This window comes from Streptomyces sp. ADI95-17, from assembly GCF_003846175.1.
Lineage (GTDB): Bacteria > Actinomycetota > Actinomycetes > Streptomycetales > Streptomycetaceae > Streptomyces > Streptomyces sanglieri.
Genome location: NZ_ML123046.1, coordinates 278867 through 323786 on the forward strand (window position 1 = coordinate 278867; position 44920 = coordinate 323786).

At 71.8% G+C, this 44920-nt stretch carries 43 protein-coding genes and 1 pseudogene; 31 read left to right on the forward strand and 13 right to left on the reverse strand.

Translation table 11 applies throughout. The features are described 5' to 3' along the window. The first annotated feature begins 176 nt into the window (after positions 1-176). Positions 177-1088, forward strand: coding sequence for a hypothetical protein (locus EES42_RS15110; RefSeq protein WP_124719374.1), 912 nt, complete (start codon positions 177-179; stop codon positions 1086-1088). Continuing rightward, positions 1085-2281, forward strand: a complete 1197-nt coding sequence (mycP, locus tag EES42_RS15115) for a type VII secretion-associated serine protease mycosin (RefSeq protein WP_124718749.1) — start codon at positions 1085-1087, stop codon at positions 2279-2281. Before EES42_RS15110 ends, mycP begins: the two co-directional genes overlap by 4 nt. Before the next feature lie 107 nt (positions 2282-2388). Here the strand turns inward: mycP and EES42_RS15120 are convergent, their stop codons facing one another. Continuing rightward, positions 2389-3102, reverse strand: a complete 714-nt coding sequence (locus EES42_RS15120; RefSeq protein WP_241196396.1) for a serine hydrolase — start codon at positions 3100-3102, stop codon at positions 2389-2391. A 107-nt stretch (positions 3103-3209) separates the two neighbouring features. Between EES42_RS15120 and EES42_RS15125 the strand changes: the two genes are divergently transcribed. Further along, positions 3210-3938, forward strand: coding sequence for an SseB family protein (locus EES42_RS15125; RefSeq protein ID WP_124718751.1), 729 nt, complete (start codon positions 3210-3212; stop codon positions 3936-3938). 84 nt (positions 3939-4022) lie between these two features. Here EES42_RS15125 and EES42_RS15130 read toward each other — a convergent pair whose 3' ends face one another. Beyond that, complete coding sequence (locus EES42_RS15130) at positions 4023-4385, reverse strand: DUF1844 domain-containing protein (RefSeq protein WP_124718752.1); 363 nt, start codon at positions 4383-4385, stop codon at positions 4023-4025. Between the two features lie 342 nt (positions 4386-4727). Here EES42_RS15130 and infC point away from each other — a divergent pair, with 342 nt between their 5' ends. From infC to EES42_RS15180, 9 genes are all read left to right on the forward strand, one after another. Next, positions 4728-5426 carry a translation initiation factor IF-3 gene (gene infC / locus EES42_RS15140; RefSeq protein WP_218107178.1) on the forward strand — a complete coding sequence of 233 codons (699 nt, stop codon included), beginning with the start codon at positions 4728-4730 and terminating at the stop codon, positions 5424-5426. A 121-nt stretch (positions 5427-5547) separates the two neighbouring features. Then, positions 5548-5742, forward strand: a complete 195-nt coding sequence (rpmI, locus tag EES42_RS15145) for a 50S ribosomal protein L35 (RefSeq protein WP_072484441.1) — start codon at positions 5548-5550, stop codon at positions 5740-5742. A 113-nt stretch (positions 5743-5855) separates the two neighbouring features. Further along, positions 5856-6239 (forward strand): 50S ribosomal protein L20, encoded by a 384-nt coding sequence (gene rplT / locus EES42_RS15150; RefSeq protein WP_072484442.1) that lies wholly within the window; start codon positions 5856-5858, stop codon positions 6237-6239. A gap of 121 nt (positions 6240-6360) precedes the next feature. Beyond that, the gene (locus EES42_RS15155; protein WP_124718754.1) at positions 6361-7191 is read left to right on the forward strand and encodes a TrmH family RNA methyltransferase; all 831 of its coding nucleotides are present in this window, start codon (positions 6361-6363) and stop codon (positions 7189-7191) included. A gap of 203 nt (positions 7192-7394) precedes the next feature. Next, complete coding sequence (locus EES42_RS15160; protein WP_241196460.1) at positions 7395-8441, forward strand: sensor histidine kinase; 1047 nt, start codon at positions 7395-7397, stop codon at positions 8439-8441. Positions 8442-8586: 145 nt separating this feature from the next. Beyond that, the gene (pheS, locus tag EES42_RS15165; RefSeq protein WP_124718756.1) at positions 8587-9714 is read left to right on the forward strand and encodes a phenylalanine--tRNA ligase subunit alpha; all 1128 of its coding nucleotides are present in this window, start codon (positions 8587-8589) and stop codon (positions 9712-9714) included. Further along, positions 9714-12227 carry a phenylalanine--tRNA ligase subunit beta gene (gene pheT, locus EES42_RS15170; protein ID WP_124718757.1) on the forward strand — a complete coding sequence of 838 codons (2514 nt, stop codon included), beginning with the start codon at positions 9714-9716 and terminating at the stop codon, positions 12225-12227. The genes pheS and pheT overlap by 1 nt, the downstream gene beginning before the upstream one ends. A gap of 423 nt (positions 12228-12650) precedes the next feature. Next, the gene (locus EES42_RS15175) at positions 12651-14000 is read left to right on the forward strand and encodes a transcriptional regulator (RefSeq protein ID WP_124718758.1); all 1350 of its coding nucleotides are present in this window, start codon (positions 12651-12653) and stop codon (positions 13998-14000) included. An 87-nt stretch (positions 14001-14087) separates the two neighbouring features. Then, positions 14088-14618, forward strand: coding sequence for an NUDIX domain-containing protein (locus EES42_RS15180; RefSeq protein WP_124718759.1), 531 nt, complete (start codon positions 14088-14090; stop codon positions 14616-14618). A 72-nt stretch (positions 14619-14690) separates the two neighbouring features. Here the strand turns inward: EES42_RS15180 and EES42_RS15185 are convergent, their stop codons facing one another. Next, on the reverse strand, positions 14691-15551 hold the full coding sequence (locus EES42_RS15185) for a 3-hydroxybutyryl-CoA dehydrogenase (protein WP_124718760.1): 861 nt from the start codon (positions 15549-15551) through the stop codon (positions 14691-14693). 199 nt (positions 15552-15750) lie between these two features. Here EES42_RS15185 and EES42_RS15190 point away from each other — a divergent pair, with 199 nt between their 5' ends. Further along, on the forward strand, positions 15751-17028 hold the full coding sequence (locus tag EES42_RS15190) for a glycoside hydrolase family 10 protein (protein ID WP_206433479.1): 1278 nt from the start codon (positions 15751-15753) through the stop codon (positions 17026-17028). A gap of 96 nt (positions 17029-17124) precedes the next feature. Here the strand turns inward: EES42_RS15190 and EES42_RS15195 are convergent, their stop codons facing one another. Together EES42_RS15195 and EES42_RS15200 are read right to left on the reverse strand one after the other, a co-directional pair. Further along, entirely contained in the window at positions 17125-17337 is a 213-nt protein-coding gene (locus EES42_RS15195) for a DUF1918 domain-containing protein (protein ID WP_124718762.1), read from the reverse strand. Between the two features lie 87 nt (positions 17338-17424). Then, positions 17425-18447 carry a DMT family transporter gene (locus EES42_RS15200; protein WP_124718763.1) on the reverse strand — a complete coding sequence of 341 codons (1023 nt, stop codon included), beginning with the start codon at positions 18445-18447 and terminating at the stop codon, positions 17425-17427. Here EES42_RS15200 and EES42_RS15205 point away from each other — a divergent pair. Both EES42_RS15205 and EES42_RS15210 read left to right on the forward strand, forming a co-directional pair. Continuing rightward, positions 18446-19915 (forward strand): aminotransferase-like domain-containing protein, encoded by a 1470-nt coding sequence (locus tag EES42_RS15205; RefSeq protein ID WP_124718764.1) that lies wholly within the window; start codon positions 18446-18448, stop codon positions 19913-19915. The genes EES42_RS15200 and EES42_RS15205 overlap by 2 nt on opposite strands. A 146-nt stretch (positions 19916-20061) precedes the next feature. Further along, on the forward strand, positions 20062-20637 hold the full coding sequence (locus tag EES42_RS15210) for a histidine phosphatase family protein (RefSeq protein WP_124718765.1): 576 nt from the start codon (positions 20062-20064) through the stop codon (positions 20635-20637). A 253-nt stretch (positions 20638-20890) separates the two neighbouring features. Here EES42_RS15210 and EES42_RS15215 read toward each other — a convergent pair whose 3' ends face one another. The 4 genes from EES42_RS15215 to EES42_RS15230 form a co-directional block, all read right to left on the reverse strand. After that, complete coding sequence (locus EES42_RS15215) at positions 20891-21634, reverse strand: Clp protease N-terminal domain-containing protein (protein WP_124718766.1); 744 nt, start codon at positions 21632-21634, stop codon at positions 20891-20893. A 9-nt stretch (positions 21635-21643) separates the two neighbouring features. After that, positions 21644-22213, reverse strand: a complete 570-nt coding sequence (locus EES42_RS15220) for a hypothetical protein (RefSeq protein ID WP_241196397.1) — start codon at positions 22211-22213, stop codon at positions 21644-21646. Positions 22214-22324: 111 nt separating this feature from the next. Further along, positions 22325-22822 (reverse strand): peptidylprolyl isomerase, encoded by a 498-nt coding sequence (locus tag EES42_RS15225; protein WP_124718767.1) that lies wholly within the window; start codon positions 22820-22822, stop codon positions 22325-22327. A 101-nt stretch (positions 22823-22923) separates the two neighbouring features. After that, the gene (locus EES42_RS15230; RefSeq protein ID WP_124718768.1) at positions 22924-24108 is read right to left on the reverse strand and encodes a serine hydrolase domain-containing protein; all 1185 of its coding nucleotides are present in this window, start codon (positions 24106-24108) and stop codon (positions 22924-22926) included. Positions 24109-24462: 354 nt separating this feature from the next. Here EES42_RS15230 and EES42_RS15235 point away from each other — a divergent pair, with 354 nt between their 5' ends. Continuing rightward, positions 24463-25782 carry an MFS transporter gene (locus EES42_RS15235; protein WP_124718769.1) on the forward strand — a complete coding sequence of 440 codons (1320 nt, stop codon included), beginning with the start codon at positions 24463-24465 and terminating at the stop codon, positions 25780-25782. A gap of 46 nt (positions 25783-25828) precedes the next feature. On the opposite strand, the gene EES42_RS15240 is transcribed toward EES42_RS15235, so the two are convergent. Further along, entirely contained in the window at positions 25829-26431 is a 603-nt protein-coding gene (locus EES42_RS15240) for a TetR/AcrR family transcriptional regulator (protein WP_124718770.1), read from the reverse strand. A 147-nt stretch (positions 26432-26578) separates the two neighbouring features. On the opposite strand from EES42_RS15240, the gene EES42_RS15245 reads away from it, so the two are divergent. Genes EES42_RS15245 through EES42_RS15255 form a run of 3 tightly spaced genes read left to right on the forward strand, consistent with a single transcriptional unit; the run spans position 26579 to position 30648 of the window. Then, entirely contained in the window at positions 26579-28159 is a 1581-nt protein-coding gene (locus EES42_RS15245; RefSeq protein WP_124718771.1) for a class I adenylate-forming enzyme family protein, read from the forward strand. A gap of 53 nt (positions 28160-28212) precedes the next feature. Then, complete coding sequence (locus EES42_RS15250) at positions 28213-29412, forward strand: acyl-CoA dehydrogenase family protein (protein ID WP_124718772.1); 1200 nt, start codon at positions 28213-28215, stop codon at positions 29410-29412. A gap of 57 nt (positions 29413-29469) precedes the next feature. Next, positions 29470-30648 (forward strand): CaiB/BaiF CoA transferase family protein, encoded by a 1179-nt coding sequence (locus EES42_RS15255; protein ID WP_124718773.1) that lies wholly within the window; start codon positions 29470-29472, stop codon positions 30646-30648. A gap of 35 nt (positions 30649-30683) precedes the next feature. On the opposite strand, the gene EES42_RS15260 is transcribed toward EES42_RS15255, so the two are convergent. Continuing rightward, a complete protein-coding gene (locus tag EES42_RS15260) occupies positions 30684-31124 on the reverse strand; it encodes a MarR family winged helix-turn-helix transcriptional regulator (RefSeq protein WP_124718774.1) in 441 nt (146 codons plus the stop codon). Positions 31125-31221: 97 nt separating this feature from the next. Between EES42_RS15260 and EES42_RS15265 the strand changes: the two genes are divergently transcribed. From EES42_RS15265 to EES42_RS15295, 7 genes are all read left to right on the forward strand, one after another. Further along, entirely contained in the window at positions 31222-32145 is a 924-nt protein-coding gene (locus EES42_RS15265) for a quinone oxidoreductase family protein (protein WP_124718775.1), read from the forward strand. 96 nt (positions 32146-32241) lie between these two features. Continuing rightward, the gene (locus EES42_RS15270) at positions 32242-32571 is read left to right on the forward strand and encodes a deoxyxylulose-5-phosphate synthase (RefSeq protein WP_124718776.1); all 330 of its coding nucleotides are present in this window, start codon (positions 32242-32244) and stop codon (positions 32569-32571) included. Between the two features lie 146 nt (positions 32572-32717). Then, positions 32718-33746, forward strand: a complete 1029-nt coding sequence (gene argC, locus EES42_RS15275) for an N-acetyl-gamma-glutamyl-phosphate reductase (RefSeq protein WP_124718777.1) — start codon at positions 32718-32720, stop codon at positions 33744-33746. Continuing rightward, on the forward strand, positions 33743-34897 hold the full coding sequence (gene argJ, locus EES42_RS15280) for a bifunctional glutamate N-acetyltransferase/amino-acid acetyltransferase ArgJ (protein WP_124718778.1): 1155 nt from the start codon (positions 33743-33745) through the stop codon (positions 34895-34897). Before argC ends, argJ begins: the two co-directional genes overlap by 4 nt. After that, entirely contained in the window at positions 34894-35796 is a 903-nt protein-coding gene (gene argB, locus EES42_RS15285) for an acetylglutamate kinase (RefSeq protein WP_124718779.1), read from the forward strand. Before argJ ends, argB begins: the two co-directional genes overlap by 4 nt. Next, on the forward strand, positions 35793-36989 hold the full coding sequence (locus EES42_RS15290) for an acetylornithine transaminase (RefSeq protein WP_124718780.1): 1197 nt from the start codon (positions 35793-35795) through the stop codon (positions 36987-36989). Before argB ends, EES42_RS15290 begins: the two co-directional genes overlap by 4 nt. Positions 36990-36999: 10 nt before the next feature. Further along, positions 37000-37536 carry an arginine repressor gene (locus EES42_RS15295; RefSeq protein WP_124718781.1) on the forward strand — a complete coding sequence of 179 codons (537 nt, stop codon included), beginning with the start codon at positions 37000-37002 and terminating at the stop codon, positions 37534-37536. A gap of 24 nt (positions 37537-37560) precedes the next feature. On the opposite strand, the pseudogene EES42_RS15300 reads toward EES42_RS15295, so the two are convergent. Beyond that, positions 37561-38261 (reverse strand): annotated as a pseudogene (locus EES42_RS15300) (L,D-transpeptidase family protein). 73 nt (positions 38262-38334) lie between these two features. Further along, on the reverse strand, positions 38335-38946 hold the full coding sequence (locus tag EES42_RS15305; RefSeq protein ID WP_124718782.1) for a pyridoxamine 5'-phosphate oxidase family protein: 612 nt from the start codon (positions 38944-38946) through the stop codon (positions 38335-38337). Between the two features lie 264 nt (positions 38947-39210). Between EES42_RS15305 and argH the strand changes: the two genes are divergently transcribed. The 5 genes from argH (at position 39211) to EES42_RS15330 (ending at position 44859) form a co-directional block, all read left to right on the forward strand. Continuing rightward, positions 39211-40644: an argininosuccinate lyase gene (gene argH, locus EES42_RS15310; RefSeq protein WP_124718783.1), complete on the forward strand. Its 1434-nt coding sequence runs from the start codon at positions 39211-39213 to the stop codon at positions 40642-40644. A 111-nt stretch (positions 40645-40755) separates the two neighbouring features. After that, the gene (locus tag EES42_RS15315) at positions 40756-41727 is read left to right on the forward strand and encodes an aldo/keto reductase (RefSeq protein WP_124718784.1); all 972 of its coding nucleotides are present in this window, start codon (positions 40756-40758) and stop codon (positions 41725-41727) included. Positions 41728-41812: 85 nt separating this feature from the next. Further along, positions 41813-42712 carry a sigma-70 family RNA polymerase sigma factor gene (locus EES42_RS15320; RefSeq protein WP_124718785.1) on the forward strand — a complete coding sequence of 300 codons (900 nt, stop codon included), beginning with the start codon at positions 41813-41815 and terminating at the stop codon, positions 42710-42712. Positions 42713-42766: 54 nt separating this feature from the next. Continuing rightward, a complete protein-coding gene (locus EES42_RS15325) occupies positions 42767-43318 on the forward strand; it encodes a TetR/AcrR family transcriptional regulator (protein ID WP_124718786.1) in 552 nt (183 codons plus the stop codon). Beyond that, positions 43315-44859 carry an MFS transporter gene (locus EES42_RS15330; protein WP_124718787.1) on the forward strand — a complete coding sequence of 515 codons (1545 nt, stop codon included), beginning with the start codon at positions 43315-43317 and terminating at the stop codon, positions 44857-44859. Before EES42_RS15325 ends, EES42_RS15330 begins: the two co-directional genes overlap by 4 nt. Positions 44860-44920: the final 61 nt, after the last annotated feature.

The following is a 44920-nucleotide window of genomic DNA, read 5'->3' on the forward strand; positions in this document are numbered from 1 at the left end:
CCCCCGACGCGCCCGCGCCCACCGCCCCGCCGGTCGCTGCCCCGCCCGCTGTCACAGCTCCACCCGTCGCTGCCCCGCCAGCCGCCACCACGCCCGCGCCCACCGCCCCAGCCGCCGCTGCCCCGCCGCGCCCCGAGCAGCCGCCGGCCGTGACCCGTCGGCGGCCCGTCGGCGCCGTGGACCTCACCCCGCGCCCCGGAGCCGTCCCGCCGCAGGCCGGACCGGCGCCCGTCTTCCCGCACGTCTACCAGCAGCCGCAGCACCCGCCGTACGTCCTGCCCCGCCCCGAGACGCCCGCCGAGACCACCACCCGGCTGCGCCCGATCCGTACCCGCCACCCCGCCAGGACCGCGACCGCCGCGGCCTGTGTCGTGCTCGGGCTCGGACTGATCGGAGGCGCGGCCACCGGCGCCTGGCTCACCAGCGACTCCTCGGCCGACGCCGCCGCCCACAGCACCTACACCGTGGGCCGCTCCGCCTGGCACAGCGTCCCCGTGGACACCCTCTTCCCCCGCACCCTGACCGGAGACGGAGCGGGACCCGGCGGCGCCGACCGCGTCTGGAACCGGATCGCCGTCGCCCCGGACAGCGGCTGCCGGGCCGGCCTGGACCCGCTGCTGGCCCGGACCCTCGGCCCGGTCGGCTGCGCACGCATGCTCCGCGCCACCTACACCGACGCCACCGCCAGCAGCGTCACCACGGTCGGGCTGATCTTCACCGAGGGCGACGAAGCGGCGATGAAGGCGCTGAACACCCGCTTCACCGCCCAGCACCTCGGCCGGCGCACCGACCTGATGCCCCGCACCTACCCCGTCAAGGGCACGGCCGCCGCCGGATTCGGCGACCGGCAGCGCGCCAGCTGGACCGTCCGCGTACTGACCGACGTGCCCGTCGTCGCGTTCGCCGTGTCCGGCTTCGCCGACGGGCGCACCGTCACCGACCCGCAGCCCGTCGACCGGGCCATGGTCGCGAACGCCACGACGGCCGCCGCCCAGGCCGGGCTCGGCAACGACGCCAAGGGCATCGCCGACCGGATCGAGCGCGGTCTGCGCAGGACCGTCACCGACCTCACGGAGAAGCCGGAATGAGCCGCCGCACCCGCCGCCACCGCGCCCTGGGCGCGGTCTGCGCCGCCACCGCGTTCGCGCTCCTGCCCGCGACACCGGCCCGTGCCGACGCCATCCGGGACCAGCAGTGGGGCCTCCAGACACTCCACACCGACCAGGCGTGGCGGACCACCAAGGGCCGGGGCATCACCGTCGCCGTCGTCGACACCGGGGTCGACGGCAACCTGCCCGATCTGACCGGCCAAGTACTGCCCGGCAAGGACATGATCGGCTTCGGTGCCCGCCGCGGCGATCGCTCCTGGGCCCGCCACGGCACTGCGATGGCAGGCATCATCGCAGGTCACGGCCATGGGGCGGGACGCGATGACGGGGTCCTCGGCATCGCGCCCGAGGCGAGGATCCTTCCGGTCCGGGTGATCCTCGAAGCCTCCGACCCGTCCCGCGCCAAGGCCCGGGAATCACGCGGCACGGCCCTCGCCGACGGCATCCGCTGGGCCGCCGACCACGGCGCCGACGTCATCAACCTCTCGCTCGGCGACGACAGCAAGTCCGCGCACCCCGAGCCCGGCGAGGACGCCGCCATCCAGTACGCGCTGAAGAAGGGGGCCGTCGTCGTCGCCTCCGCGGGCAACGGCGGCGAGAAGGGCGACCACATCTCGTACCCCGCCGCCTACCCCGGCGTGATCGCGGTCGCCGCCGTCGACCGGTACGGCACCCACGCCGCGTTCTCCACCCGCCGCTGGTACGCCACCGTCAGCGCACCCGGGGTCGACATCGTCGTCGCCGCACCCGACCAGCAGTACTACGTGGAGTGGGGCACCTCCGCCGCCTCCGCGTTCGTCTCCGGCGCCGTCGCCCTGGTCCGTGCCGCGCACCCGGGGCTCTCGCCCGCCCAGATCAAGAAGCTCCTCGCGGACACGGCCCGCGGCGCCCCGGCGTCCGGCCGGGACGACGCCCGCGGGTACGGCATCGTCGACCCCGCCGCGGCCATCGAGGCCGGCGCCCAGCTCCGCCCCGCCGGTCTGCGCGCCGAATCCACCGGGGCCGGCTACCGGAAGCGCTACTTCGGCGCCGGTCCCACCCCCGAGCACCACGAGAGCAGCCCCGCGGGCTGGCTAGCGGCCGGCGCGGGCGGCCTCGGAGCGGTGCTGCTGGCCCTGGCCGTGGTGCTCTGGCGCGACAGGGGCCGCGGCCCGTTCTCCGTACGGGGCTGACCGCTCCTCGCGACGGGGACCGCGGCCCCTGCCTCCGTACGGGGCCGACCGTTCCTCGCGACGGGGACCGCGGCCCCTGCCTCCGTACGGGGCCGACCCGCTCCGGCTCACCGCGCCCTGCCGAACACCCCCACCGCCGCCTTCGCCACCGCCTCGACCAGCGCGATCCCCGACTCCTTCGTCGGCTGCCCGTCCGAGAGCACCGCCACCAGGCAGGTGCGCCCGTCGGCCCGGACCCGGCCGATGCTGTTGATGTCCCACAGCCCGGTCGTCGTCCGTGGCATCCAGCCGTTCTTCAGCGCCCAGCGGTCGCCCGCCGCCGACACCCCCCACCGCTGACCGGCCTCGACCCGCTCCATCAGCCCCCGCAGACACGCACGGGACTCCTCGTTCAGCTCCGACTCCGTGCCGAACACCGCCCGCAACAGCGTCAGCCGGTCCGCCGCCGTGGTCCTGGTCAGCCCCCAGGCATGCGCCGCCGTCGTCCCGGTCAGGCCCAGGCGGGCATTGGCCGCGTCGAGCGCCGCCGGACCGCCGATCTCCCGCAGCAGCACGGTGGTGCGGGCGTTGTCGCTCCGCTCGATCATGGCGGCGGCGCACTCGCGCTCGACCGCGGTGAGCGCGCGCCCCTCGTCCTGGGCGATCAGCAGCAGCGCCGCGACCAGATCCACCTTGACGACACTCGCGGTGTCGAACGAACCGTCCCCGTGGACCGCCCGTGCCCCGCTGCCGGTGTCCAGCACGGCGACCGACACCCGCACACCGTCCGCACCGGCCGTCAGCGGCTCCACCGCCGCGGTCAGCGCCGTGTCGAGATCCACCTCCGGCTCCTCACCCTCCGTCGCCGTGACCCGGTCGGTCCGGCGGCCGGTACGGACGATACGGACCTGTCGACGGGACGGCACGGCCCAGGCACTAGGCTCGCCCCGTGGCGCAGAAGAACATTCCGGACCCCGGATACTCCGACGACGACGGCACGGCCGACCCGGCACTGACGACGGCACTGGCCGCCTGGGCCGAGGACCGCAAGGCCGTCGGCCCGGTGCTCGAAGCCCTCAGGGGCGCCCGGCTCCTCGTCCCGGTCGTCGCCGTGCTGGGGGAGGTGGAGGAGGACGAGAACGGACTGCGTCGTGAGAAGACCAGTGACATGGCCGTTCCCACGCTCCGGGCCGGGGGCCGCCGGGCCCTGCCCGCCTTCACCTCGACCGACTCACTGGCCCGCTGGGATCCGCAGGCCCGCCCCGTCGCCGTACCCATGCACCAGGCACTGCAGGCCGCCGCGCACGAGAAGGCGGACACGGTCGTCCTCGACCTCGCCGGCCCGGTCGCGTTCGAGCTGACCGGCTCCGCGCTGCTCGCCCTCGCCGAGGGCCGCACCAGCGCCGACCCGCTGGACGACCCCGCCGTCACCTCGGCGGTACGGAACGCGGTCGCCGCCGAACCCGCGGTGCTCCGGGCCCACCTCGGACCGGGCCGGGCCGACGGCACCCTCGCCCTGGTACTCGCCCCCGGCACCGAGCCCGCCGAGGCGGCCCGCCGGGTCGCGGACGCGCTGGCGGCCGACGAGGTCCTGCGCGCCCGCCTGGTGCGCGGCCTGGATCTGGCGCTGCTCCCGGCCGACGCCGCCGCCCCGGGAGAGCCGCTCTTCACGCGCTGATCGCGCCGCACGCAAAGGAGTCCCCTGCCCGTCCGGGCAGGGGACTCAGCAGTTTCGCGGGAACGCAGAAGGAGAGGGAGGGGCTCAGCCGAAGACGGGGCCGGTGTACTTCTCGCCGGGGCCCTGACCGGGCTCGTCCGGTACGAGCGACGCCTCGCGGAACGCGAGCTGCAGCGACTTCAGGCCGTCCCGCAGCGGGGCCGCGTGGAAGGAGCTGATCTCGGTGGCGCTGCCGTCCAGCAGACCGGCCAGCGCGTGCACCAGCTTGCGGGCCTCGTCGAGGTCCTTGTGCTCGTCGCCGTCCTCGGTCAGCCCGAGCTTCACGGCGGCGGCGCTCATCAGATTGACCGCGACCGTGACGATCACCTCGACCGCGGGCACCTCCGCGATGTCGCGGGTCATGTCGTCGAAGCCGGGGGAATCACTGGTGGGGGTCGCGTCACTCATGCGCCATACGATAGGCCCACGCCGGAGCCGTCCCGTCCGCGGGAGCGGCGGGCGGGAGCCGGTTAGCGTCCGCCCGGGGGAGCTGCTAACCTTGTGTAACGACCGGCTGGGCAGCTATGTGCCCGGCCCACAAGTGGAGGCTCCGATCTCCCACCTGACCGTCCCCCGGGACGGCGGGTCATCCGGTCAGGCGGTGGCCATCGTTCCGTACGGACGATGGGACCGCCCGATGCGCCCCGCGGTTGACCGTGGTGGTTCCGGTTGTTCCAGGAGCCCCGCCTGTGTCCCGTCCGGGGCATTTTTATTGCACTGGTGCGGTTGGTCTCACGAAACAGACGTTACGTGGCTGTCCGCCAGGCGGCCGCGTGGTGCTACCGAGGAGGATCCATCAGCGCCGAGCCCCGCATCAACGACCGGATTCGCGTTCCCGAGGTGCGACTTGTCGGTCCCAGCGGCGAGCAGGTCGGGATTGTTCCGCTTGCCAAGGCCCTGGAACTCGCACAGGAGTACGACCTCGACCTGGTCGAGGTGGCGGCGACCGCCCGTCCGCCCGTGTGCAAGCTCATGGACTACGGGAAGTTCAAGTACGAGTCGGCCATGAAGGCCCGTGAGGCGCGCAAGAACCAGGCGCACACGGTCATCAAGGAGATGAAGCTCCGGCCGAAGATCGACCCGCACGACTATGACACCAAGAAGGGTCACGTCGTCCGGTTCCTCAAGCAGGGCGACAAGGTCAAGATCACGATCATGTTCCGTGGTCGTGAGCAGTCCCGCCCCGAGCTGGGCTTCCGACTGCTCCAGCGTCTGGCTTCGGACGTGGAGGAACTCGGCTTCATCGAGTCCAACCCGAAGCAGGACGGCCGGAACATGATCATGGTTCTGGGCCCGCACAAGAAGAAGACCGAAGCCATGGCCGAGGCCCGCGAGGCTCAGGCCGCCCGCAAGGCGGAGCGTCAGGGTTCCACCCCCGACGCCGAGGCCGCGGACGAGGTTGCCGAAGCGCAGCCCGAGGCTCCGGCCGAGACACCTTCCGAGGCCTGACCTCCAGGGGCCGCCATCCAGGCGGCCCCGGGTCACCCCGGAATTCCCACCAAGATCTGACGCCCCTGCTGCCCGGTGCCCGCACCGCGAGGGGCGCCACTGACGAGGAGAGAACGGCGCGATGCCGAAGAACAAGACGCACAGCGGTGCCAGCAAGCGCTTCAAGATCACCGGCTCCGGCAAGGTGCTCCGTGAGCGCGCCGGCAAGCGCCACCTTCTTGAGCACAAGTCGTCCAAGAAGACCCGCTCGCTGACCGGCACGGTCGTAGTGGCTCCGTCCGACGCCAAGAAGATCAAGAAGCTTCTCGGCAAGTGAGTTCGCGGCCCGCGGTGAATCCGCGGGCGGTGAATTCGAGACCGGGACCAATTCGTTTCCGGGCTGGGTGAGTCGACACCGCGAACACCAGCCCCGCTACAAGGAGTTAAAAAGTGGCACGCGTCAAGCGGGCAGTAAACGCTCACAAGAAGCGCCGGGCAATCCTCGAGCAGGCCAGCGGCTACCGCGGCCAGCGCTCCCGCCTGTACCGCAAGGCGAAGGAGCAGGTCACCCACTCCCTCGTCTACAACTACAACGACCGCAAGAAGCGCAAGGGCGACTTCCGTCAGCTGTGGATCCAGCGCATCAACGCCGCTGCCCGCCAGAACGGCATGACGTACAACCGCCTCATCCAGGGTCTGAAGGCCGCCAACATCGAGGTGGACCGCAAGATCCTGGCCGAGCTCGCGGTCAACGACAGCAACGCGTTCGCCGCCCTCGTCGAGGTTGCCCAGAAGGCCCTCCCGAGCGACGTCAACGCCCCGAAGGCCGCCTGATCCAGGTCGCACTGTCTTCCGTTCCGGACCCGCAGGCGCTCGCCGTCTGCGGGTCCGGTGCGTTGCACGACACGTTCCGTACGTCCGCCACCTCCGTACGCAGAGAGGCTCGCCGCCGACCATGGGCACCCCCGAACTGATCTCCCCGCGATCGCCACGCGTCGCCGCCGCCCGGCGGCTGGCCAGGCGCAACTTCCGCGGCAAGGAGCGCAGGTTCATCGCCGAGGGGCCGCAGGCCGTGCGCGAGGCCGCCGAGCACCGCGGCAGCGACGGCGAGCCGACCCTGATCGAGCTGTTCGCCACCGTCGAGGCGGCCGAGCGGTACGCCGACATCGTCGCCGCCGCCCACGCGGCCGGCGCCCGGGTGCACCTCGCCGACGGCGAGGTGCTCGCCGATGTGTCGCAGACCGTCACCCCGCAGGGCCTGATCGGCGTCTGCCGCTTCCTCGACTCCCCGTTCGACGCGATCCTCGCCGCGAAGCCGAAGCTGGTCGCCGTCCTCGCCCACGTGCGCGACCCCGGGAACGCCGGGACGGTGCTGCGCTGCGCCGACGCGGCGGGCGCCGACGCCGTCGTGCTCACCGACGCGTCGGTGGACCTCTACAACCCCAAGTCGGTCCGGGCGTCGGTCGGTTCGCTCTTCCACCTGCCGGTCGCCGTCGGCGTCCCGGTCGAGCGGGCCGTGCAGGGACTGCGGGCGGCGGGCGTACGGATTCTCGCCGCCGACGGCGCGGGCGACGACGACCTCGACGACGAACTCGACGCGGGCACCATGGGCGGCCCGACCGCCTGGGTGTTCGGCAACGAGGCCTGGGGCCTGCCGGAGGAGACCCGGGCACTGGCCGACGCCGTGGTGCGGGTGCCCATCCACGGCAAGGCGGAGAGCCTCAACCTCGCGACGGCGGCAGCCGTATGCCTGTACGCCTCCGCGAGGGCCCAGCGCCCGCGGTGACATCGCAGGGTGTCGCCGGGTCACCGACGACTAGTAGGGTGGCGAACTCGGGGGCCCACTGCACCGGTTCGAGAGGTGGGGTACGGGATATGGCTGTCGGCATGAGCAGGCCGCGCGAGACACGTACGGCCGTCGTGCGCGCCTGCGAACCCGTCGGCGGGGCGGGCGAAGCGGCCGAGAACCCGGAGCCCGGAGTCTTCGACATGGGGATCGATCCCGACGACCTGCCCGACGGCCTGGCCGTCGCCGACGAGACCGGCCGGATCATCTGCTTCAACGCCGCGGCCACCCGGATCACCGCGGTGCCCCGGGCCGCCGCCCTCGGCCGCGCACTGGAGCACGTACTGCCGCTGGAGGACCTCAAGGGCCACCGCTGGTGGGAGCTGACCGACCCCTACGGCGGCCTCGCCACCCGTGCCGGCCAGCCCGAGCGCAATCTGCTGCTGCCCGGCGGCCGGGAGGTCCTGGTCTCCGCCCGCTACGTGCGCGAGCACCCGACCGGGCCGGTGCGCCGGGTGGTGGTCTCGCTGCGCGGCACCGAGGCCCGCCGCCGCAACGAACGCAGCCACGCCGAGCTGATCGCCACGGTCGCCCATGAGCTGCGCTCCCCGCTGACCTCGGTCAAGGGCTTCACCGCGACGCTGCTCGCCAAGTGGGAGCGGTTCACCGACGACCAGAAGCGCCTGATGCTGGAGACGGTCGACGCCGACGCCGGCCGCGTCACCCGGCTCATCGCCGAGCTGCTCGACATCTCCCGGATCGACTCCGGACGCCTGGAGCTGCGGCGCCAGCCCGTGGACCTCTCCGCCGCCGTCGAACGGCACGTCCAGGCCCTCACCGCGACCGGCCAGGACCCCGACCGCTTCCTCGTCCGCACCTGCCAGCCGCTGCCCGCGGTCTGGGCCGACCCGGACAAGGTCGACCAGGTGCTCGGCAACCTGCTGGAAAACGCGGTGCGTCACGGCGAGGGAACCGTCACCATTGAAGTCGCACCCGCACCCGCGAGCGACGACAAGGGAACGGCGGTCACCGTGAGCGACGAAGGCCCCGGCATCCCCGAGGAGTCGATGGGCCGTGTCTTCACCCGCTTCTGGCGGGGGAGCAAGCGCGGCGGTACGGGCCTGGGCCTCTACATCGTCAAGGGCATCGTCGAGGCGCACGGCGGCACGATCACGGTCGGCCGCGGCCCCGGCGGCGGCGCGGAGTTCCGATTTATCCTGCCCGTGAGCGCGCCGGCCTACCTGGTCTGAGCGGCCCACGGGCCTCCCACACATCCTGTGGCCCTTAGACTCGACCTTTGGCACCTTTGCGTCCTCCAGTCGTCGATCGGGGCCATGGGGGTCCGGGGTCTTCCCCGGTAAGCGCAGTATCAGCCAATCGGAAGCACGGGAAGAGATGTCGGCACCGAACAAGTCGTACGACCCAGTCGAGGTCGAGGCACTGAAACCGGAAGAGATCGAGCGCCTGCGGGACGAGGCGTTCGCCGCCTTCGCCGCCGCCGGTGACCTCGACGCGCTCGCCCAGGCGAAGACCGCGCACACCGGGGGCACCTCGCCGCTGTCGCTCGCCAACCGCGAGATCGGCGCGCTGCCGCCGCAGGCCAAGGCCGAGGCGGGCAAGCGCGTGGGCCAGGCCCGCGGCGCGGTCTCCAAGGCCCTCGCCGCCCGCCAGGCGGAGCTGGAGGCCGAGCGGGACGCCCGCGTGCTGGTCGAGGAGGCGGTGGACGTCACGCTGCCCTACGACCGCACCCCGGCCGGCGCCCGCCACCCGCTGACGACCATCATGGAGCGCGTCGCGGACGTCTTCGTGGCCATGGGCTACGAGGTCGCCGAGGGCCCCGAGGCCGAGGCGGAGTGGTTCAACTTCGACGCCCTGAACTTCGTGCCCGACCACCCGGCCCGGCAGATGCAGGACACCTTCTTCGTCCAGGGCCCCGACGGCGCCAGGAACGACGAGTCCGGGGTCGTGCTGCGCACCCACACCTCGCCGGTCCAGGCCCGCTCCCTGCTCGACCGGGAGCCCCCGGTCTACGTCGTCTGCCCCGGCCGCGTCTACCGCACCGACGAGCTCGACGCGACGCACACCCCGGTCTTCCACCAGATCGAGCTGCTGGCCGTCGACGAGGGCCTCACCATGGCCGACCTCAAGGGCACCCTCGACCACATGGTCCAGGCGCTCTTCGGCCCGGACATGAAGACCCGGCTGCGGCCGAACTTCTTCCCGTTCACCGAGCCGTCCGCCGAGATGGACATGGTCTGCTACGTCTGCCGCGGCGCGTCCGTCGGCAACCCGGGCCGCCCCTGCCGGACCTGTGGCAGCGAGGGCTGGATCGAGCTCGGCGGCTGCGGCATGGTCAACCCCAAGGTGCTCATCGCCTGCGGCGTCGACCCCCAGAAGTACAGCGGATTCGCCTTCGGGTTCGGCATCGAACGGATGCTGATGTTCCGCCACAACGTAGAAGACATGCGAGACATGGTCGAGGGTGACGTCCGGTTCACCCGGCCGTTCGGGATGGAGATCTGATGCGCGTCCCGCTTTCCTGGCTGCGGGAGTACGTCGACCTGCCGGCGACGGAGACCGGCCGTGACGTACAGGCCAAGCTCGTCGCCGTGGGTCTGGAGGTCGAGACCGTCGAGCAGATCGGCGCCGGCCTCAAGGGCCCGCTGGTCGTCGGACAGGTACTGACCATCGAGGAGCTGGAGGGCTTCAAGAAGCCCATCCGCTTCTGCACGGTCGACGTCGGCAGCGCCAACGGCACCGGCGAGCCGCAGGAGATCGTCTGCGGCGCCCGCAACTTCTCCGTCGGCGACAAGGTCGTCGTGGTCCTCCCGGGCGCCGTGCTGCCCGGTGACTTCGCGATCGCCGCCCGCAAGACGTACGGCAAGACCTCGCACGGCATGATCTGCTCCACCGACGAGCTCGGCATGGGCGACGACGGCACGCACGGCATCATCGTGCTGCCGCCCGAGCACGAGGTCGGCACCGACGCGATCGAGCTGCTCCAGCTCGTCGACGAGGTCCTGGACATCGCCGTCACGCCGGACCGGGGCTACTGCCTCTCCATGCGCGGCGTCGCCCGCGAGACCGCCATCGCGTACGGGCTGCCGCTGCGCGACCCGGCGCTGCTGGACGTGCCCGCGCCGAACGCGTACGGCTACCCGGTCAAGGTCGCCGACCCGATCGGCTGCGACAGGTTCACCGCGCGCACCGTCGTCGGCCTCCAGCCCGAGGCCCGCTCCCCGATCTGGCTCCAGCGCCGGCTGCAGAAGGCCGGGATGCGCCCGATCTCGCTCGCCGTCGACATCACCAACTACGTGATGCTGGAGCTCGGCCAGCCGCTGCACGCCTACGACCGCACCCGCGTCGACGGGCCGATCGGGGTGCGCCGCGCCCAGCAGGGCGAGAAGCTCACCACCCTCGACGGCACGGTCCGCGTCCTGGACGCCGAGGACCTGGTCATCACGGACAACCGCGGGCCGATCGGCCTCGCGGGTGTCATGGGCGGTGCCAACACCGAGATCGCGGACGTCCAGGACGGCGAGCACCGCAGCACCGAGGTCGTCATCGAGGCCGCGCACTTCGACGCGATCTCGATCGCCCGGACCGCGCGCCGCCACAAGCTGTCCTCCGAGGCGTCCAAGCGCTTCGAGCGCGGCTCGGACCCGCAGGCCGCCGCTGCCGCCGCGCAGCGCACCGTCGACCTGCTGGTGCTGCTCGCCGGCGGCACCGCCGAGGCCGGGGTCACCGAGGTCAGCGCACCGTCCGCGCCCCGCACCATCGCGATGCCCGCGAACCACCCCGACAAGGTGGCCGGCGTCGACTACGGCCGCGAGACCGTCGTACGCCGCCTCCAGGAGGTCGGCTGCGACGTCTACGGGCAGGACGAGCTGATCGTCACCGTGCCGTCCTGGCGCCCCGACCTCAGCGAGCCGAACGACCTCGCCGAGGAGGTCATCAGGCTGGAGGGTTACGAGAACCTCCCGTCGACCCTCCCGACCCCGCCGTCGGGCCGCGGGCTCACCGACCGCCAGCGGCTGTACCGCAGGGTCGGCCGGGCGCTCGCCGGAGCCGGCTATGTCGAGGCGCTGAACTACCCGTTCATCGGCGACGCCGTCCTCGACCAGCTCGGGTTCGACGCCGACGACGCCCGCCGCCGTACCGTCAAGCTCGTCAACCCGCTCTCCGACGAGGAGCCGGCGCTGCGCACCACGCTGCTGCCGGGCCTGCTCGGCGCACTGCGGCGCAACGACGGCCGCGGCAGCCACGACCTCGCTCTCTTCGAGACCGGCCTGGTCTTCCGGCCGACCGGCAACGAGACCAGGCCCGTCCCGCTGCCGGTCGACCGGCGTCCCACCGACGAGGAGATCGCCTCGCTCGACGCCGCGCTGCCGCGTCAGCCGCGCCGCGCCGCGGTCGTCCTCGCGGGCGCCCGCGAGCAGGCCGGCTGGTGGGGCAAGGGCCGCCCGGCCGACTGGGCGGACGCCGTCGAGGCGGCCCGCACGATCGCCCACGAGGCCGGCGTCGAGGTGATCGTGCGCGCCGACCAGCACGCGCCGTGGCACCCGGGCCGCTGCGCCGCGCTGTACGTCACGGTGAACGGCGAGGAGACGCTCTTCGGGCACGCGGGCGAACTCCACCCGCGGGTCGTCAAGGCGCTCCACCTGCCCGAGCGGACCTGCGCCGCCGAGGTCGAGCTCGACGTCCTGGAGCAGGCCGTCGACGGCGCGCTCCAGGCGCCCCGGATCTCCACCTTCCCGGTGGCGACCCAGGACGTCGCGCTGATCGTCACGGAGAACGTCCCGGCCGCCGACGTGGAGCGGGCGCTGCGCGAAGGTGCGGGCGAACTCCTCGAATCGGTGCGGCTGTTCGACGTCTTCACCGGTGAGCAGATCGGTGCGGGCCGCAAGTCCCTGGCGTACGCGCTGCGCTTCCGCGCGGCGGACCGCACGCTGACGGTGGACGAGGCCTCGGCCGCGCGCGACGCGGCGGTGGCCCTGGCCGCCGAGCGGACGGGCGCGGTGCTGCGGGGCGCGTAGCGTTCCGTACGAATACGGCGAGGAGGGGCGCATCCGGTCATCGGATGCGCCCCTCCTGCCATGCTCGCCGAACGGCGTGGACCGCACGCGGGCCCCGGCGCGGCCCGGGGGAACCCGGCTCCGAGCCGATCCCGCAGCCACCCTCCGATCCGTGGGCAGTGGGCCGTGCGGTCCGGCACCGTCCGCGCTGCCACGGAGTGTCGGGCAGGTCGGCAGCGCGAACGGCGCGGTTGCGGGTCGTCGTACTGTACGAGGGGGAGCAGACGACCCGTCCGCCTCTTGCGAGACGACTGATTCAACCGATCCGCGCGCCGGCGCAACAGGGTGCGCAGCGGGACGGTTCGGGCATTGCGTTCACACCCCGTGTGAATCGTGCTCCACTGGTTCGGCACGCCTCGGCGTGCCGAACCACCGGAGGGGCACATGGGGGCAACGGAGCCCAACATTCTGCTGGCTGCCCTGATCGAGGAGGCGGGCGTCTCCCGGGCGGGTCTCGCCGCGCACATCAACCGGGCCGGCCGCCCCCGCGGACTGCGACTGCGGTACGAACACACCGCCGTGGCCCGCTGGCTGAAGGGGCAGCGCCCGCGCGGCCAGGTGCCCGATCTGATCTGCGAAGTGCTCGGCAACCGGCTGAGCAGGCCCGTCTCGCTGGACGACATCGGCATGGCGGCCCCGGGCACCGGCTCTCCCGTACCCGGCGCCTCGCTCACCGGCTTCGTGGAGCGGGCCACCGCGCTGTGGCGTTCGGACGAGGCGCAGCGCCCGCACGCCCTCGCCCCGGCCGCCGTCACGGGCACCACGGCGGTGATGCCGGTCTGGGAGTGGGAGAACCCGCCGGAGGACACCGATGTCTCCCGCGACGGGGCGGCCCGTGTCTCCATGACCGACATAGCGACCCTGCGCGCGGCCCGTACCCACTACGAACTGATGTACCGCCGGGCGGGCGGGATCGCGACCCGGTCCCGCGTCGTCGGTTTCCTCAACGCCGAGACCGCCCCGTTGCTGCGCGGCGGCTACAGCGACGCGATGGGCCGCCGGCTGTACCGGGCGGCGGGCGGGCTGGTCGCGGTCGCGGGGATCTGCGCGTACGACTCCGACGCGCACGGGCTCGCCCAGCGCTACTTCCACCAGGCGCTGCGGCTGGCCAAGGCGAGCGGGGACCGGGGGCTCGGCGGCTATGTGATCGCCCTGCTGGTCAACCAGTCGCTCTTCCTCGCCGACTACCGCCAGTCCGTGGCCTTCGCCCAGGCGGCGCTGCGGGCGGCCACCGGACACATCAGCCCGGCGCTCGCCGCCGATCTGTACGCGATGCAGGCCAAGGCGTATGCCCGCCTCGGGGACGCGAGCGGCGCCCGCGAGTGCATCCGGCGCGCCGAGTCGGAGGCCGGACGCATCCTGCCGGGCCGGGAGCCGGACGAGACGGGGTACGTACAGCCGGGCCTGGTCGATGTGCAGGTGGCCGAGGCACTGCTCGGCATCGGTGATCTGCCGGGGGCCCGGGAGCACGCGGCGAAGGCGGTACGGATCCCCGCGCACGACCGGGGCCGGGTGCACCGGCTGGCCATGCTGACCCATATCGAGCTGCGTCAGGGCGAGGCGGACCGGGCGGCGGCCACCGCGGTGGAGATGGCGGAGCGGGCCGGGGGCATGGAGTCGCGGCGGCTGCGCGACCGGCTGCGCGCTGTGCGCGAGGACCTGGTCGCGAGCGGCTGCGCGGATGCGGGGCGGGCCGCCGAACTGATCGACGGGGCGTTGCGCGTACCGCTGTGAGTGCGGAGCCGGGGGTACCGGTACGTTCCCTTCCGGTCCTGCTCCTGCTGCGATGTTGCCACCTACTTGTCGAAAGGTGGCAGAAACGTGCAATGGACGAATCTGAACGAACAAACTGTGTATGAGAACCGCTGGTTCCGGGTCAATCTGGCGGACGTCGTCATCCCCGACGGCCGCCATCTCGACCACTACCTCATCCGGCTGCGCCCCGTCGCGGCGGCCACCGCGGTCAACGGGGCCGACGAGGTGCTGCTGCTCTGGCGGCACCGGTTCATCACGGACAGCTGGGGCTGGGAGCTCGCCGCGGGCGTCGTCGAGGACGGCGAGGACATCGCGGCCGCCGCCGCCCGGGAGATGGAGGAGGAGACCGGCTGGCGCCCCGGGCCGCTGCGCCCGCTGCTGACCGTGGAGCCGTCGAACGGCCTCATCGACGCCCGGCACCACCTCTACTGGTCCGAACAGGCCGACTGGACCGGCACGCCCAGCGACGCCTTCGAGTCCTCGCGCCGCGAGTGGATACCGCTCAAGGTGGTGCCCGACCTGATCGCCCGCGGCGAGGTCCCGGCCGCGGGCATGGCCGCCGGACTGATGATGCTGCGCCACTTACGGCTGGGGTGAGCACCGCACGACCGCGTACGGGGCCGGCCCGGGGATCGCCCGGTCCGGCCCCGTACGGGCACGAAGGAAGGATCAGGAGTACGGGTAGAAACCCGAGCCCGTCTTGCGGCCGAGCCTGCCCGCGTCCACCATGCGCTGGAGCAGCGGGGGAGCGGCGTACAGCGGCTCCTTGAACTCCGCGTACATCGAGTCGGCGACCGAGGCCACCGTGTCGAGACCGATCAGATCGGAGAGCTTGAGCGGGCCCATCGGGTGGGCGCAGCCGAGCTCCATGCCGTTGTCGATGTCCTCACGGCTGGCGATCCCCGACTCGAACATCCGGATCGCGGAGAGCAGATACGGGATCAGTAGCGCGTTGACGACGAAGCCGGAGCGGTCCTGGGCGCGGATCGGGTGCTTGCCCAGCACGTCCTGAACCAGGGCCTCGGCGCGCTTGACCGTCTCGTCGGACGTCGTCAGAGCGGGGATCAGCTCGACGAGCTTCTGCACCGGGGCCGGGTTGAAGAAGTGGATGCCGATGACCTGGTCCGGGCGGGAGGTCGCCACGGCCAGCTTCACCAGCGGGATGGAGGAGGTGTTCGAGGCGAGGATCGCGTCCTGCCGGGTCACCACCTGGTCGAGCACCTGGAAGATCTCGGTCTTGACCTGCTCGTTCTCCACCACGGCCTCGATGACGAGATCGCGGTCGGCGAATTCGCCCAGGTCCGTGGTGAAGCTCAGCCGGGCGAGTGTCTCGTCGCGCTCCTCCGGAGTGATCTTGCCGCGGTCGGCGGCCTTCGAGAGGGAGTTGTGCAGCCGGGTGCGGCCGATCTCCAACGCCTCGCCGGTGGTCTCGGCCACCATGACCTCAAGACCGCTGCGGGCGCACACCTCCGCGATGCCCGCGCCCATCTGGCCACAGCCCACCACTCCGACGCGTGCAATGTCGGCCATAGAGTCCGTCACCTCGTGCCTTTCGCTGTTCTGCGTGTCGCAGGTTCCCGTCTGATTCCGGTGCCCGCCCCGACCCCCCGACGTTACTCCGCGTCCTACGGGTCATCGCGGGCCGGGGCGGGCATGCTCTGCGTTACGCCTGAATACAGGGGCGACGGACCGTTCACGACGATGACAGAGAGACGGCAGGTGCAGCGAAATGCGGCAAATGGCCCGAAGAAGCTTTGTGGCGGGAGCGGCCGGGGTGGTCGCGGGGGTGGTGAGCACCGTCACCCTGGCCGGTGACGCCTTCGCGGGTCCTTCCCGGCGGACCGGTGCGCCGGAGCAGTCCCGCCACCGCCATGTCGTCCGGCGCGAGCTGCGCGGGATGTGGGTCGCCACCGTCGCCAACCTCGACTGGCCCTCGGAGCCCGGCCTGACGGCTGCCGCCCAGAAGGCCGAGCTGATCGCCTACCTCGACGAGGCCGTGGACCGGCGGCTGAACACCGTCGTCCTCCAGGTCCGGCCGACCGCCGACGCGCTGTGGCCCTCGCCCTACGAACCGTGGGCCCAGTACCTCACCGGCGTCCAGGGCAAGGACCCCGGCTGGGATCCGCTGGGCACCGCCGTCCGTGAGGCGCACCGGCGCGGCCTGGAGCTGCACGCCTGGTTCAACCCGTACCGGGTCGCCAACCACACCGACCCGTCCCGGCTGGCCGCCACCCACCCGGCCCGGCTGCACCCCGACTGGGTCCTGCCGTACGGCGGGAAGCTCTACTACAACCCCGGGATTCCGGAGGTCCGCAGCTTCGTCCAGGACGCGATGCTCGACGCGGTCCGCCGCTACGACATCGACGCCGTGCACTGGGACGACTACTTCTACCCGTACCCGGTGGCCGGGCAGGTCTTCGACGACGACGCCACGTACCGCAAGTACGGCGCGGGTTTCCCGGACAAGGCGGCCTGGCGGCGCGACAACACCGACAAGCTGGTGCGCGAGACCGCCGAGCGGATCAAGAAGATCAAGAAGAACGTCCAGTTCGGGATCAGCCCGTTCGGGGTGTGGCGCAACGCCTCCACCGATCCGCTCGGCTCCGACACCAAGGCGGGCGTGCAGACCTACGACGACCTGTACGCCGACACCCGCGGCTGGATCAGGAAGGGCTGGATCGACTACATCTGCCCGCAGATCTACTGGAACATCGGCTTCGCCGCCGCCGACTACGCCAAGCTGCTGTCCTGGTGGAGCGAGGTGGTGCGCGGCACGGAGGTCGACCTGTTCGTGGGGGAGGCGCTGTACAAGGCCGGTGACCCGGCCCAGCCCGCCGCCTGGCAGGACCCGGCCGAACTCTCCCGGCACATCGACCTCGCCGCCCGGTACGACCAGGTGCGCGGCCATGTCTACTTCTCCGGGAAGGACGTGGTCAGGGACCGGATCGGGGCCATGGACCGGGTGGTCGGCGACCACTACCGCAGCAGGGTGCGTCCACCCCGCTGACCGAACGGGGTGGACGCGACGGGTGATCGGGGCGGGCCGCCGGGGAACGGACCGGCCCGTCCCGGGAGCGAGGAGCGGTGCCGGCCGCCGGAGCCGTTACGGAGTCTCCGGGGCCTGTTTCCGGGTGCCGGTGTGCTGTACGACGCTGTCGGGACCGGGTGAAATCAGGTGTTCGTGTCCGTCCTCGAAGCGGACGCGGTACGGGGGAGTGCCCCCGGCCCCGAGCACTTCGACGATTTCTGCGACCTTGTCGTGCTGTCCCACGGTCCTGCCGTGCATCAGCAGCCGGTCGCCCGTGTGTGCCTCCATCGGGACTGACCTCCTCACGGATGGCGGTCCATGTCGACAAGTCTATGACCGAAAGTCGACTTCGCCCGGTGGGGGAGTACGGGGCGTTCACCGCGTACGCCGCTCACGCCCCGTCCGCTGGGTGGCCGCGATGCAGACGAGCACCGCGATCGCGGCCACCGGCGCCGCCGCCGGGACCGTCTCGTCGAGCAGCAGAAACGACCACAGCAGGGTCAGCAGCGGCTGCGCGAGCTGGAGCTGGCTGGCCCGCGGCACCCCGATCTCCGCCATCCCCCGGTACCAGACGTACAGCCCGAGGAACGCCGAACCGACCGCCACCCAGACCAGGCCGATCACCCCGTGCGCGGTCAGCCGCACCGGCTCGGCCGGCAACGCGAGCGCCGTCCCCGCCACCGCGAGCGGCAGACAGAGCACCAGCGACCAGGCGGCCACCTGCCAGCCCGGCACGACCCGGGCCAGCCTGCCTCCCTCCGTGTAGCCCGCCGCACAGATCAGCAGCGCGCCGAACAGATACAGATCGCCGCCGGACAGCTCGCCCCCGCTCTGCTGCACGGTGAACACGATCACCACGGCCGCGCCGGCCAGCGCCGCGATCCAGAAGGCGCGCGACGGCCGCGCTCCGGTCCGAAGCGAGGAGAACACCGCGGTGGTCAGCGGCAGCAGGCCCACGACCACGGCCGCGTGCGAGGTCGTCGAGGTCTGCAGCGCCAGCGTGGTCAGCAGCGGGAAGCCGATCACCCCGCCCGCGGCGACCACGGCCAGCCCGGCCCAGTGCCGGCGGTCCGGCGGCGCGACGCGTCCCAGGAGCAGCGCCCCGCCCGCGATCACCGCGCCGAGCAGGGTGCGCAGCGCCACCAGCGACCAGGGGCCGAAGCTCTCCAGGCCCCAGGCGGTGGCGGGAAAGGTCAGCGAGAAGGCGAAGACGCCGAGCCCGGCGAGCACGAGGCCGCCGCGGTGCGACTCGCGGCCGGTGGCGGCGTTGCTGTCGGTGCTGGTGCTGGTGCTGGTGCTGGTGCTGGTGCTGGTGCTGGTGCCGGCGCCGGGATCGGTACCGGCCGATGGGCCGACCGCTATCGAGATGTCGTTGATAGCGCTACTCTCTGCTCTCATGCAAGAGCGTAGCAGTGTCACCGAACTCGTCGGATCTCTCCGGGGCGAGCTGAACCGCTACTCACCAGGTGGAAAGCTGCCGTCCAGCCGGGCCCTGGTGGAGCGCTTCCGGGTCAGCCCCGTCACCGTCTCGCGGGCCATCGCCCAGCTCGTCGCCGAGGGGCTGGTGGTCACCAGGCCCGGCTCCGGAGCCTTCCGGGCGCAGCCCCGTACCGAAGTGCCCGCGCCGGGCGACACCTCCTGGCAGGAGGTGTCCCTCAGCGGCGACGGCGGTCCCGAAGCGGTGCCGCGCACCGTCGACGCCTCCAGGGTCCTGGTCACGCTCGCCGCACCGCCGCCCGGAGTCATCGAGCTGAACGGCGGCTACCTCCACTCCTCCCTTCAGCCGGAGCGGGCACTCGCCGCCGCCCTCGCCCGGGCCGGCCGCCGCCCCGGCGCCTGGGACCGGCCGCCCACCGACGGTCTGACCGAACTGCGGGCCTGGTTCGCCCGCCAGATCGGACCCGCGCTCGGCGCCGCCGACGTACTGATCACCGCGGGTGGCCAGAGCGCCCTGGCCACCGCGCTGCGCGCACTCGCCCCGCCCGGCGCCCCGCTGCTGGTCGAGTCACCCACCTACCCCGGCATGCTGGCGGTCGCCCGCGCCGCCGGACTGCGGCCCGTGCCGGTGCCCATGGACGCCGACGGCGTACGGCCGGAGCTGCTCGAAGCGGCGTTCCGGGCCACCGGCGCCCGCGTCTTCGTCTGCCAGCCGCTCTTCCAGAACCCGACCGGGACGGTCCTGGCCCCCGAACGGCGCGCCGAGGTGGTCCGGATCGCCCGAGCGGCGGGCGCCTTCGTCGTCGAGGACGACTTCGCGCGCCGGCTCGTCCACGACGACGCCGGCCCGCTCCCCGCACCGTTGGCCGCCGACGACCCGGACGGGGTGGTCGTCCATGTCTGCTCCCTGACCAAGATCGCCTCGCCGAGCCTGCGGGTGGGGGCGCTCGCCGCCCGCGGGCCGGTGCTGGGCCGGCTGCGCGCCATCCAGGTCGTCGACAGCTTCTTCGTCCCCCGCCCGCTCCAGGAGGCCGCGCTCGAACTCGTCGGATCCCCGGGGTGGGGCCACCATCTGCGTTCCGTGTCGGCCGGGCTGCGGAACCGCCGCAACGCCATGACGACGGCGCTGAGCCTGGAACTGCCCGACTTCACGCTCCCGCACATCCCCGCAGGCGGCGGCAGCCTGTGGCTGCGCCTGCCCGAGGCGGAGGCCGGTACGGACGAGTCCGCGGTGGTCTCGGCGGCCCTGCGCGCAGGTGTCGCCATCGCCCCCGGACGCCCGTACTTCTGCGCCGAACCCCCGTCCCCGCAGATCCGACTGAGCTTTTGCGCGGTCGCCGGTGAGTCCGAGATCGTCGAAGGGATCCGTCGGCTGCGCACCGCCCGCGACGAAGTCCTGGCCGGTTCCGGGGGTGGCCACAGGCCCTGACAGGGGTGGCCCGCACGCCCGATGAGAAGGGCGGTTCCAGCCAATCGGGGGCGGGTGCCGCGTGATCCGGTCCTTCCAGGACCGGGCCGGACGGACTTGTGAAGGCCCTCTTGACCGGAAGGGTGTTCGGATCCACGATCACCGCCATGACTTCCAGAGTCTCGTTGGTCGCCGCGGCTCGCAGCTCCACCCTGCTCGGCGAGCGCTTCGACGACGACCGGCCGCTCGACCACACCGGTCTGTACGAGATCAGGCTCGCGGCGCCCGCCCTCATGCCGCTGGCCACCGCCGAGCTGCGCTACTGCTCACCGACCCCGCGCAGCCGTGCCACCGGCGACGCGCTGGGCTTCGCCCCGCTCGTCCAACCGGCCCTGCGCGACTGCGACATGGGCCGCTGGCGGGGCTGCACCCTCGCCGACGTCACGGCGTGCGAACCCGCGGCGGTCGACGCCTGGCTCGCCGATCCGCGCTCCGCCCCGCACGGCGGCGAGCCGCTGCTCGCCTTCATCTCGCGGATAGGGGGCTGGCTGGACACCCGCCCCGTGTGCGAGGGCGCCATCGTCGCCGTCGCCGAACCGGCGGTCGTCCGGGCCGCCCTCGTGTACGCGCTCAAGGCCCCGCCGTCGGCGTACTGGAGCGTGGACGTCGGGCCGCTCTCCACGGTCACGCTGACCGGTGTGCCGGGCCGCTGGAGTCTCAGGCTCGAAGCGGGAGTCCGCTGACCGTTCGCCGGGACGGCCGGCGCTCCGCGGCGCGCGCGGGCTTCCGGGAGCGGGAGACCCCCGTCGACAGTGCGGGAAGCCCTGGTCGGCGTACGGTTCATGACCGGGGGTCACCCGCTCCGTGCGCGGTGTCCACGCCGGCCGGAGCCTCCTCGCCCGACGCCCCGGCCGCCGCGCACTGGCCGGAATTCGCCGCGGCGGGGGCGGGAACGCGGCGCCGGCCACCGTCGTGCGGCGGCCGGCGCCGCACCCCTCAGCCGTTCTCCGGCGGGGCGGTGATCAGGCTGAGGGCCTCGGCGATGCCCGCCTCGGCGGCCGCCTTGTCGATGCCGAGACCGGTCAGCACCCCCGTACCGTCCTCCTGTTCCAGCAGCGCGAGCAGGATGTGCTCGGTGCCGATGTAGTTGTGGCCCATCCGGAGCGCCTCGCGGAACGTCAGCTCCAGCACCTTGCGGGCCCCGGCGTCGTACGGGACGAGCTCCGGCAGCTCGCCTGTCACGGCCGGCGGCAGTGCCTCGGTCGCGGCCCCGCGGACGGCCTCCAGGGTGATGCCCTGGGCCTTGACGAACGCCGCCGCCAGCCCTTCCGGCTCGCTGAGCAGCCCCAGCACCAGGTGCTGGGTGCCCACCTCGTCGTTGTGTGCCGAGCGGGCCTCGTTCTGCGCGGCCATCACGACGTTCTTGGCGCGCGGGGTGAAGCGGCTGAACCCCTGGCTGGGGTCGAGATCCGACACCTCGCCGGGGTCCTTGGCCACGAACCGCTTCTGGGCGGCCTGCCTGGTCACCCCCATGCTCTTGCCGATGTCGGTCCAGGAGGCGCCGGAGCGCCGGGCCTGGTCCACGAAGTGGCCGATCAGGTGGTCGGCCACATCGCCGAGGTGGTCCGCGGCGATCACCGCGTCGGAGAGCTGGTCGAGGGCGTCGGTGTGAACCTTCTTGATGGCCTCGATCAGGTCGTCGAGGCGCACGGGATGCGTCGGGCGTACGGGATTCACCATGTGTCAACCTTAGGTTGACAGTCCTTGGGTGTCAACTGTCGGTTGACAGTCATGGCCGCGCTCCGGTCGCGGGGGGTCAGTGCGAGAAGTGCAGAAGACGCACGCCTCCCAGTACCCCGGCGCGCACAGGAGGCGGTGCCGTACGCACGACGCCATGGCGGCCGCCTCCGGGCCGGGAAAGGGCGAGTCGCCGGTGTCGTGCCGTCCGGCGCCGGCGGGGTCGAACGCCTCGACCGTCTCGCGGTACTGCCGCAGATATCCCTCGGCGAACGGCGGCTCGTAGCCCAGCTCGTCCCACCGGTGCCTGCGCAGGGCCAGATCGAGCACCCGCAGTACGAAACCCTTCGCCGCCGCCCACTCGCCGGGGGAGCGGCCCCAGTCGATGTCCTCCAGGTCGAATCCGACCGCTCCGCGCCCCATGACGCCCTGGTCCTGCAGGGTCAGCAGAGTGGCGAAGCGGTACTCCCAGACGCTGTCGGCGAGATCGGACACGGCCAGCATGAGCACGTCGACGAAGACCGCCGTGCCCCCGTTGGACAGGGACAGGGCGCGGCCCCCGCCGTGGAATGTGTTCCCCATCCCGGCACCGTACCGAGCGGAGCCGGTGCCGTCGGGCCGCCGGTACGACGGAGCGCGCCGCCCGGCGGGACTGCCGGGCGGCGCGCTCGATCCAGCTGCTGTGCGTGCGGGTCAGAGAACGCCGCTGTCCGCGATGGTGATCTTCGCCTGCGGGCGGCCGCTCTGCGTGCCGAGGCCCTCGATCTTCTTGACCAGGTCCATGCCCGCCTCGTCGTCGACCTCGCCGAACACCACGTGCTTGCCGTCCAGCCACGACGTCACGATCGTCGTGATGAAGAACTGCGAGCCGTTGGAGTCGGGACCGCTGTTGGCCATGGAGAGCTGGCCCGGCTTGGTGTGCGCGAGCTTGAAGTTCTCGTCGGGGAACTTGGCGCCGTAGATGCTCTTGCCGCCCGTGCCGTCGCCCCGGGTGAAGTCGCCGCCCTGGAGCATGAAGGCGGGGATGATGCGGTGGAACGAGGACCCCTTGTAACCGAAGCCCTTCTCACCGGTCGCCAGCGCGCGGAAGTTCTCCGCCGTCCTGGGAACGATGTCGTCGAACAGTTTGAACGTGATCCGCCCGGCGGGCTCGTCGTTGATGGTGATGTCGAAGTAAACCTTGCTCGTCATGGAACCATCCTGACATCGACGCGTTCGGGACCGGCGGGCGGGCACGGTCACAGCCCGGCGAAAGGGCGGTGCCGGGGCCGGGCGGGCGCACCGTACCGGCTTCAGCGGGTGCGTTGCAGATGGGCGCCGATCTGCAGGAATGCCTGGACCAGCGGGGCCTGGGGGACGGCCGGGGACATCACCTGGGATCCGTAGTGGACGATGACGGTCTCCAGCCCGGGGGAGACGAAGAGCCGCTGGCCGTGGATGCCGCTGGCCATGAAGGAGCCGTAGGGGTCGTTCAGGATCCACCAGAAGTCGTGGTACGAGAGGGTGGCGGGGGTGTCGGGCGGCGCGGCGGGGAAACGGACGCGCTCGGCGTAGCCCTTCGGGGCGTCGGGGATGGCGGCGGTCACGGCGGCCGGCACGATCTGCCGGTCCCCGACCGCGCCGCCGAGGCGGATCATCTCGCCGAGCCGGGCGATGTCGCGTGCGGTGGCGCTGAATCCGCCGCAGGCCGCCTCGACGCCTTCGCCGTCCAGTACGTAGTAGGCGTCCTCGTCGGCGCCGAGGCGGGACCAGATCAGGTCGCTCAGCAGGGCCGAGGTGGTGGTGCCGGTGATCCGGCGGAGGATCTCGGCGAGCGCCTCGACATTGCCGTTCTCGTAGCGGAACTCGGTTCCCGGCGCGGCTGTCGCGCGTGCGGTGGCGAGGTGTTCGCGGATGCCGGTGGGGCCGCTGTAGCCGTAGGGGCGCAGTGCCGGTGCGACGACGGCGAAGTAGCGCTGGGCCTCGACGGGCTTGTCGAAGGGGCGTCCGGCGTACGAGACCTGGGTCCCCATGTGCAGCAGATGGTCGACGGTGCTGTCCCCGAAGGCGGTCCCGGCGAGTTCGGGAACGTACGAGGAGGCCGTCGCGGTGCGGTCGAGGACCCCCTGGTGCGCCAGTACGGCTGCCACGAGGCCTATGTACGACTTGGCCGCCGAGGCGTTGAAATGGGTGTCGTGCGGCCGCAGTCCGTGCAGATGGCTCTCGTGGACGACGGTGCCGCGGTGCATCACCAGGAAGGCGTCGGTCCGGGCGGACTCGAAGAGGTCCTGGAGGGTCAGGCCGCGGCCGTCGGGCGTGGTGATCGTGAGCTGGTCGAGACCGGCGGCGTCCGTCGGCAGTTCGCGGGCGGGGCCCGTTCCGCGCCACACCCGCCGGCTGGGCAGCAGTTCCCGGCCCGATGTGGTGTAGCGCCGTACCCACGCCGGGTCGGTGTAGCCCCGGGACCAGTGGAGATCCGCCAGCGGTGCGTCGATCATGCGCGCTCCTCGACATTGAATTACGTCTTGATCGCTACCATACACATCGTCTGTTTTTGTGAATACCTCGTCACCGGGGACGCGTTCTCCTGCTGGTCGACTCGTGGTGCGGTGTCTCGCTTGTCGCAGAACCATTGACCGGAAGTGTCCAGCGGGTTACGTTGCCGAATCAACAGCCCGCTAATGAACGCTTCGTTCAATTTCTCTGTCGTCGCACCCCCCGAAGGTGCGTGCCCCGACGGGATGGGCGCCGCTGCCCGCGTACGCCCGCCGCCCCCGTGGCGCATCCGGCGCGGAGCGTCCCGTCACAAGAGCATCCGCCCCCTGCTTCTCCCGAACCGCAGGAGTCCTCCCATGTCCTCGCAGCCATCACCGCCGCTGGTCCTCGACAGGTCCGGCGACCTCGGGCCACCGGCGTTCGACCGGCGCCGCGCCTGGCTCGTCACCGCGATGATCGTCACGTTCATGATCGTCAACTTCGCGGACAAGTCGGTGCTCGGACTGGCGGCCGACCCGATCATGGAAGAGCTGGACATCAGCCACAGCACCTACGGCCTGATCTCCAGCTCCTACTCGATCCTGTTCAGCCTCTCCGGGCTGGTCGTCGGCTTCTTCGCCGCCCGTATCTCCAGCCGCGTCCTGCTGTTCGTGATGTGCCTGGTGTGGGGCGTGGCCCAGCTGCCGGTCCTGATCGTGGCCGCCGTGCCCGCACTCGTGGCGGGCCGGGTGCTGCTCGGCGCGGCCGAAGGGCCGGCCACCCCGATGTCGATGCACGCCCTCTACAAGTGGTTTCCGGTGGGCCGCCGGGGCCTGCCCTCGGCCCTCCAGATCGGCGGTGCCGCCCTCGGCACTCTCGTGGCGGCGCCCGTGGTGACCTGGCTGATCACCGGGTTCGGCTGGCGTGCCGCCTTCGTCGCGCTGGCCGTGACGAGCCTGGCGTGGAGCGTGGTGTGGTGGTTCGTCGGGCGCGACGGACCCTATGACCAGCCTCCCGCGCGGGTGCGGGCCGAGACCACCGGGCCCGCCCGCGTCCCCTATCGCCGACTGCTCCTGAGCGGCACGGTGATCGGGAGCGTGGCAAGCGCCTTCGGGGCGTCCTGGGCGATGGCCCTCAGTCAGGCGTGGCTGCCGTCGTACCTCAAGAACGAACTCGCCATGAGCCCGGGAACGGCGGCGGCGGTACTCAGCGCGGTGGCCGCCCTCAGCTTCGCACTGCTGCTGGCGCTGTCCCCCGTGGTCGACCGGCTGACCCGGCGCGGCCTGTCGCTGCGCCGCTCCATCGGGGTGCCGCAGGGTGCGGCGGTGATGTGCGCCGGGGCGGCGATGGCGGTGTTCCCCTTCGTCGGGCCGCTGCCGGTGCGGCTCGCCCTGATCGCGGTCGCCTTCGCGGTGCACTCCATCGCGTTCCCGCTGCACTACATGACGGCCGCGGCTGTCGTGCCGGCCTCCCAGCGCGGTGCGCTCTTCGGGATCGTGGCCGCGACGGGCACGCTCCCGGGTCTGCTGGCCCCGTCCCTGACGGGCCGTCTGCTGGATTCGGCGTCCTCGACGGGCGCGGGCTACACGCAGTCGTTCGCCGTGGCGGCAGTGGTCATGATCGTCTGCGGTGCGGTGTCGGTCTGCTGCATCCGTCCGGCCCGGGACGCGGCGCGGCTGGGGGTCGTCGTCCAGTAGCGCCGGGCGCGCCCGCTGTTCCGCGGAACCGGGCGCGCGCCGCCGGTCAGTCCTGGTCCGGGGTGGTGAATCCGCTGGCCCAGTAACGGCCGTGCAGGGCCAGGTCGAGAAGCATGCGCACCGCCTCCTCGGCGGGCATCGGCGGGGTGTCCTGCTCGGCCCACCAGCGCAGTACGGCGACCTGCTCGCCCACCCAGACCCGGGCCAGGAGGTCGGCGTCGATGCGCGGCTGGACGTTGTTGCGTTCGGCGCGGGCCTTGAACTCCCGCGCCGTCGCGGCGGCGCAGGCATCCACGAACATCTGGAGCGGCTTGCCGTCCCCCTCGCCGCGCAGGACGACCCGGTAGACGTCCCGCTCGTCGCTGACGTGCCGCAACATCTCCAGCAGCGGTTTGCCGGTGAAGCCGATGGCGCTGCCGGCGACCGCCGGCTCCAGGCGCTGCGTGAGCTGTTCGAGCAGGTCGGAGGTCACCCGCGCGAACAGATCGTCCTTGCCCTTGAAGTGCGCGTAGAACGTGGCGCGCGCGACATCGGCCTGCTCGGTGATGTCCTCGACCGTGAGTGCGCTGAAGCCGCGCTCCAGCACCAGCTCCACCAGCGCTCCGCCCAGCGCCCTGCGGGTGCGTCTGGTGCGCCTGTCCTCGGCCATGCGGCCCCCTTCGCCCTGTCGTGTTCGCCCCGTCGTGGTCCGCGCACAGTCTAGATGGCTCTTGACAGCCCACAAGATACAAAACATTGTGTCTGTAAACGTGCTGGTTGTATTTAATCGGTTGGACTGTAAGACTGGAGATCGTTGATGAACCTGGGTACCTACCTCACCCGCAGTGCCTGCTACTGGCCCGACGCCACCGCCCTGGTCTGCGGTGAGCGGTCGTGGACGTACACGGAGCTGGACGGCGCGGCCAACCGTCTCGCCTCGGCCCTGACCGCCCGCGGACTGCGCCCCGGCGACGCGGTCGCCTCCCTGGCCTGGAACCGCGGGGAACTGGTCGAGGTCGAATTCGCCCTCTACAAGGCCGGACTGGTGCGTGCGCCGATCAACGCCCGGCTGGGGCGCGCCGAGATCGAGCACATCCTGCGTTACGCGCCGGTGCGCGTCCTCGTGTTCGACGCGGCGCACCGGGAGGACGCGCTGGCCGCCATCGAGGCCTCGGGCACCGGTTGTCTCCCCGTACTCCTGGAGGACGGTCCGGACCCGGCCGCGACACCGGGCGACGCCGCGGTCCTCGGTTACCGGGCGCTGCTCGGCGAGGGGGACGCGACCCCGGTCGCCACCGATGTGGACGAGGACGCTCCGTGCGTCCTGAACTTCACCTCCGGGTCCACCGGGGCGCTCAAGGCGGCCGTCCAGACCTTCGGCAACCGCCTCGCCAACATGCGCAAACTGCTGATGAGCGACGAGTCCCGCCCCCGCCCCGGCACCCGCTACCTCGCCTGCGGCCCGATCACCCACGCCACCGGCATGACCCTGCTGGCCAACGTCTTCGCCGGGGCGGCCACCTATGTACTGCCGACCTGGAGTGCCGAGGCGTTCGTGGACACGGTGGAGAGGGAACGCATCACCGCGACGTTCCTCGTCCCCGCCATGGTCAACATGGTGCTCGCCCACCCGGCCGCGGCCGCGCGGGACCTCTCCAGCCTGACCGGCGTACGCGTGGGCGGCGCGCCCATCTCGCCCCAGCGCCTGCGCGACGCCGTGCGGTTCTTCGGCCCGGTCGTGGCGCAGGGCTACGGCCTGGGCGAGACCACCAGCGTGGTGGCGGGACTGAGCAGCCAGGAGATCGCCCACGCCGTCGCGGACGACCCCGAACTGCTCCAGTCCTGCGGACGGGCGACGTACGACACCGAGGTCCGGATCGTCGACGAGGCCGGCCGGCCGCTGGCGCCCCGCGAGGTCGGTGAACTCATCGTCCGCGGTCCCGACTGTGTACGCGAGTACTGGCAGGAGCCCGAGCTGTCGGCGCAGACCTTCCGTGACGGCTGGGTCCACACCGGCGATCTCGCCTGGATGCGCGAGGACGGCTATCTGTTCCTCGTCGACCGCAAGAAGGACATGATCATCTCCGGCGGGTTCAACATCTACTCCACCGAGGTCGAGGCCGCCCTGTACGAACACCCCGGTGTCCAGGAAGCCTGTGTCATCGGTGTGCCCGACGAGACGTGGGGCGAAGCGGTCAAGGCCGTCATCGTGCCCCGCCCCGGCCATGCGCCGAGCGCCGACGAGATCACCGCGTTCTGTGTCGAGCGGCTCGACCGCTTCAAGAAGCCCAGGACAGTCGACTTCGTCGCGGAACTGCCCCACAACCGCAACGGAAAGCTCGACCGCAAGGCCGTGCGCGAACCGTTCTGGGCCGACGCCGACCGCCGCGTGAACTGACGGCTGCGCGAACCGATACCACCATCCCCTCGACCGGCAAGGACCTCCACAACATGACCTTCTCCCTGCGCCCCACCTACGACGACGACCCCCGGCTCGCCGACCTCGTCGGACGGCTGCGCGACTACCTGGACGGCGAACTGGCCGACTACGAGCGCGAGCGCGGCATCACCCACGAGAGCCGCCTCACCCGCGCCGACCTCGAACCCGTCTGGCGGCGCAGCCGCGAACTGGGCTTCTACGGCATCCATCTGCCCGAGCAGTACGGCGGACAGAACCTCTCCCACACCGCGCTGGCGGCCCTGAAGGAAGAGGTCGGGGCCTGTGGGCGCGTGCTCGGGCACAGTGTGCTCGGCGACATGGGCGGCCCGTTGCGCGCCGGCGACATCCTGCGGCACGCCACCGAGCACCAGCTGAACACGTATCTGCTGCCCCTGGTGCGCGGCGAGCGCGCCTGTTGCTTCTCGCTGACCGAGACCGATGCCGGCTCCGACGTCCGGTCCATGCGCACCACCGCCGTCCGCGACGGCGACGGCTACCGCCTGAGCGGCCACAAGGTCTTCAGCTCCGCGGGCCCGTTCGCCGACTTCGCCATCGTCGTGGCCCGGATGGCGGGGACCGGTGAACAGGAGGGCGAGAAGCCGGCCTTCTCCGCCTTCCTCGTCGACCTGGACAGCCCCGGCTGCAAGGTGCTCGACGGTGCCACTCCCATGTCCGGCGAGCACATCGAGAGCGACATCGTCCTGGACGACTGCCACGTACCCGCCCGGAACCTCCTGGGCGAGGAGGGCAAGGGCATGCGGATCGCGCTCGGCCGTGTCACCACCAACCGGCTCCTGCACTGCCCCACCGTCATCGGTGCCACCCGCCGCGCCCTCGACCTCACCCTGGAACGCACCCGAACCCGCAAGGTCGCGGGCGGTCAGCCCCTGCTGGCCCTCCAGTCGATCCAGCACAAGGTCGCCGACATGGCCACCGAGCTGTACGCGGCCCGCTCCATGACCTACGCCGCGCTCGCCGCCCTCGACCGGGGGAACGACGTACGCGTCGAGGCGTTCATGAGCAAGCTGTTCGTCGCCGAGTCCGCCTTCCGCATCCTCGACCAGGCCGTCCAGATCCACGGCAAGGAAGGTCTCACCCAGGGCAACGAGATCGAGTTCCTGTTCCGCAAGATCCGTATGTTCCGCATCCTGACCGGCACCTCCGAGATCCAGCGCAACGGCATCGCCCACGGCCTCGCCTTCATGGGCTGACCCGGCCCCGCCCCGCCCATTGGCGTCAGCCCTCACACCGCAGGACAGGTGCACCCGATGACAACCCCCGCCCACCCCGGAGCCCCCGCCTGGTCGTCGCTGACCGGCAGGCGCATCCTCGACCTCTCCCGGCTGCTGCCGGGCCCTTACGCCACGTCCATGCTCGCCGACCTCGGAGCCGACGTGATCAAGGTCGAATCCCCGTACACCGGCGACCCGTTGAGGATCGCCCCCGATCTCTTCGACGCGCTCAACCGCAACAAGCGGTCGGTCACCCTCGACCTGCGCGACGAGGACGGCCGGAACACCTTCCTGGACCTGGTGCGTACCGCCGACGCCGTCGTGGAGAGCTTCCGCCCCGGCGTCCTCGACGGGATGGGCCTGGGCTTCGCCGCCCTCCACGAGGCCAACCCGCGCCTGGTGCTGTGCTCGCTCAGTGGCTACGGGCAGAGCGGGCCGTACGCCCGGAAGCCCGGCCACGAGCTCAACTTCCTCGGTCTGTCCGGCTTCTTCACCGTCCCCGGACGGCTCGACGGCGAGATCACCCGCCCCGGCGTCCGGATCGGCGACATGGCCGGAGCCATGCACGCGGCCCTCGCCCTGACCGCCGCCCTCGGCAACGACACCGAGGGCCAGCACATCGATGTGTCCCTCAGTGAATCCATCACCGCCTGGTGCTCCCTCTTCGCGCTGCCGCTGCGCGACATCCCCGACCCTCTCGAAGCGGGCCTGGTACAGGGTGACAACGACACCTTCAGCACGGCCGACGGGCGCCGCCTCTCCCTCGCCACGTTCGAGGACAAGTTCTGGCATCGCTTCCGCACCGAACTCTCCGACGAATTCCCGGAGTTGGACACCGACGCGTACGACCGGCGCGCCGACCGCACCACCGCGAGGCAGACCGTGAGCGACCTGCTGGGCGGAGTGTTCCGGGCCCGCGACCATGCCTGGTGGCAGCAGCGCCTGGACGCCCTCAATGCCCCCTGGGCTCCGGTCCTCACCACTGCCGGCGAACTCCTGGCCGACCCCCACACCACCGCCCGGCAACTGTTCAGTACCCCCGCCGACCCCACCGCCTGCCCGCAGGCCCGCTTCCCGGTGACCTTCGGCGCCGGCCTCGAAACCTTCCGCGCCCCGGCCCCGGCCCTGGGTGAACACACCGAGGAACTGCTCGCCCGACTCACCCCCCGGCCGGCCGGCCCCGTCGAAAATCCCCCGGCCTCCCCGACCCGATGAGGCGATGAGTCACCGGCAGGACGACTCCCGGCGGATCACCGTACGCCGCTGATCCTCCGCAGCATCTCCAGGAACTGTGCCCGCTCGGCCGCCGACAGCGGCGCCAGGAGTTCGTCGTTGGCCTGTTTCCCCGCCGCCGTGCACTCTTCCAGGCGCTGCTCGCCCCCGGCGGTCAGACTCACCGCGTTCTTGCGGCGGTCGGCCGGGTCGGGGGCGCGCACGACGAGGCCCGCGGTCTGGAGGTCATTGAGGACGCCCACCAGGTCCTTCGGGTCGAGTGAGACGGCCCTGCCCAGATCGGCCTGCGCGACCGGACCGAGATCCGCGACCGCCGCGAGGACGACGTGATGCCACATCTTCATGTCGTGCCGCGCGAGCGCGGCCGAGACCAGTCCGCGTCCACGGGCGGCGGCCCGGCCGAGGAGCCAGCTCGGAAGATCACGGATCCGGCTGGGTGCCGACGGGTTCTCCTTCATCCCCGACAGCCTATCGAAAAACGTTGGGATCCCCAACGGTCTTCCGTTATCGTTGGGAACCCCAATGAATCTCATGGATGTCGGGAGGCGGTCGCGCATGCGGCGCATTCGGTACGAGCGCATCGGTGGACCCGAGACGCTGTTCCAGGAAGAGGTGCCCGTACCGGAGCCCGGCGCCGGCGAACTGCTCGTCAGGGCCGAGGCGATCGGCGTCACGCTCCCCGTGGTGCGCAAGGTGCGCGAGGCCGCGCGACCCGTCCCGCTCGGCGGCGAACTGGCCGGCGAAGTGGTCTCCGTCGGCGAAGGGGTCGGCGGATTCGCGACGGGCGACCGGGTCACCGGCCTCTGCTTCGGGCACGGCTACGCCGAGTACGCGCTGCTGCACACCGCGATGGCCTCGCCCGTCCCGGCGTACGCCACCGCCAGGGATGCCGTCGCGCTGGTCCGCAGCGGTGCGGTGGCGCTGGGCGCGCTGGAGGCCGCACGCCCGGAGCGGGGCGAGTCGGTGCTGGTCACCGCGGCGGCGAGCGGGGTCGGCCACCTTGCCCTGCAGTTGGCCCGGCAGAGGGGAGCCTCGCGCGTCGTCGCGGCCGTGGGTGACCCCGCCAAGGCGGACTTCGTACGTTCCCTCGGCGCCGATGACGTGGTGACCTACGGCCAGGAGACCTGGGGCGAGCCGGTCGATGTCGTGCTCGACGCGGTGGGCGGCACACTGCTCACCCCGGCCGTCAAGGCGCTCGCCCCCGGCGGGAGGCTGGTCGCGTACAGCTCGGGCGGCGGCACGATCGAGGCGTACGACCTCCTCTCGGGCGGCAGGTCGGCCATCGGCTTCCAGGTGGCGATCGTGGCCAGGACCCAGCCGCAGCGGTACGCGGCGTGGATCGAGGAGCTGTGGCGGCTCTTCGGCGAGGGCGCCCTGCGACCCGCAATCCACGCGGAGTTCGCCCTCGCGGACGCGGCACGGGCCCACGCGGCGATCGAGACCCGGGCCAACCGGGGAAAGGTCGTCCTGGTGCCCTGAAGCGATTCGGTCTCGGCGCGGGGCCGCGCCTGGGGTCTTTCGTTTGGATCAGTCCGAGCCCGGCGTGATCCAAACGAGAGGCCCTAGGGTGCCCGTATGTCCGCTACGAAGACCTCGTTCGTCTGTCTGCCCTGCCGGGCCTCGTACAAGCAGCCCTACGGCGAGGACCGGCGGCGGATCTGTCCGCGGTGTGCGGGCGCGCTGATCCATGTGGGATCGGCCTTCGCCGCGCCCCGGCGGCGGGACGGCGAGGCATGGCGGACGCTTTCCGTGCTGCTGAACGCGGGCGTGCGTTTCCACAAGAGCTGTTGTGGCGGGCCGGGCTACCGGCCGCGCACGCTGCGCGAGGTCCGTGAGCGGATGACGTACGCCGAGCGAACCGGCAGGCCGTTCTCCGAGGCGCTCGTCCTGCGCGATCTGCCGTGACGTGAGCCGCCCGGGGTCACCGCTCGCGCTCGTGGCCGAGTGTGATCCGGCTGCCCGATCACAGTTTTACCGTTGGCCGAACCCGTAAAGCTTTGCATAAAAGTGCAGTGATGCGTATAGTCATGCCATCGACGAGGAGGATTTCGATGGTGGTACGTGCGGCAGTGGCAGGGGCGAGCGGATACGCCGGTGGGGAGCTGCTGCGTCTCCTGCTGGTTCACCCCCAGGTCGAGATCGGGGCGCTCACGGCCAACTCCAACGCGGGGCAGAAGCTCGGCGCACTGCAACCGCACCTGCGGCCGCTCGCCGATCGGGTGCTTCAGCCGACCACCGCCGAGGTCCTCGCCGGGCACGACGTCGTCTTCCTCGCCCTCCCGCACGGACAGTCGGCCGCCGTCGCCGAGCAGCTCGGTGACGAGGTGCTGGTCGTCGACATGGGGGCCGACTTCCGGCTCAAGGACGCCGCGGACTGGGAGAAGTTCTACGGTTCTCCGCACGCGGGCACCTGGCCCTACGGTCTGCCCGAACTGCCGGGCGGGCGCGCCGCACTGGCGGGGTCCAAGCGTATCGCCGTGCCCGGCTGCTACCCGACCGCCGTCTCGCTCGCGCTCTTCCCGGCGTACGCGGCCCAGCTGGCCGAGCCCGAGGCCGTGATCGTCGCCGCGTCCGGCACCTCCGGGGCGGGCAAGGCGGCCAAGCCGCATCTGCTCGGCTCCGAGGTGATGGGCAACATGACCCCGTACGGCGTCGGCGGCGCCCACCGGCACACCCCCGAGATGATCCAGAACCTCAGCGCGGCGGCCGGCGAACCGGTCACCGTCTCCTTCACGCCGACCCTGGCGCCGATGCCCCGCGGCATCCTCGCCACCTGCAGCGCGAAGGCGAAGCCCGGCGTGAGCGCCGAATCGGTCCGTGAGGTGTACGAGAAGGCGTTCGCGGACGAGCCCTTCGTCGAGCTGCTCCCCGAGGGGCAGTGGCCCGCCACCGCGGCCGTCTACGGCTCCAACGCCGTACAGATCCAGGTCGCCCACGACGAGGCGGCCGGCCGGATCATCGTGATCAGCGCCATCGACAACCTCGCCAAGGGCACCGCCGGCGGCGCCCTGCAGAGCATGAACATCGCCCTCGGACTTCCCGAGGACACAGGTCTTTCCACGATCGGAGTCGCACCGTGAGCGTCACGGCAGCACAGGGGTTCTCCGCGGCGGGCATCGCCGCGGGAATCAAGGAGAGCGGTAACCCGGACCTGGCCCTCGTGGTCAACCACGGTCCGCGTCGTGCCGCCGCGGGCGTCTTCACCTCCAACCGCGTCAAGGCCGCCCCCGTCCTCTGGTCGGAGCAGGTGCTCAAGGGCGGCGAGGTCACCGCCGTCGTCCTCAACTCCGGTGGTGCCAACGCCTGTACGGGCCCCAAGGGCTTCCAGGACACCCACGCCACCGCCGAGAAGGCCGCCGAGGTGCTCACCGGCCACAACGCCGGTGAGATCGCGGTCGCGTCGACCGGGCTGATCGGCACGCTGCTCCCGATGGACAAGCTGCTGCCCGGCATCGAGACGGCCGCCGCCGCCCTCAGCGAGCACGGCGGCGAGAAGGCCGCCATCGCGATCAAGACCACCGACACCGTCCACAAGACCGCCGTCGCGGGCGGCGAGGGCTGGACCGTCGGCGGCATGGCCAAGGGCGCGGGCATGCTCGCCCCGGGCCTCGCCACCATGCTGGTCGTCCTCACCACCGACGCCGACGTGGACGCGGCGGGACTGGACTCCGCGCTGCGCGCCGCCACCCGCACCACCTTCGACCGGGTCGACTCCGACGGCTGCATGTCGACCAACGACACCGTGCTGCTGCTGGCCTCCGGAGCCAGCGGAATCACCCCGGAGGAGGGGGAGTTCGCCGAGGCCGTACGTACCGTCTGCGACGACCTCGCCCGGCAGCTGATCGGTGACGCCGAGGGCGCCTCCAAGGACATCCGGATCGAGGTCGTCAACGCAGCGACCGAGGACGACGCCGTCGAGGTGGGCCGCTCCATCGCCCGCAACAACCTCCTCAAGTGCGCCATCCACGGCGAGGACCCCAACTGGGGCCGGGTGCTCTCCGCGATCGGCACGACGAAGGCCGCCTTCGAGCCCGACCAGCTGAACGTCGCCATCAACGACGTCTGGGTCTGCAAGAACGGCGGCGTCGGCGAGGACCGCGACCTGGTCGACATGCGTTACCGCGAGGTCAGGATCACCGCCGACCTGGCCGCCGGCACCGAGTCCGCCGTCATCTGGGCCAACGACCTCACCGCGGACTACGTCCACGAGAACAGCGCGTACAGCTCATGAGCGCGGCGCGGAAACACACCGCACTCCCGAAGGCGCAGATCCTCATCGAGGCACTGCCCTGGCTGACCCGGCACAACGGCAAGACCGTCGTCATCAAGTTCGGCGGCAACGCCATGATCGACGACGAGCTGAAGGCCGCCTTCGCTCAGGACGTCGTGTTCCTGCGCCAGGCCGGCCTCAAGCCCGTCGTCGTGCACGGCGGCGGCCCGCAGATCAGCGCCCAGCTCGACAAGCAGGGCCTGGTCAGCGAGTTCAAGGCGGGCCTGCGCGTCACCACGCCCGAGGCGATGGACGTCGTACGGATGGTGCTCGCCGGACAGGTCCAGCGCGAGCTCGTCGGCCTGCTCAACCAGCACGGTCCGCTCGCCGTCGGCATGACCGGCGAGGACGCCCACACCATCACCGCCACCCAGCACCGGCCGACCATCGACGGCGAGCTCGTCGACATCGGCCGGGTCGGCGAGATCACCGCCATCGACACCGGGGCCATCCAGGCGCTGCTGGACGACGGCCGGATCCCGGTCATCTCCTCCATCGCCCGCTCCGCCGACGACAACCACGTCTACAACGTCAACGCCGACACCGCGGCCGCGGCACTCGCCGCCGCGCTGAACGCCGAGACGCTGATGGTCCTCACCGATGTCGAGGGCCTCTACGAGGACTGGCCCAACAGCGACGACGTGATCAGCCGGCTCACCGCCACCGAGCTGGAGAAGCTGCTGCCCGAGCTGTCCAGCGGAATGGTGCCGAAGATGCAGGGCTGCCTGCACGCCGTGCGCAACGGCGTCGAGACCGCCCGCGTGATCGACGGCCGGGTCCAGCACTCGATCCTGCTGGAGATCTTCACCGACGAAGGAATCGGCACGATGGTCGTGCCCGACGCGCAGGGGGAGTCATGAGCAACCAGGAACTCGCACAGCGCTGGGGCCACGCGCTGATGGACAACTACGGAACCCCGCCGCTGTCCCTGGTCCGCGGCGAGGGCGCCCGGGTGTGGGACGCCGACGGCACCGAGTACATCGACTTCGTCGGCGGTATCGCGGTGAACGCGCTGGGCCACGCCCACCCCGCCGTCGTCGAGGCCGTCTCCACCCAGATCGCCTCGCTCGGCCACGTCTCCAACCTCTTCATCGCCGAGCCGCCCGTCGCACTCGCCGAACGGCTGCTCCAGCTCTTCGGCCGCACCGGCCGCGTCTACTTCGCCAACTCCGGCGCCGAGGCGAACGAGGCCGCCTTCAAGATCGGCCGGCTGACCGGGCGTACCCACATGGTCGCCACCGACGGCGGCTTCCACGGCCGGACCATGGGCGCGCTCGCGCTGACCGGCCAGCCCAAGAAGCGCGAACCGTTCCTTCCGCTGCCCGGTGACGTCACGCACGTCCCGTACGGCGACGCGGACGCCCTGCGGGCCGCCGTGACCACCGACACCGCACTGGTGATCATCGAGCCGATCCAGGGCGAGAACGGTGTGGTTGTACCGCCCGCCGGATATCTGGAGGCCGCCCGGGAGATCACCCGCGCCACCGGCACCCTGCTGGTGCTCGACGAGGTGCAGACCGGCATCGGCCGCTGCGGCCAGTGGTTCGAGCACCAGGCCCACCAGGGCATCGAGCCCGATGTCGTCACCCTCGCCAAGGGCCTGGGCGGCGGACTTCCGATCGGCGCGACCGTGGCCTTCGGCCCGGCCGCCGAGCTCCTGAAGCCGGGCCAGCACGGCACGACGTTCGGCGGCAACCCGATCGCCTGCGCCGCCGGTCTCGCCGTCCTGGACACCCTGGCCGCCGACGGCGTGCTGGACCGGGTGAAGCGGCTCGGCGAGAGGATCCGGGACGGCGTGGAGGGCCTCGGCCATCCACTGGTCTCCCACGTCCGGGGCTCCGGACTGCTGCTGGGTATCGTGCTCACCGAGCCGCTCGCACCCCAGGTGCAACAGGCGGCTCAGGGAGCCGGTTTCCTGGTGAACGCGCCCGCCCCCGATGTCCTGCGGCTCATGCCGCCGCTGATCATCGGCGACGCGGAAGTGGACGCGTTGCTCCGGGCACTGCCCGGCGCTCTCGACGCGGCACAAGGGGACGGACGATCCGGAGAATGAGGCGACGACGATGACCGAGGCGCAGGAAACCGAGCACGGCGGGCCGTCCGTGCCGCAGACCCGCACCGCACGCCACCGCCGGATCGTGGACATCCTGAACCGGCAGCCGGTGCGCTCGCAGAGCCAGCTGGCCAAGCTCCTGTCCGACGACGGGCTGAGCGTCACCCAGGCGACGCTCTCCCGCGATCTGGACGAGCTGGGCGCGGTGAAGATCCGCAACACCGGCGGCGAGCTGATCTACGCGGTGCCGAGCGAGGGCGGATTCCGTACCCCGCAGGCCCCGCTGGGCGGGTCCGCGAAGGAGGAGCGGATGCGGCGGCTCTCCGCCGAACTGCTCATCTCGGCGGAGGCGTCGGCCAACCTCGTGGTGTTGCGCACCCCGCCGGGCGCGGCCCAGTTCCTCGCCTCGGCCATCGACCAGGCCGAACTGCACGACATCCTCGGCACCATCGCGGGTGACGACACCCTGATGCTGATCAGCCGCGATCCGGCGGGCGGCCAGGCACTCGCCGACCATCTGCTGCGGCTGGCGCAGAACGAGCGCTGAGCGCACGGGGCCGGCCGGACCGCGTCAGTAGCGGGTGATCGCGGTCGGGCCCGACCCGGTCCCGATGGCGATGTGCGGTCGGCGGACCGGGTCCACCCAGTCGAGGATCCGGTCCATCGCGGCCGCCGGTACGGAGACACAACCGGCGGTCGCGCCACGCCCGTCGACGTGGAGGAAGATCCCGGCGCCGCGCCCGCGCACCGGCCGTTCGTAGTTGAACCCGATGACCAGGGCGCGGGCGTACTGCGTCGGATAGTCGATCAGGTGCTCCGCCTCGCCCGCCCGGCAGTCCCCGGGCCGTGGCTCCACCCAGCGGTTGTAGGCCCGCGCCGCGTTGTCCTGGCACCACCACGAGCGGGCGTTGACCCGGCGGTAGGGATGGACGGTGCCGGCCGGTGCGGGCTTGATGCCGAAGGCGTACGGCAGGTCGTACAGACCGGTGGGGGTGGTGTTCGTGCCCTGCTTGCGCGACGCCCCCTCGGCCAGGCCCTTCGCACCGAAGCGGGCGGGGGCGGACCCGGCCTTCACCCAGGTGCCCCGGCGCAGGGCCCACCAGGTGACGGTGCCGGTGGTGGAGCCCCTGGCCGGGGCCTCGGCCGTGATCAGCTGGGTGCCGCCGCCGGTGTCGGCCATCCGGTCCGGGAGCGGCGGGTGGCGGCGGGCCGGGCCGCGACGGAGCCCGCCAGTGCGAGCAGTACCGAGAGGATCACCAGGGATCTGCGCATGCCCGGACGGTAGGCCCTCCGGCCGGGCGCCACCCGCGGATCTGCTCCGTACGGCTCAATACCGCTCCGCCCCTCAGCGTTCCGCCGGTTCCCGTTCCGCCCGTGGCATGGCCGGCAGCGGGAGCGGCAGCCCCGGGAGCCCGTCGATGCTCGTCGCGATGTGCTCCTTCTTCTCGAAGTAGGCGCCGAGCGAGGCGTCGTCCTCGCGGGCGAAGCGCCGGGCGTGCAGCGACCGGTCCTCGTCGTACGACATGAACGGCACCCCGTAGCCGCAGGTGTCCCGGATCAGGTCGGCCCGCACCACGATGACGGCGCGCAGCCCGTGGGAGGCGGGATCCACCCGGGGGAAGTGTCCGAGCAGCTCGACGAACCGGGGGTCGTCCCGGAAGACCGGCTCGCCGCGGCCGTGCACCCGCACGATGTTCGGCGGCCCCTGGAAGGCGCACCACATCAGCGTGATCCGGCCGTTCTCGCGGAGATGGGCGACGGTCTCGGCATTGCTGCCCGCGAAGTCCAGATAGGCCACGGTCAGTTCGTCGAGCACGGCGAACGAACCGCTGACGCCCTTGGGGGAGAGGTTGACCGTGCCCTCGCCGTCCAGGGGCGCCGTCGCGGTGAAGAAGATGTGCTGCTCTTCGATGAAGGTCCTGATCCGTCCGTCGATGCGTTCATATGTTTTCCCCATGGCTGCCATTGTCGTCGCCCGCTCCGGCGCCGACGAGGTGATTTCACCTGGCGGGACGCCGGGGTGCTCGGCGGGCCGGTGGGGGAGTGGCGCATATCTTTGACAAAACATACGGAGGTCTGCATAGTTATACCCATCACTCGGGCGGCGCGACGGCGAAGCGTGACCTCGCCCGACCCCCAGTAGTTACGTCACCGCCTCTCCGGCCCTCCGTGCGGGGAGGCGGTCGCACACCCATCACCCTGTTCTTCCGAGGAGCACGCAGTGAGCAACGGCAACGGCAACAGCGACGTACGCCTCTGGGGCGCCCGCTTCGCCGACGGTCCGGCCGAGGCGCTGGCCAAGCTGTCCGCCTCCGTCCACTTCGACTGGCGGCTCGCGCCGTACGACATCGCCGGTTCCCGCGCCCACGCGCGTGTCCTGAACAAGGCGGGTCTGCTCACCGATGACGAGCTGAGCCGCATGACCGCCGGTCTCGACCGGCTCGAAGCCGATGTCGCCGACGGCTCCTTCACCGGCACCATCGCCGACGAGGACGTCCACACCGCGCTGGAGCGCGGGCTGCTGGAGCGCCTCGGCCCCGACCTCGGCGGCAAGCTGCGGGCCGGCCGGTCCCGCAACGACCAGATCGCCACGCTCTTCCGGATGTACCTGCGCGACCACGCCCGGATCATCGGCGGCCTGATCGCCGACCTCCAGGGTGCGCTGGTCGGCCTCGCCGAGGCCCACCCGGACGTAGCGATGCCCGGCCGTACGCACCTCCAGCACGCCCAGCCGGTGCTCTTCGCCCACCACGTCCTGGCCCATGTGCAGTCCCTGTCCCGGGACGCCGAGCGGCTGCGCCAGTGGGACGAGCGGACCGCCGTCTCGCCTTACGGCTCCGGCGCCCTCGCCGGTTCGTCCCTCGGCCTCGACCCGGAGGCGGTCGCCGCCGACCTCGGCTTCGAGCACGGCTCCGTCGCCAACTCCATCGACGGAACGGCCTCCCGCGACTTCGTCGCCGAGTTCGCCTTCATCACCGCGATGATCGGCGTGAACCTCTCCCGGATCGCGGAGGAGGTCATCATCTGGAACACGAAGGAGTTCTCCTTCGTCACCCTGCACGACGCCTTCTCCACCGGCTCCTCGATCATGCCGCAGAAGAAGAACCCGGACATCGCCGAGCTGGCCCGCGGCAAGTCCGGCCGGCTGATCGGCAACCTGACCGGCCTGATGGCCACACTCAAGGCCCTCCCGCTCGCGTACAACCGCGACCTCCAGGAGGACAAGGAGCCGGTCTTCGACTCCTGCGACCAGCTGGAAGTCCTGCTGCCCGCCTTCACCGGCATGATGGCCACCCTCACCGTCAACCGCGAGCGCATGGAGGAGCTGGCCCCGGCCGGCTTCTCGCTCGCCACCGACATCGCCGAGTGGCTGGTCAAGCAGGGCGTGCCGTTCCGGGTCGCCCACGAGGTCGCCGGTGAGTGCGTCAAGGAGTGCGAGCAGCACGGCATCGAGCTCGACGAGCTGACCGACGAGCAGTTCGCCAAGATCTCCGAGCACCTCACCCCCGAGGTCCGCACGGTCCTCGACGTGGCCGGCGCGCTCGCCTCCCGCAGCGGCCGCGGCGGCACGGCCCCGTCGGCCGTGGCCGTCCAGCTCGCCGAGGTGAAGTCCGACCTCGCCGCCCAGCAGGCATGGGCCACCGCGAAGAACTGACAGCGGACCGGAACGGCACGGAAGGCGGGGAGCGCACGCTCCCCGCCTTCCGGTTTCCATGGGCTGGGTTACGTTGACGTGGAGCGCACCCGTCCGAGGAGGAGTTCCACGATGCCTTTCGCCCGGCTGGCCACAGCGACGACTCCGACCGCCCACATCGGGCTCGGCCTGGCGGCGGTCGGCAGGCCCGGCTACATCAATCTCCACCGCGACCGCGATCTGCCCGACGACCGCAGCGTCGAGGCGATGCGCGCCCGCACCCACGAACTGCTGGACGCCGCCTACGCACAGGGCGTCCGCTACTTCGACGCGGCCCGCTCCTACGGCCGCTCCGAGGAGTTCCTGGCCGACTGGCTGACGGCCCACCCCGAGGCGGACGACGTCGTCATCGGCAGCAAATGGGGCTACATCTACACGGCCGACTGGAGCGTCGAGGCCGAGGCGCACGAGGTCAAGGACCACAGCCTCGCCACGTTCCTGCGCCAGCGGGCCGAGACCGACGCGCTGCTCGGCGACCGCCTCGACCTCTACCAGATCCACTCGGTCACCGCCGACAGCCCGGCCCTCACGGACAAGGAGCTGCATGAACGGCTGGCCGCGCTCGCCGCCGAAGGGGTCAGCGTCGGCCTCTCCACCAGCGGGCCCGCCCAGGCCGACGCGATCCGGGCCGCCCTCACTGTCACCGTGGACGGCGAGCCGCTCTTCCGTACCGTGCAGGCCACCTACAACGCCCTGGAGACCTCGGCCGGGACGGCGCTCGCCGAGGCACATGCCGCCGGACTCACCGTGATCGTCAAGGAGGCCCTGGCCAACGGGCGGCTCGCCGGGACGGACGCCCCCGCCGTGGTCCAGGAGATCGCCGCCGACGCCGGGCTCGGCAGCGACGCGGTCGCCCTGGCCCTGGTGCTGCACCAGCCCTGGGCCGGGGTGGTGCTCTCCGGCGCGGCGACCGTCGGCCAGCTCGCCGGAAACCTGCACGCGGCCGTCGTCGATCTCGACGAGGAGCGGCGCGCCCGGCTCGACGCGCTGGTGGAGGAGCCCGAGGCCTACTGGCGGCACCGCGCCGGACTGCGCTGGAGCTGACCGGGGAGCGGCGCGGGCCGTCCGGTCACATAGACGGGGTTCCGTACGTCAGTGCTGTGACGGAACACGACGGAGGTATGTGGCTGTGGACGGACATGAGTTCCTGGCGGAGCGCTTCGAGGAGAACCGGAGCCGGCTGAAGGCCGTGGCCTACCGGATGCTCGGCTCGACGAGCGAGGCGGAGGACGCCGTTCAGGAGGCCTGGATCCGGCTCGGCCGTTGCGACGACCGGGCGATCGAGAACCTGGGCGGCTGGCTGACGACGGTCGTCGGACGGGTGTGCCTGGACATGCTCCGCTCGCGCCGCTCCCGCCGCGAGGAGCCGCTCGGCACCGGCGCACCCGAGGAAACCGCCCCGGGTCCGGAGCTCGGCGGCCGACCGGAGGCCGACCCCGAGCAGCAGGCGCTGATGGCCGACTCGGTCGGTCTGGCGATGCTCGTCGTGCTCGAAACGCTCGACCCCGCCGAGCGGCTCGCCTTCGTGCTGCACGACATGTTCGCCGTGCCGTTCGACGAGATCGCGGGCGTCGTGGACCGTACCCCGGCGGCGGCCCGGCAGCTCGCCAGCCGGGCGCGGCGCCGGGTGCAGGGCGCGGACCCGGTTCCGGACCCGGATCTCGCCCGCAAGCGCGAGGTCGTCAACGCCTTTCTGGCTGCCGCCCGGGACGGTGAATTCGAGGCCCTCCTGACCGTGCTCGATCCGGACGTGGTGGTGCGGTCCGACACCGGCGCCGGCGGTGCCGGTGCCCCGGGCCTGGTACGGGGTGCGGCGGCCGTGGCCCGTCAGGCGATGATGTTCGCGCCGTTCGCACGGTCGTCCCGGCGGGCCCTGGTCGGCGGGGAACCGGCCGTCATCGCGACGGGCGAGGGCCACCGTTTCTCGGTCATGATCTTCACGGTGGCCCGGGGCAGGATCGTCGAGATGTCCGTGATCCGCGACCCGTCCCACCTCCCCGGCCTTGACCTGGCGGTCCTCGACGACTGACGGGACCGACGAGCCGCTGAGACGTCTATGTCTCATGTGGTCTACAATTGTCTCATGAGTCTCGACCGTGAGCAGGTGCTTCGCAGCGCCGCCGCTCTGCTGACCCGCAAATCGACCGCCACCATGGACGAGGTCGCCAAAGCCGCAGGCATCGGACGCGCCACCCTGCACCGGCACTTCGCCGGACGGGACGCCCTGGTCAGAGCGTTGGAGGACCTGGGCATCCAGGAATTCGAAGCGGCTCTGGACGCCGCCGCCCTCGACGAGGGCGGCGCGCCGGAGGCGCTGCGCCGACTGGTCGCGGCCGTCGAGCCGAGCGCCGGGCTGCTCTCCTTCCTCGTCACCGAGAACCAGCTCTTCGAGGGCGAAGAGGTGAACGAGGGCTGGAGCCGCCTCGACGCCCGGGTCTCCGCCCTGTTCAGACGGGGCCAGGAACGCGGTGAATTCCGCATCGACCTCACCCCGGCCTGGCTGACCGAGGCCTTCTACGGGCTCGTCTCCAGCGGCGCCTGGGCCGTCCAAGACGGCCGGGTCGCGAGCCAGGACTTCCAGTACATGATCGTCGAGTTGCTGCTCGGCGGTGCACGCCGGAGCGTGGAGCAATGAGCCGCATCGAACAGCGCGTGGAATCCCCGGACGAACTGCACCGTCCCGGGCGGTGGATCGCCCTGTCCGTGCTCGTACTCGCGGTGCTGCTCGTGGCGATCGACGCCACCGTCCTCGGCCTGGCGACCCCCTTCCTCACCGAGGACCTCGAACCGACCGGCACTCAGCTCCTGTGGATCGGCGACGTCTACTCCTTCGTCATCGCCGGACTCCTGGTCTCGATGGGCAGCCTCGGCGACCGCATCGGCCGCAAGAAGCTGCTGCTGTGCGGCGCGACGGCGTTCGGCGCGGTCTCCGTGCTCAACGCCTACGCGCACACCCCCGAGATGATGATCCTGGCGAGGGCGCTGCTCGGTGTGGCGGGCGCCACCCTGATGCCGTCCACCCTCGCCCTGATCCGGAACCTCTTCCACGACCCGCGCGAGCGCAGCCTCGCCATCGGGATCTGGGGAGCGATGGCCTCCGCCGGGGCGGCCGTCGGCCCGGTGGTCGGCGGGCTGCTGCTGGAGCACTTCTGGTGGGGCTCGGTCTTCCTGATCAACCTGCCGGTCATGGCGGTCCTCGTGGTCGTCGGCGCGAAGATGATCCCCGAGTCCAGGAACCCGGCCCCCGGCCCCTGGGACCTGGCCAGCGTCGCGCTCTCCTTCATCGGCATGATCGGCGTCGTGTACGCCATCAAGGAACTCGCGGCACACGGCCCGGACTGGGAGAACATCGCCGCGGGCATCGGCGGTGTGCTCGCGCTCTGCTGGTTCGTACGCAGGCAACTCACGCTGCCGGCACCCCTGCTGGACATGCGGCTCTTCCACCACCGGGGCTTCTCCGGCGCAGTCCTCGCCGACCTGCTGACCATCCTCGGCCTGTCCGGACTGGTCTTCTTCCTCTCCCAGTTCCTCCAACTGGTCCAGGGGCGCGGGCCGCTGGAGGCCGGTCTCGCCGAACTGCCCGCGGCGGTCGGCGCGGTCGTCGCCGGTCTGATCGCGGGCCGGGCTGCCCGCCGCTTCTCGGTGCGCTCGGTGGTGACCGGCGGCCTCGGGGCGATCGGCCTGGCGCTCGCCGCGGTCACCCTGATCCACAAGGAGACCGCCTACCCGCTGCTCGGTGCGGTACTGCTGGTCGTCGGAGTGGGCGCGGGCCTCGCCTTCACCGTCACCTCCGACGTGATTCTCTCCAGCGTCCCGAAGGAGCAGGCGGGTTCCGCCGGCGCGGTCTCCGAGACGGCGTACGAACTCGGCGCGGCCCTCGGTATCGCCCTGCTCGGCTCCATCGTCACCGGCGTCTACCAGAAGTTCGACACCCCCCAGGGCGTCCCGCCGGGCCCCGCGGCCGCGGCCCACGAATCGCTGGGCGGCGCCGTCGAGGCGGCCCACGGTCTGCCGGCCCAGCAGGGGCAGGCGCTGGTCTCCGCGGCTCAGGAGTCGTTCGTCGAGGGGCTGGGGTTCGCCGCGGGCGTCGGCGCGGCGGTCCTGCTGGCGACGGCCGTCGCCGCCTGGTTCCTGCTGCGCGGCCAGAAGCTGGAGGACGGCATCGTGCACCAGTAGCCGGCCCGGCCCGGAAGGCCCCGGCAACGACGGCATACGGAAGGGCCCGTACCCACCGATC

Excerpts from the sequence above, each read along its gene's own strand:
- mycP (WP_124718749.1), top strand. The coding sequence starts at position 1,085 with ATGAGCCGCCGCACCCGCCGCCACCGCGCCCTGGGCGCGGTCTGCGCC.
- EES42_RS15130 (WP_124718752.1), bottom strand. The coding sequence starts at position 4,385 with ATGAGTGACGCGACCCCCACCAGTGATTCCCCCGGCTTCGACGACATG.
- rpmI (WP_072484441.1), top strand. The coding sequence starts at position 5,548 with ATGCCGAAGAACAAGACGCACAGCGGTGCCAGCAAGCGCTTCAAGATC.
- EES42_RS15155 (WP_124718754.1), top strand. The coding sequence starts at position 6,361 with ATGGGCACCCCCGAACTGATCTCCCCGCGATCGCCACGCGTCGCCGCC.
- EES42_RS15160 (WP_241196460.1), top strand. The coding sequence starts at position 7,395 with ATGGGGATCGATCCCGACGACCTGCCCGACGGCCTGGCCGTCGCCGAC.
- pheS (WP_124718756.1), top strand. The coding sequence starts at position 8,587 with ATGTCGGCACCGAACAAGTCGTACGACCCAGTCGAGGTCGAGGCACTG.
- pheT (WP_124718757.1), top strand. The coding sequence starts at position 9,714 with ATGCGCGTCCCGCTTTCCTGGCTGCGGGAGTACGTCGACCTGCCGGCG.
- EES42_RS15175 (WP_124718758.1), top strand. The coding sequence starts at position 12,651 with ATGGGGGCAACGGAGCCCAACATTCTGCTGGCTGCCCTGATCGAGGAG.
- EES42_RS15185 (WP_124718760.1), bottom strand. The coding sequence starts at position 15,551 with ATGGCCGACATTGCACGCGTCGGAGTGGTGGGCTGTGGCCAGATGGGC.
- EES42_RS15190 (WP_206433479.1), top strand. The coding sequence starts at position 15,751 with ATGCGGCAAATGGCCCGAAGAAGCTTTGTGGCGGGAGCGGCCGGGGTG.
- EES42_RS15195 (WP_124718762.1), bottom strand. The coding sequence starts at position 17,337 with ATGGAGGCACACACGGGCGACCGGCTGCTGATGCACGGCAGGACCGTG.
- EES42_RS15205 (WP_124718764.1), top strand. The coding sequence starts at position 18,446 with ATGCAAGAGCGTAGCAGTGTCACCGAACTCGTCGGATCTCTCCGGGGC.
- EES42_RS15200 (WP_124718763.1), bottom strand. The coding sequence starts at position 18,447 with ATGAGAGCAGAGAGTAGCGCTATCAACGACATCTCGATAGCGGTCGGC.
- EES42_RS15210 (WP_124718765.1), top strand. The coding sequence starts at position 20,062 with ATGACTTCCAGAGTCTCGTTGGTCGCCGCGGCTCGCAGCTCCACCCTG.
- EES42_RS15215 (WP_124718766.1), bottom strand. The coding sequence starts at position 21,634 with ATGGTGAATCCCGTACGCCCGACGCATCCCGTGCGCCTCGACGACCTG.
- EES42_RS15220 (WP_241196397.1), bottom strand. The coding sequence starts at position 22,213 with ATGGGGAACACATTCCACGGCGGGGGCCGCGCCCTGTCCCTGTCCAAC.
- EES42_RS15225 (WP_124718767.1), bottom strand. The coding sequence starts at position 22,822 with ATGACGAGCAAGGTTTACTTCGACATCACCATCAACGACGAGCCCGCC.
- EES42_RS15230 (WP_124718768.1), bottom strand. The coding sequence starts at position 24,108 with ATGATCGACGCACCGCTGGCGGATCTCCACTGGTCCCGGGGCTACACC.
- EES42_RS15235 (WP_124718769.1), top strand. The coding sequence starts at position 24,463 with ATGTCCTCGCAGCCATCACCGCCGCTGGTCCTCGACAGGTCCGGCGAC.
- EES42_RS15240 (WP_124718770.1), bottom strand. The coding sequence starts at position 26,431 with ATGGCCGAGGACAGGCGCACCAGACGCACCCGCAGGGCGCTGGGCGGA.
- EES42_RS15245 (WP_124718771.1), top strand. The coding sequence starts at position 26,579 with ATGAACCTGGGTACCTACCTCACCCGCAGTGCCTGCTACTGGCCCGAC.
- EES42_RS15250 (WP_124718772.1), top strand. The coding sequence starts at position 28,213 with ATGACCTTCTCCCTGCGCCCCACCTACGACGACGACCCCCGGCTCGCC.
- EES42_RS15255 (WP_124718773.1), top strand. The coding sequence starts at position 29,470 with ATGACAACCCCCGCCCACCCCGGAGCCCCCGCCTGGTCGTCGCTGACC.
- EES42_RS15260 (WP_124718774.1), bottom strand. The coding sequence starts at position 31,124 with ATGAAGGAGAACCCGTCGGCACCCAGCCGGATCCGTGATCTTCCGAGC.
- EES42_RS15265 (WP_124718775.1), top strand. The coding sequence starts at position 31,222 with ATGCGGCGCATTCGGTACGAGCGCATCGGTGGACCCGAGACGCTGTTC.
- EES42_RS15270 (WP_124718776.1), top strand. The coding sequence starts at position 32,242 with ATGTCCGCTACGAAGACCTCGTTCGTCTGTCTGCCCTGCCGGGCCTCG.
- argC (WP_124718777.1), top strand. The coding sequence starts at position 32,718 with ATGGTGGTACGTGCGGCAGTGGCAGGGGCGAGCGGATACGCCGGTGGG.
- argB (WP_124718779.1), top strand. The coding sequence starts at position 34,894 with ATGAGCGCGGCGCGGAAACACACCGCACTCCCGAAGGCGCAGATCCTC.
- EES42_RS15290 (WP_124718780.1), top strand. The coding sequence starts at position 35,793 with ATGAGCAACCAGGAACTCGCACAGCGCTGGGGCCACGCGCTGATGGAC.
- EES42_RS15295 (WP_124718781.1), top strand. The coding sequence starts at position 37,000 with ATGACCGAGGCGCAGGAAACCGAGCACGGCGGGCCGTCCGTGCCGCAG.
- EES42_RS15305 (WP_124718782.1), bottom strand. The coding sequence starts at position 38,946 with ATGGGGAAAACATATGAACGCATCGACGGACGGATCAGGACCTTCATC.
- EES42_RS15315 (WP_124718784.1), top strand. The coding sequence starts at position 40,756 with ATGCCTTTCGCCCGGCTGGCCACAGCGACGACTCCGACCGCCCACATC.
- EES42_RS15325 (WP_124718786.1), top strand. The coding sequence starts at position 42,767 with ATGAGTCTCGACCGTGAGCAGGTGCTTCGCAGCGCCGCCGCTCTGCTG.
- EES42_RS15330 (WP_124718787.1), top strand. The coding sequence starts at position 43,315 with ATGAGCCGCATCGAACAGCGCGTGGAATCCCCGGACGAACTGCACCGT.